The organism is Nafulsella turpanensis ZLM-10 (assembly GCF_000346615.1).
GTDB classification, from domain to species: Bacteria; Bacteroidota; Bacteroidia; order Cytophagales; family Cyclobacteriaceae; genus Nafulsella; species Nafulsella turpanensis.
On record NZ_ANNU01000044.1, the window covers coordinates 1 to 55,917 of the forward strand.

Sequence of the window (55,917 nt, forward strand, 5' to 3'; positions counted from 1 at the left end):
ATGCTTTTTCTGCACTTTTAAATTCACACAAAGAGGGCAGTTCTCGCACAGACTGCCGTTGCCAGCAATAAAATTGCACTATGAAACATCATTACTTATTTATGTTCTTATTTTTCTGTATTTCTTGTGCAGAAAATAAATCAGCCGAGACCGAAGATAAGACGCAAAAGCTACAAGCAGTGACAACTGGATTTGACCCCGCAAAATCCCCAGAATATAAAAGAGTATTTATAGGGACTCCATACCAGCAAAACAAAGACACCTTCTTAATTGGGGAAACACTAAGAGCAAGGGTGAGTTTTGACGAAAAAGTAGAGGTGCTTAAAGCTGTAGCCAAAGACGCAAACCTTGACTTCAACATTGATTACAATGCGGACGCCATAAATCAGGACAAGAGCTTATTGGTTATGCCATCCGAGGACAATGAATATGCAGATGTCAAATTTAAAGTGGCAGTCAAGGATTCATCCATTCAATATCAACAGATGGAATGGAGATTTGCTATTACGTTTAAGTTCATTGAAAAGGATGTAGCAATCTATGACACAACATTCAGTAGAAGCGTACCCTATGTGGTTAAAATAAAATAAGTAATACTGCTGGCAACCATGCAAACAGGTTATTGGGCATTTACTTCCAAATTCAGGCTTCACAGCCATTTATATACTACAAGGAACCCGGAAACTGATGTTCTCTAAAATGCCCAACACCCAGTTTGCGGACCGTTGGCGTGCATTAACCCCATGACTCAATTGACTCCAGATATAAAAGAAAGGTTCTTTAAGACAATCTATGGAGAGATTTCTATTGGGGACTTTGAGGAATGGCTCTATCAGTCAAATGAGCTAGAACAGCTATTAGGGGCGGACGACCATTTTGAGCTTATCTCTTATAACTTCAAACAACCAGGTGCTATTTATGGACTAATTAAGCTTCTATATAAACACCTAGACCGTGCAGAGTATGAAGTGTGGAGATTACATAAACTACTTGGGCAAGTAGAGTATAAAGAGGGGGATTATCCTGCCGCAATAACGGAATTCTACGACCTCTACAGCAAAGGGTATACCTTCTTCGATAATTTAGCTTTCGGATACTCGCTATTCCTAGAGTGTCCAAATCAATATGGAGTTGATACCTTCGAAGAGCTTACCCTAGAACAACAAATGAACTTGGCTAATAGCTGCTATCCTCAGATTTTAGAAGAGACCAAACGAGTAAAGGAATGGTTAAAGTCTGATAAAATCATTCCGACTGGGACTCAAGATAAAGATTATGGTCACTTCAAATTTATTGACAATCGGACTGAAGAGGAGAAAGAACCAACCACCTTTAAAAGGGAGGAACCTTCTCAAAATCAGCTTAGGAAGAAGTGGTGGCAGTTTTGGAAGTAAAATAAATTAAACGCACGCCAACAATTAAGCTACAATGAGCCGAAGTAAGGCTTCGGTTCATTACTAGCGCAGGTTGAACTCTTAGCTCCGGTAGCGGGGCATCTATGGGGATTGAATAGTTTTCTTTTTGGGGAAGGGGCTTTAGCTGGCAGTGAAAGCGAATGAAGCCGTCATTTTCTGAAGGATGTGCTGCAGGATTTTCCTTCTTTTTCTGCTGATTTGCTGCTTTAGGAGTGCCTTTAGCAGAGATAAGGCAATAGGATTCCATGGCTTCTTTTGAAGCTTTTTTATTTTCGCCCCTGATGTAATTGTCTTCTGCATGGCCTTCACTGCGGCGGCCCCCTTTCCGGCTCAATGACTCTGATGATGATACGGCCCTGCTCCTGGCAGCAGGGGCATTTCTCAGGGTCATAATGCAGCTTTTCTTTAGCAATTTGCATCCAGGAGTATTTAATCTTTCTCCATGCAGGCTGCAAAAGAGCCTTTTTGGCAATATTGAGCTCTACAGGTTTATTCCTGGAGGCAAGGATACCATAGTGGCGGATTCTGACAAAGCCTGCAGGGAGAACATGTGAAGAGAACCTTCTGAGGAACTCTGTGCCACTAAGGCTGCTCTGCTTTTTTACACCCTCCTGCCTGTAGTCTTTGTAGGAGAAGCAGACCTTTTCCCTGTCAACATGCAGGAGTCGGTGATTGGAAATGGCTACTTTATGGGTATACCTGCCCAGGTACTCCACTACTGTTTTGGCAGAGCCGAAGGGTCTTTTGGCATAGACTACCCATCTGGTGCTGAAAGCCTGCTTTGCAATATGCTGTGGCACCTCTACCTCCTTCCTAAGGGCAGCCATGAACCTGGCACGGAATACGGCACTTAAGGCTTTCTTGGGGAAAAGGTATTTGTCTTTGTAGCGGGCATTCTTCCACTTACCCGAAGGTGTAATGCCTCCCCCGGGTACAATACAATGCAGGTGTGGGTGCAGCCATAGCTGCTGTCCCCAGGTGTGGAGGATAGCCACCATGCCTGTTTTGGCTCCCAGGTACTTGTGGTCGGCAGCAAAGCAGCGGATGGTTTGCCAGCAGGCAGCAAAGAGGGCGTTGTATACTTCTTTGTCATATTGAGGCAGCAGCTCATTGAAAGCATGTGGCAAAGTAAAGACAATATGGTAGTAAGGAACCGGCAGAAGCTCATTCTCCCGGTCCAGTATCCATCTTTCTTTGTTGGTCTGTTGGCAGCGGGGACAATGCCTATTGCGGCAGGAATTGTAGCTGATGCTTTCCACGCCACAATTCCTGCAGGCAGCAATATGCCCGCCAAGAGCTTTGGTCCGGCACAGGCTTAATGCCCTGAGGGTTTTTCTTACCTGCAGGGGTGGATTATACTGCTGCTCAAAGACTTGTCCATGAAAACGGATGATATCAGCTACTTCATGTGCCGGCTTCAGGACCTGGCCGGATAAAGCCTGTCAAAGGGGCTATGAGCCAGCTTCCGCTCTATCTTTGCCACATGCAGGTACATCATGGTGGTTTGGATATGGGAATGGCCCAGCTGCTCTTTGATGGTGACGATATCCACGCCCTGTTCCAGAAGATGCGTGGCAAAAGAGTGGCGCAGGGTATGTACACAGGCATCTTTGAGGATGCCTGCCTTCGCAAGGGCCAGGCGGAAGCTTTGCTGCACGGCACTGCGGCCCAGAGGAGTGCCTTTATCTTTGCCGTTAAAAAGATAGACTTTAGGCTTTGAGCCTTTGATATACTGCTGCAGTCCTTTAGAGATGTAATCACTCAGCACCACATACCTGCTCTTATTGTTTTTGGACTGGCGAATATGAATCTGCTTACGGTCAAAGTCAATGTCGCTGATGAGGAGATTACAGACTTCACTGATACGCAGACCCGCCGAATAGATAAGACTCAGCAGTACCCGCTGCTTGAGCCGCTGAGGTGCTTTAAAGAGCCTTCTGAGCTCTTCCTGTGAAAGGACCAGGGGCAGTTTGCGCTGGCTCTTGATGTTAGGCAGGTGAATGAGTCTGTCTTCCTTTTCATAGATGCGGTAGAGGAAGCGCATGCCATAGACAGCATGCTTGAAATAGGTGTCACTCAGGTCTTTGTTCTGCTTGAGGGAAAACAGGTAGGAATTAATCTCTTCTGTGTCCAAATCAAGGGGAGATTTACCAAAGTAAAGGCTGATTTGGGCAATGGAGCGGGAGTAGTTGAAGACAGTGCTTTCAGAATAGCTTTTGAGGGTAATCTGCTCTTCGAACTTAGCCATGTGGACTGAAAATCCCGGAACTTCCTTTTTGGCTCTTTCCAGTAAAGTTTTCGCTGAGTTGGGACGGGTATTTAGCCATCCGTAATTTTTACTTATCTTGCTCATATCGATTATGTTTTTTTTGAGCAAGATACCTCCGGGTGGCTCTTTAGCTACCGGAGGTTGAGTTCAACCCAACAAACAGGTTATTGGGCATTAACTTGTAAATTCAGGCCTCACAGCCATTTATAAACTAAACAGCAGGCGGATAATGACTCGCTCTTATCTGCCCAACACCCAGTTTGCGAACCGGTTGTGGCGTATGCAAAAAAGGGTGAAGTCGGCACAAATAGGATTGAAAATTCGTTATATTAGACATGAGGAAAAAGGATGATATAATGACAAGAGAAAAATTAATAGAAAAGACGATAGATAGGCTCTCAAAGCTTCCTGACCAAAAATTGAAAGAAGTGTCAGATTTTGCAGAATTCCTCTTAAGCAAGATTGAGGATAGAAATTTGACTGAAGGAATTCAGCAGTTAGCAGCGGATTCTAAATCTTTCAAATTCCTAGAGGACGAGGAAGACCTATATTCTGCATCGGACTTGAAAGAGAGCTACAAATGAAAAAGGGAGACATTGTTCTAATTCCTTTTCCTTTTACAGATTTAACAGGGGCTAAAAATAGACCTGCCTTAATATTAATTGATTCTGATGAGGACATTACAGTTTCATTCATTACAACCCAACTAAAGTGGCAGGAAAAGTTTGACGTAAGACTGGAACCATCTAAAGAAAATGGACTCAAAAAGACTTCACTGATTCGGTTGGCGAAAATTACGACTATAGATAAAGAGCTGGTGATTGGAAAGCTGGGGCAATTAACGGACCCAGAAATGGAAGATGTCAACCGTGGATTAATTGCCCTTCTCGGCCTAAAATAAATAACACACGCCACAACCCAACAAACAGGTTATTGGGCATTCCCTGGTAATGCTGGCTCCACAGCCATTTATTAGCTAAACAGCAGGCGGATATTACTTTGCCATTAAATGCCCAACACCTAGTTTGCAAACCGTGGGTGTTAATAACCAGAAAATCTTAAATACGTAAAAAGTTGTATATTTATTTTAAATAACACAATGAGCTATGCAGACAATTCGGTTAAGGGTAAATGAAAAGGTGTACAAGCATTTAATGTGGTTCCTTAATAAATTCAGTAAGGATGAATTACAGATAATTGAGGAAAATGAAGAATTCTTATCTATCCAAAAGGACTTGCAGGATGAGCTCAATAGAATTGAAGCGGGGAAAGCTGAATTTGTTGGCTTACAGCAACTTGACGATGAGTTAGAATCCACTATCCGTAAGTATGAAGCTTAAATTCACGAAAGGATTCAGAGAAAAATTAAATGCACAGGTAGATTACATAGCCAAGGAAAAACCAACAGCTGCACGAAGATTTAAAAATGACCTGATTGCAAGAATTAAGTAAATTCCTGACATGCCTTTTAAGCATAGAAAATCCATCTACTTTGATAGAGAGGATGTCAGAGATTTGGTTTTTAAAGGGTACATAGCAGTTTACAGGGTGAATCAGGATTTAAAAGAAATAGAAGTATTCGGATTTACGAAGTATCAAGAAAATCCCTTCAAGTAATAAGGTACTAACACCAACTATACAAACAGGTTATTGGGCAAATACTTGTAATTCAGGTATCACAGCCATTTATATACTAAACCGTAGCCGGAAATTGAGGGGCAATTAAATGCTCAACACCCAGGTTGCGGACCGTTGGTAGTCATTTCAACAAATCTGGATGAATAAAAAATTTCTCCCCGTTTGGGTAATCTTTGCTGCGGGATTAATCTATTCAGGAGTAAAGATTTATAACTCTTACAGTGAGGACGTAGGACTACTAATTGGTACATGCGGACTTTTTGGAGTTTTCATGATTTTCGAAATCTTAAGAAAGCATAAAGACTTTTCCTTATCAAACGGGGACTTGATTGTCAGGCAGACGTTGAGAAGAGAAAAAATAATAAAACTTAAAAGCTTAAAAAGCTGGACGGAAGATGCTTTTTATTATCCCGGACACTCCAAAAGGACCTTAATCCTAGAAACGACTGACGGGCAGAAAATGTCTTTATCAGATAAAGATGATGAGATGGAATTTGAAAAGCTTTATCATCAGCTCAAGGTAAAACACGGACAAATTAAAAGGTAAACGACTATCAACCCAATAAAAAAGCAAACGCCGGTAGGGCTCTCTGATAATGTTCTTGAAAACCAAAGACTTTTCTTTAACTTATAAGCTCAACGTAACCCGGTATCTGCGTTTTGCAGGAACTTTACCCGTCATTTAAAGACAAAGAACCTTTCCTTGATTATTTCCGTTTTTGTAATAACTTTGTAATTACTTAAATGGAAGCTTATGGAACTATCAATAATCAAAATAGGGAATTCAAAAGGACTTCGCTTATCTAAATCCATACTGGATAAATATAGGATTAAGGATAAAGTGGAGGTGATTTTAGAAGAAGGTCAGATTATTCTTAAACCTATTGACCAACCTAGGAAGGGATGGGATAAGGCTTTTAAGAAAATGCACAAAAATGGAGAAGACCAACTTTTAATGGATGATATTTTTGAGGATGAAAATTTTGACCAGTGGGATTGAATCAGTATGACATTGTTCTGGTCAATTTGGACCCTACTATTGGGAGTGAAATTAATAAGTTCAGACCTTGTGTGATTATATCACCAAATGAGATAAATGATAATCTGCGAAATATCACCATTGCTCCGATGACTACAAAAAGTCATAGTTATCCTACACGAGTGAAAGTTAAACATAAAAATCAGACCGGATGGGTAGTGATTGACCAAATCAGGACTATAGACAAAAAGCGGATAATAAAATCATTAGGACAACTTAGTCCTTCAGAAATCATTGAGTGTAAGAAAGTAATAAAAGAGACATTCGTTGATTGAAAATAAACGATGGGTGATACCAAAAAAACATCAACGGCTGGTTTCCTTGGATAGCAAACTAAATAGCTATTCATTATATAACTATCGGCGGATACCAATCTGGTACTAATATTCAGCAGCTGTTGTTTTTCCAAACGTTAGCGGCAACTTTTAGGTCCCATGAAAGCACAAAAAGATAGATTATATGAGGATGTGAGGTTTCTTACAGAAATAAGACCTTACCGTAATTATCTCAATGTAGAGAGTCTGGAAAAGGTATGTGCCTACACTAAAGATGCTTTTAATAAAGCGGGACTGACAGTGGAGGAACAGAAGTGGACGGTGGATGGGAGGGAGTACAAAAATATAATTGCAACCTATAATAAAAGCCCGGGAAAGCGCCTGATTGTTGGGGCACATTACGATGTCTGCGGAGACCAGCCGGGAGCAGACGATAATGCGAGTGCGGTTGCCGGATTATTGGAGACTGCAAGGTTAACTGGTGAAAGCCAGCCTGAAATTGATTATCAAATTGACTTTGTTGCCTACTGTCTCGAAGAACCTCCTTTTTTTGGATCACAGGAGATGGGGAGCTTTATACATGCCAAATCACTCTATGATGACGGAGTTGAAGTAATGGGAATGATTTGTTATGAGATGATTGGTTACTTTTCAGATGAACCCAACTCCCAGCCATTTCCCTCTCCGGAACTTGCCAAACTCTATCCCAGTACAGCGAATTTCATCATTGTAGTAGGTATCGATTCCTACGCTGACTTTAACCAAAGAATAAAGTCTTTAATGGCCGGGAATTCAAAAATTGATGTTCAGGTGATTAGTTTTCCGTCAAAAGCCGGATTGGCCGGGCTGTCGGATCAGCGAAACTACTGGCATTTTGGATACCCCGCACTCATGATAAATGATACCTCCTTCATTAGAAATCCTAATTATCATTTGAAATCAGATACCATTGAAACTTTGAATTTCGACAAAATGACCGAAGTCATCAATGGATCTTTTAATGCCATTATTAATTTAGCTTAAGCGGTCGCTAACACGGCATAATGGCAGTGCATGCTCCTTCCTGCTTCAGACCCTACATTGGTAAATCAAATAATAGTTTTAACAGGCATTCCGGTAGCTGCCCGGATCTGACCATGATGCGGGGCTATTGGCTTACCCTGAAATGAGCCATAAGTTGATTCAACGAATAGTAGCAGTATTTCTCTTCTCCCTGCCTCACACAGCATTCTTTTCATTGCCCTTATATCTCTTCCTGAAACACTTTCGGGAGAATATGATTTTTTAAATAAAAGAAGATTATGGCAGATAAAAATGAGCTAAAGAATAAACTGATGAAGGCGCTTTCGCAGGCTGAACAAAGCTTGTCAAGGGCTAAACTGAGCTTTAAAGAACAATTTCATTTGCTGGACCCTCTCATGATACTGCCTTACTATGGCTTTGGTAACGACCACTATGTATTCCTGAAGGGGAGGGTGCTGGAAAATGAAAAAGTAAAGGAGAAAAAGGAAGGAGCCAGCACCCTGGAACATTTAAAAAATACCTACAAGCGCTTTGAGTCAGACGAAATTCCGGATATTAAGGTAAAAGGAAGTTTTGCCGGACAGGAACAGGAAGTAAAAACAGATGATGAAGGCTTTTTTGAGTTTGAATTCAGGTTCGACCACCCTATAGACTATGCCCAACATGGTTACGAGCTAAAGCTGCAGCTGCTGGAAACGAAAACAGAGGAGGATGAAAAAGAAGCAAAGGGCTATATTTTTGTGCCGGATAAAGATGCTGAATATGGCGTAATTTCCGATATTGATGATACCGTCTTGGTCTCCAGGGTAACGCATTTCATGGCAAAGCTTAAGCTGTTGTTGCTGAAAGATGCAACAGAGCGGAGCCCATTTCCGGGAATCGCTGCATTCCTGCGGGCGCTACGCAGGGGATCCGATGATAAAGGTAAAAATGCACTCTTTTTTGTGTCGGGAAGTGAATGGAACCTCTACGATTTGCTCATAAATTTTTTTCGCTTTCATGATGTCCCTGAAGGTCCGCTTTTACTGCGCGACCGGGGCACCCGTTTTGATAAAGGGTCGTTCGAGACCAGTGAAAGAAACTATAAGCAGCATAAAATTCGCCACATCCTCCGGACATACCCTCACCTGAAATTCATTTGTATTGGAGACAGTGGCCAGCACGATCCTGAAATTTATCAAAAGGTGCTGGAAGAGTTTCCCGGGCAGATAATGGGAATCTATATCCGGGATGTGTCACCGGAAAAGCGGGACAGGGAAGTGCACCGGATTGCCCGACAGGTAAAAGAGAAGGGGGCCGAAATGGTTCTTGCGGAAGAAACTTTATCGGCAGTAGAGCATGCGCTAAGCATGAAGTGGATTAATGAAAACCAGCTGGCTGAAATTAAAGAGGAATGCCGGAAAGATAAGCAGGAAGGTTAGCGACTGATTTCGTAATTTTGTGGACTCGCTTTTTGTGTGCGAAGGTCGGCGTGCATCTGTAAATGCTGAGAACATTCCCGTAAAAGGAAAACGATACCTTAAAGCAGGCTTCCACATAAAATGGCAGCGACCCTTATTATTCACTTTATTAAATCAGCTTCTCTTAATTTATTCCAATGCTCCACCAACAATCTACCCGCTTAAACAAGTATATCAGTGAAAGTGGCCTCTGCTCCAGGCGGGAGGCCGATCGCTTTATTGAGCAGGGAAGTGTGCTGTTAAATGGTAAAAGAGCTAAAATCGGCGACCAGGTAGTGCCGGGCGATAAGGTGGTGGTGAATGGGCATACCATTGCGCCCCGTAAAGCCGAAGATCTGATCTTCCTGGCTTTTAACAAGCCGGTAGGAGTGACCAGCACCACAGAATCGGGCACGAAAGGGAATATCGTGAGCTATGTGAACCACAGCCAGCGCATTTTCCCGATAGGCCGGCTGGATAAGGATTCGCAGGGACTGATTTTTCTTACCAATAATGGGGATGTAGTTAATAAAATTCTGCGGGCAGGCAACCAGCACGAAAAGGAGTATGTGGTAACAGTGGATAAGCCCATTACTGATAAGTTTATTGAAGGGATGGCCAATGGCGTACCCATGCTGGGGACTGTTACTAAAAAGTGCCAGGTAACGAAAGAGACTCCTTTTGTTTTCCGCATCATTCTGGTACAGGGCCTCAACCGTCAGATTAGGCGAATGTGTGAGCATTTTGGTTATGATGTAATTAAGCTGGAGCGGGTCCGGATAATGAATATCAGTCTAAAGGGACTTCCGGTGGGGGACTGGCGGGAGCTGACAGAGGAGGAGCTGGCTTCCATCAATAAAATGATTGCCAATTCCTCTTCCGAAGGGGCTCCTGCCGGAAGGGGTACTAAGAAAAAGGCAAAAGAGAGCCGGTTTGATGGTGCTCCAAATGGCAGAGGCCCGAAGGGTAAGTTCAGGGGCAAAGCCGGAGCCAGGCCGGATGGAACTTCTGCTGGTAAAGGGAGACGGAATTCAAAACCGGGAGCAAAAAGTAGTGTTCCGGCAAAAGGAGCAGGAAAGCCGCCGAAAAGCAAGAGTAGCGGAAGGGGCAGGAGGGGAAGCTCCAAGCGCTGAGCCCGGTAATTGTTTCTCCGGCCAAAAGGAAGAGCAGTGGCCCTGTGCGTTAACCTCTTCTCTATTGGTTTCCTCTGAACTTTTGTGGTAATTTTGGCGGTTAATTCCATAGCTAAAAACTATCCCTATTGAGCCAGCAACTTCTTCTTATTACGCCTCCCTTCACCCAGCTGAATACCCCATACCCGGCCACGGCTTATTTAAAAGGCTTCCTCAACACCAAAGGAATCCCTTCTACGCAGTGCGACCTGGGCATAGAGGTAATACTGGACCTTTTCTCTTCCGAAGGACTTCGCAGGCTCTTTAATGAAATTCAGGATCGCCAGCCGGATTTATCAGACAATTCCCGGCGCATTATGGCCCTGCGAAAAGATTACCTGAAAACAATAGACCAGGTAATAGACTTCCTGCAGGATAATAACCCAACCCTGGGGCATATCATCTGTGAGGGCAACTATCTGCCGGAAGCTTCCCGTTTTTCGCAGCTCGACGACCTGGAATGGGCCTTTGGCACCATGGGCACCCGCGATAAAGCCCGCCACCTGGCCACTCTTTATCTCGAAGACCTTTCCGACCTGGTCATAGAAGCCATCGATCCGCATTTTGGCTTTAGCCGCTATGCAGAACGGCTGGGCCGTTCTGCCAACTCTTTCGATGCCCTGCATGCCGAGCTGCAAAAGCCAGACAGCTTTATCGATACCATTACCCTCCGTCTCCTCCGTGAGAAAATAGCAAAGACGCAACCTACACTGGTGGCTCTTTCGGTACCCTTTCCCGGCAACCTGTACAGCGCGCTTAAATGCGGGCAGTGGCTCAAGCAACACCACCCGGAAATGAAGGTGGTAATGGGCGGCGGCTTTGCCAATACCGAATTACGCTCCCTTACCGATGTGCGGGTGCTCGAATATTTCGATTTCATCTGCCTCGACGATGGCGAAGCACCCATTTACCATCTCATTGAGCACCTCGACGGCAGGCGTAGCCTGGAGATGCTGAAGCGTACCTTTGCACTGGCCAATGGAGAGGTGACCTATTTCAACGGGAGTATAGAAAAGGATTACCCCCAGCGGGAAACAGGCACACCCGATTATAGCGACTTTCTGCTCGACAAGTATCTCTCTGTCATAGAAATTGCAAACCCTATGCACCGCCTCTGGAGCGATGGCCGCTGGAACAAGCTAACGCTGGCCCATGGGTGCTACTGGGGGAAATGCACCTTTTGCGATATTTCCCTCGACTATATTCAGCGCTATGAGCCGCTGACCGCTCGCCTCCTTTGCGATCGGATGGAAGAAATCATTCAACAGACAGGTCAAAATGGTTTTCATTTTGTCGATGAGGCTGCCCCGCCCGCTCTTATGCGGGAGCTGGCCCTGGAAATTATCCGGCGGGAGCTGACCGTGGTCTGGTGGACGAACATACGCTTTGAAAAAAGCTTTACCCTGGACCTTTGCCGCCTCCTGAAGGAGTCCGGCTGCATTGCTATCTCCGGAGGGCTTGAGGTGGCCTCTGACCGCCTGCTGGGACTGATAAAAAAAGGGGTAACTATTGCACAGGTAGCCAAAGTAGCTGACAATTTAACACAGTCGGGTATTATGGTGCATGCTTACCTTATGTATGGCTTTCCTACCCAAACAGCCCAGGAAACGGTGGATTCACTGGAAGTGGTACGGCAGCTGTTTGAGCAGGGGGTGGTGCAGTCGGGCTTTTGGCACCAGTTTGCCATGACGGCTCATAGTCCTGTTGGACTTAGCCCTGCGCTCTTTGGGGCAGAAAAGCTGAGTGAAGAGGTGGGAAGCTTTGCCAATAACGATATTTACCACCGCGACCCCGGCGGGGCCGACCATGAAGCCTTTAGTGAAGGGCTCAGGAAATCACTCTTTAACTATATGCACGGGCTCTGTTTTGAGTTTCCGCTACAGGAGTGGTTCGATTTTAAAATCCCGCAAACGACTATTCCGCCCAATCTTATTCACAGGATTTTAACAGCGGATGAACCTGCTGTACCTAAGCCTAATGCAAAGCTGGTTTGGCTGGGAAACAGTCCAATGGTGAGTTATTTCAGTAAAAAGAAGAAGGGAAGAAATGTGGCCATGGCCGAAATAGTGTTCGCCAATAAAAAAGACCAGTTGGTCCTTCAGCTAAAAGGAGAGTGGGGGCAGTGGCTGGAAGAAATGTTGCCGCTTCTGATGCCCGGAAGGGGAGGTGTGTTTACTTACTCACAGCTGCAGGAGCATTTTAACGCCCGCTATCCCGGCCAGTGGGAGCAGCTCTGGAACAGCCGCCAGTGGCAGGAGCTAAGGGAGAATGGTTTGCTGGTTCTGTAGAGCAGGAACAGAGCGACATTACAGAAAAAAAGCAGGACACACCCTAAGGCATGCCCTGCAAAATAATAATTTTATAAAGAAGCCATGTCAATGACAAATCGGTAACGGACGTCACCCTTCAGCATGCGCTCATAGGCTTCGTTAATGTAGCTCATATCAATTACTTCCACATCCGACACAATATTATGTTCGGCACAGTAATCGAGCATTTCCTGGGTTTCGGGCAGCCCTCCAATAAGCGAACCCCCTACGCTACGACGGTTGCCAATGAGGTAACCACCAATTATTTTTGAAGGCTCCGGAGGCACTCCCACGCAAATCATGGTTCCGCTGGTTTTGAGCATCTTCAGGTACATATTGTAGTCGTGCGGGGCCGATACAGTGTTGACAATAAAGTCAAACTGATTCGTGAGGGCCTTTACCTGCGCAGGATCTTTGGTTAAAGCGAAATGGCTGGCACCGAGCCTGCGGGCATCTTCTTCTTTAGAAGGGGAGGTGCTGAGCATGGTAACCTCTGCCCCAAAAGAAGCCGCAAATTTTACCGCCATGTGCCCTAAACCTCCCAGCCCAAGTACGGCCACTTTGTGGCCTTTACCCACTTTCCAGTGGCGCAGGGGAGAGTAGGTGGTTATGCCGGCGCAAAGAAGTGGCGCAACGCCTTCGAGCGGGAGCCTGTCAGATATCAGGAGTACAAAATCCTGGTCCACGACTATTTGCTTGGAGTAGCCGCCATAGGTGTTGGTACCGTCTACCGGGTCGGGACTGTTGTACGTCCAGGTGTTGCCCACTTCGCAGTATTGTTCCAGGCCCTGCTGGCAGTTGCTGCATTCGCGGCAGGAGTCCACCAGGCATCCTACACCGGTCAGTTCACCTACCTTAAATTTGGTTACCTCGGATCCAACATTTGTAATGCGGCCGACAATCTCATGGCCCGGGATGCAGGGGTATACCGTTCCGCCCCATTCGTTGCGGGCTGTGTGTAAGTCGGAGTGGCATACGCCGCAATACATAATTTCTATTTGTACATCGTGCGGGCGTAATGCTCTTCTTTCAAAGGTAAAAGGTGCCAGAGGCTGGTCCGCCGCCTGGGCTGCATATCCTTTCGTTGCTGTCATATTTAGTCTTGTAGTTTACTGGAAAAATAATAAATCGGGTACATTCTACACTGCCCAATTAAAAGCATAGGAGGGCAGTGAAAGTAACAGTACTGCCTGTATAAATAAAAGATAATCGTGCTTGTTTTCAGCTAAAGACAAAATGATAAGTATCCTGCCTAAAAAGTAGTTCCCGTCCGCCAGTGGCCTTCCGCCAGACTTATGGTCTTTTTGCTTAAATTGGTGCTTTCTAAACTTGTGCCAGATGAAAGGGAATAAATTGTTTTATGGGATTGCCATTGCGGTAGCTCTGCTGTTAGGATACTTCTTTTGGGCAACTTTTAGCCAGCCGGGCGTGCAGGATTTGAAGGGAGACTATGAGCGGGTTGCTTTTTATAAAAATGAAAATAATACAGGGCCGGTGCAACGGAAATATGCCATTACCACTAGTGACACCCTCTGGCTGGAAATGGAGCAGTATGGCGAATATATGCCCCATACGAAGTATGGCAGGACGGTAGTTTATTTTTTTTCCGAAAGCGCTCCTGTACCGACTGAATTACAGCCAGGGGAGGAGAGCCTGGCGCCCGAATATCATCCTTATGTACTGGCCCGGTATGAGAAAAACCATATGGGTAAAGTTTCTTTTATTAAGTATCCTTATCAGTAAGAATAAGACCCTCTTTTGAGATAGGTTATTTAAACCTAAAGCTGAAACAGTTTCCGGGAACCGGTGATGTAGAATTGGAAAGTATCGGAGGAGCCTATCATTGGTGGGAGTAAAAACTACCTGATGGGGAGAAATATCTGAAGATAGCGGCGACAGGCTCAGGGCAGGGGGTACTTATCATCAAGGGGAGTTCTTGGCCGTCACTGTAGCAGTTGGCCTTTTAAGTGGGGCATATACCTTAAAGCTGAACTGCAGCACATTATCATTGCCCTTTCTATTGCCCCACTGGCCGATGTTGTCGAGATAATCGGTAAGGGTGTTAAGATAGCCGGCCTCCAGCCCAAGTCCCCAGGCATTGGGCAGCAGGTACATAAAACCCAGCCTGGAGGGGAGCATAATGGAAGAATTGCCATAGGTTTCGTTAGGGGCCCGGGTGGTGTAGCGGTTCAGTAATGAGTTGCCCAAATCATCTTCAGGCTTATAGCGGGCCAGGCCAATACCCTGGCTCAGGTACAGGATATAATTTTCTTTTTTCAGCATGTTAACGTGCAGCTCGTACTGAATGGTAAAAAGGGAGCTGCTGAAGAAACGGTTTGGACTGGCAGTTGGATCAGGGCTAAAGCGGTATTCGCTGTTTTCGCTACTGATTTTGCCGTAGCTGATGCCAAAGCTGCCATTAAGCCTTTTGCTCCTGTTGAGCTGCACACCCACTAAGAAAGAGCCTGTATAGGCATTATAGTCTGCCTGCAGGTCGCCGCTGAACTGATTCATGGCAAAGCCTCCGTAGAGGAAGCTGCGGGGCTGCTGTGCCTCTGCTGCCAGGCTGCTGATGAATAGTAACAGGGGCAGTATACTTACCATTCTTTTAATCATACAAATAATCATACAAAAAGCCCGAACACTTGTTTCGGGCTGAAAGTACGACGAAATTACTGAAAATGATAATCTGTGGCGGAAAGCTTTACCGCTATCTTACAGGCTTTTTTCGGGCTCTTTTTCTCCCCATTCTATCACTGTTTTAATATCTTCCTCCGATCGGAGGCTGAGGGCATCCATAAAGTCATTATAAGACACCCTGGTGGTAATGAGTGAGTCGATTAGGTTCCCGTACTTATTCTTTGATTTTTCAAGGTCGCTGATGGCCATGGCGAAGTGGCGGGTGCTCGCATTGACGCTGCCAAGGATAATCTGGTTCTTGAGCACCATCTGTTTCATGGTATCTGCTCCCTGAAAGCAGACCGGACGATCTCCACCCGGGATTCCCGTCATTACATAAATGCCGTTTCGGCCCAGTACATCAATCAGCTCGAAGCTTAAGGAGGCCACACCGGTGGCTTCGAAAATAAAGTCAAACTCCCCGTACTGTTCATCAATATCGGTGGTTTTTATTTGGCGGCCATCGATATAGGAACCACCTATCTGTTGAAGGATTTGAGGGCGCCTGCTGTCTTCATCTACAATATCGAGCCCAACCACTTCGGCACCGCGTAAACGCAGGGCAAAAGCGGCTAAGAGACCAATGGCACCTACACCAGCAACCAGGGCTTTTTTACCTTTAAGCCAGTCTTCGTACTTAGCCTCCGGAAGGCGGGCAGCCTGTAGGGTAAGGGCTTCGTCGATGGCCTTGGCGGCCACTGACATTGGTTCGGTTAAAACGCCTACAGACCGAATGCTTACCGGGACCTTTACAATGTAATCTTCATGGTCGACTACATATTCTGTTTCAAAGCCATGGAGTTCCTTAATGCCTCTTTCTTTGTAGCGGCCGGTCCTGCACATATCGCTGCGTCCGTTCTGGCAGGGCACACATTCGTTGCAGCCTCGGCGGACGGTAAAAACGGCAAAATCGCCTTCCTTTACTTTGCTTACCTCACTACCCACTTCTAATACCTGGCCAAACATTTCATGGCCGATGATGAGGTGCCGGCTGTGCTCCGGTGGATCGGCTCGGCCACCCAAAGCCTCCTCCCGGTCGGTGCCGCAAATGCCCACTTCCAGCATGCGCACTTTTACTTCATAGGGCGAGGAAAGAGAAGGTTCGGCTGAATCGATTAAACGGGTGTTGGTGGTGCCCGGTTCTATGGCTATTGCTTTCATAATGCGTTGTCGTTTAGTTCTTTGTTTCGTTGGTCATCGAGTTGCTGGTCGAGGCTAAGGGCGGCACTAATAAGGCCCAGGTGGGTAAAGGCCTGCGGAAAGTTACCCAGATGCTCTCCCCGGAAGCCCAGCTGCTCTGCATATAGCCCCAGGTGGTTGGCATAGCCGAGCATCTTCTCGAAATAAAGCCGTGCTTTCTGTATCTGCCCACCTCGGGCAAGACACTCCACATACCAGAAGGTGCACATCGAAAAGGTACCCTCTTCTCCCTCCAGGCCATCTGCCGCGGCTACTTCCGGCCGGTACCGGTATACCAGGGAGTCGGAAACCAGCTCCTCCTCAATTACTTTAAGGGTCGACACCCAGCGGGGGTCGCGGGCGCCAAGAAAGCGGATAAGAGGCATCAGCAGCGTAGCCCCATCTACTGTTTTGGAGCCTTTGCTCTGCACAAAACATTGCTTTTCTTCATCCCAGAAATCATCGAACACCGACTGGTAAATTTTATCCCTTACCTTTTCCCAATGGTCCGGGAAGGGAAAAGGCCTCATTTTTCCGAGGCGGATGGCTCTGTCTACCGCTACCCAGCACATCATGCGGGAGTAGAGGAAATGCCGCTGGCCACCCCGAACCTCCCAGATGCCTTCGTCCGGCTGGTTCCAGTTTTCACATAACCAGTTAATTTGCTGGATAAGGGACTGCCAGAGGTCGTATGAAATGGGTTCACCATATTTGTTGAAGAGGTATACCGCATCGAGCAGCTCCCCGTAAATATCGAGCTGAAGCTGGTCGTGAGCGCCATTACCAATACGTACAGGCCTGGAGTGGCGGTAGCCTTCCAGGTGGGGCAGTGTTTTTTCCGCCAGGTCAACGCTACCATCCATTTTATACATAAGGCCAAGGTAGCCGGCACTGCCAATATCCTGGCATTTCTTTTCTATCCAGGACACAAAGCGGGCGGCTTCTTTGGTATAGCCCAGGCGAAGCATCGCATACATACTGAAGGAGGCATCACGAATCCAGGTATAGCGGTAGTCCCAGTTGCGCTCACCGCCTATCCATTCCGGCAGGCCAAAGGTTGGGGCGGCAGCGATGGAACCATATTTACGGGAGGTCAGGAGCTTAAGAACCAGGGCAGAGCGATTCACCACATCGCGCCAGCGCCCTTTGTAGCGCGACTTGGCCACCCAGGCCTTCCAGTAATTCATGGTCGCGTAGAGCGTGTTTTCTGCGAACTTCTCCACACTTACTTTGGCACTCTCGATATTATCCAGGTCCTCCAGCACAAAATCGGCCTTTTCACCGGCCTTCAGGCTAAACTCCGTTATTACATCTCCCTCCGATATCCGGAGGGGAATACTGCTTTTGAGCTTCAGCACCACTCCGTCTTCTCCCTTGCTGCGGAAGTATACTTCATTTTCCTTTCGGTCTACCTCATGACCGCTTTGGGCATAGTTGAAGCGGGGCTGGCATTTGAGGAGAAATTTAATTTCGCCCCTGATGCAGGAAACCCTTCGCACCAGGCTGTTGTCCTCGCAGTTTTCTGCCACCGGCATATAGTCTGTTATTTCGGCCACTCCTTCGGAGGACAGGAAGCGGGTGAGAAGAATGTTTGTATCGGGCAGGTACATCTGCTTGTTATGACATTCCTGGAGCACAGGATGAATAGAGAAGCGGCCTCCTTTTTCCTTGTCCAGTATAGCACCGAAAACAGAGGGAGAATCGAAGTCGGGGAAACACATGAAGTCAATGGAGCCATTCAGGCCCACCAGTGCGACTGTGTTTAAGTCTCCTATAATGCCGTAATTTTCTATCGGTTGATAATTCATTTAACACCTTGGCTTTGTGGTACATTCTAGGAATAAAAAGAGTATAGGGGAAAGAAGGTTTTGAGGGAAGGGCTTTTTTCTCTCTGGGGCAGTAGGACGAATACCTGGAACCAGGGGAAATAAAAAAGCCCGGAGGGTTGCTCCGGGCTTTGCTATGCAAAATAGGTGGTGGATTATAATCCTGTAAGGTCGAAATTATCGAGGAATTTCGTAGTGAAATGCCCGGACTTAAAGGTGGGGTCGTCCATCAGGCGAATGTGGAAAGGAATCGTTGTTTTAATTCCTTCAATCACAAATTCCTGTAGTGCCCTCTTCATTCTGGTTACACACTCTTCGCGCGACTGCCCGCTTACAATAAGTTTGGCAATCATGCTATCGTAGTTCGGCGGAATGGTATAGCCGGCATATACGTGGCTGTCTACCCGAACCCCGTGGCCACCAGGCAGGTGCAGATTGGTAATCATGCCAGGGCTTGGACGGAAACCTTTTCCCGGATCCTCCGCATTGATGCGGCACTCCATGGCATACATTTTAGGGAAGTAGTTTTTGCCGCTGATGGTCTCCCCGGCAGCTACTTTTATCTGCTCCTTAATCAGGTCGTAATCCGTTACTTCTTCGGTAATCGGGTGCTCTACCTGAATACGGGTATTCATTTCCATGAAGTAGAAGTTGCCATGCTTGTCGAGCAGAAACTCAATGGTACCGGCACCTTCATAATTAATGGCTTCGGCTCCTTTAATGGCCGCCTGCCCCATCCTTTCGCGCAGCTCCTGGTTCAGAGCAGGCGAAGGGGTTTCCTCCAGCAGTTTCTGGTGACGGCGCTGAATAGAGCAGTCGCGTTCGGACAGGTGGCAGGCACGGCCGGTGCGGTCTCCTACAATCTGGATTTCGACGTGTCGTGGCTCTTCCACGAATTTCTCGAGGTACAGGCCATCGTTGCCAAAGGCTGCTCCGGCTTCCTGGCGGGCATCGTTCCATGCCTTTTCAAATTCGCTTTCGTCCTTGACAATACGCATGCCACGGCCACCGCCACCGGCAGTTGCTTTCAGGATTACCGGGTAACCCATTTCCTTGGCAATTCCTTTTCCTTCGGCAACAGATTTAAGCAGGCCTTCCGAACCAGGAATAGTGGGAACGCCGGCAGCCTTCATGGTCGCCTTGGCCGTAGCCTTGTCGCCCATCTGGTTTATCATTTCGGCGCTGGCACCAATAAACTTGATGTTATTTTCCTCGCATATCTTGCTGAACGCTGCATTCTCTGAAAGGAAGCCATAGCCAGGGTGAATGGCATCGGCATTGGTAATTTCAGCGGCAGCAATTATGTTAGGTATATTCAGGTACGAAAGGGAGCTTTGTGGAGGGCCAATGCAAACGGCCTCATCGGCAAAACGTACGTGCAAACTTTCTTTATCGGCCGTAGAGTATACTGCTACGGTTTTTATGCCCATCTCCCTGCAGGTACGGATAATACGCAGGGCAATTTCGCCCCGGTTTGCTATCAGTATTTTTTTAAACACGGTATAGTTGGTTTAGTCAAAGTAAAAAGAAACACCCGAAAGGGGGGTGTTTCTGATGACGGTATTAGCCGGTCTTTAAGAAGGATCAACCAAAAAGAGTGGCTGGTCGTATTCTACCGGCGAGGCATTGTCGACCAGGATTTTTACAATCTTTCCTGAAACCTCTGATTCAATTTCGTTAAAGAGTTTCATGGCCTCCACGATACAAACTGTTTGTCCTGACTTCACTGTATCGCCTACCTTTACAAAGGCGTCAGACTCAGGGTTTGCAGAGCGATAGAAGGTGCCAATCATAGGAGATTTAATCTCGATGTATTTGCTGCTATCTTCTTTTGGTGCACTGGCAGGCGCTTTTTCAGTTGTCTGCGGAGCTGGGGCCGCTGCCGGAGCAGGGTTTGCCGCAGGAGCCGCCGAAGAGGTACGTGGGGTAAATTCCGCGCTGGCCTGTGGGTTCGCCGAATGCTTTTTAACGGCTATTTTAAAGTCGCTGGTTTCGATGTTTACTTCGTCCAGCCCAGATTTTGAAATAAAATCGATGAGCTCTTGAATCTCTTGAGGTTTCATAGTTAACGTTTTACTCTTTCCGAATAAGAATTTGTTCTGGTGTCGACACGGATGAACTCATCCTGGTCAATAAATAAAGGAACCTGAATTGTTGCTCCGGTTTCCAGCTCAGCTGGTTTGGAAGCATTGGTAGCAGTATCACCTTTAAGGCCAGGCTCAGTATAAGTCACCTGCAGGTCCACAAAAGGAGGCAGCTCGCAGCTAAGAGGTGTTTCGGTTTCGGCATGGTAAAGCACATCTACTTCCTGACCTTCTTTCATAAGCTGAGGAGCGTTGATGAGCTTTTCTTCCAGCATTACCTGTTCGAAGGTTTCGCTGTCCATAAAGTGGTAACCCAGGTCATCTTTGTACAGGAACTGGTGCGGTCGTTTTTCGATGCGTGCCGTGGTTACTTTAGTGCCGGAGGAGAAAGTATTATCAATTACTTTTCCTGTGGTAACACTTTTAAGCTTTGTTCGCACAAAAGCAGGGCCTTTGCCTGGTTTTACGTGCTGGAATTCAACGATAGAATACAGGTCGTTGTTGAATTCAATGGTAAGTCCGTTTCTAAAGTCTGCGGTTGATGCCATTTATTTTACTTGCAAACCTGCCTTGCCGGCAGGCGGGTTTAAAAATATGCTAATTTTCTAACTTTTATTGCGTTTTTATGCTGAAAATGCGAGCTGCACCAAATAAAATTCAATTTAGCAATCTATCATTAATTTTAAAAGAAAGCTTATTGTTTCGGATCGTAGGCCCATTTTATCCAGACAGACCCCCAGGTAAAGCCGCCACCGAAAGCTGCCAGTATTAAATTATCGCCTTTTTTAAGCTGGCTTTCATAATCCCACAGGCATAGGGGAAGAGTGCCGCTGGTCGTATTTCCATACCGGTGAATGTTGAGCATTACCTTTTCGCTGCCTACGCCCATACGGTTAGCCGTGGCGTCGATAATGCGTTTATTGGCCTGGTGGGGGACCAGCCACGAAACATCATCGGCATTTAACTGGTTTCGCTCCATTATTTCTGCCGATACATCGGCCATATTGGTAACGGCAAATTTAAAAACAGCTGAGCCTTCCTGGTACACAAAGTGCTCGCGGGCAGCAACTGTTTCGAGAGATGCCGGCCTGCGGCTACCGCCGGCTTTCATGTGAAGGTGCTGTGCGCCTGCGCCATCGCAGCGGAGAATGGAATCCATGACTCCTACCTCTTCAGTAGTAGGTTCCAGCATAACTGCGCCGGCTCCATCGCCGAAAATAATGCAGGTGGAGCGATCGGTGTAATCCACAATGGACGACATTTTATCAGAGCCAACAATCACTACCTTTTTACAGCTCCCTGTTTCAATAAATTTTGAGCCTGTATTAACCGCATATAAAAAGCCGGAACAGGCGGCCATTAAATCGTAACTAAAAGCATTTTTAGCGCCAATGGCATCGCATACTATGTTGGCCGTAGCCGGAAATACCATGTCGGGCGTTACCGTGGCGCAAATGAGGAGATCTATTTCTTCGGGCCGGGTTTTTGTTTTTTCAAGCAGGTCTTTTACCGCCTCAATCGCCATTACAGAGCTTCCCTTGTCTTCTCCTTTCAGGATATGCCTTTCCTTAATACCCGTACGGCTGGTAATCCATTCGTCGGTAGTGTCGACCATGGTTTCGAGCTCTTTGTTGGTTAACACATAGTCCGGCACATATCCCTGCACACCTGTAATTGCCGCTCTGATTTTATTCATATAAAGAGGATATATAAAACGCTAATTTATTGCCGCCAGCTGCTTTTTAAAATGGTTAAAAAGCAAAGGGCAGGCAAAAGTATATTCCACAAAAATGAGTGCTTAATGCCAAAGATGCAAACCTAATGGATATAATTAAGCGGAACAGCTGTTAAATAGCCGTTTACGCTGTTTAGGCTTGTGTTCTTCCATGTTTAAGCAGCAAAAAAAAACCTTACCATTAAAGCGGTAAGGCTTGTGAAATAATGTATAAAACAGGCTTATGCCAGTACTTCTTTTTCTAATACTACCTGACCTTTGTAATAAAGTTTGCCTTCGTGCCAGTAGGCCCGGTGCCACAGGTGGTGCTCACCGGTAGTAGGGCAAATTGCAAATTGCTTAGGAGTTGCCTTGTAGTGTGTTCTTCTCTTGTCTCTTCTGGATTTCGAGGTTTTACGTTTAGGATGCGCCATTTTTTTTCTAAACTATTAAATTATGGTTTCTTAATTATTCTTCAGGTTTTTTAAAATTGCCCAGCGAGGATCGGTAGTATCTTCTTCAGGGGCTTCGTCGTCTTCGGTTTCTTCGCCCTCTTCCATGCTGCTGTACACCAGTCGGCCTTCGCTCAGTTCATCGAATTCATCCTCGTCCTCTTCTTCAAGATAATCCGGGTGAATTTTCTTCATCGGCAAAGATATACCGATAATTTCATAAATGAACTGCGCCAGGTTTATTTTTTGCGTATTCTGGGTAATAACTAAAATGTCATCATCCAATTCTACTTCTTCCTCACCGTACTTTACTATCAGCCGTTCATCCAGGTTTATCGGGTAGTCAAAGGTTTCCAGACTCCGATCGCAGGTTAATTCCACCTGTCCTTCTACATGTATATCGAGGGTTAACATCCGGGTGGATTTATTAAGTACCACCTCTGCGCGAGCGTTCCCTTTTTCAACTAATCCGTAATCAAACAAGGCAAAGAATGCATCATTTACTTCCATCTCATAGGTGTGCTCGCCATCGGCGATCCTAAAGATTTCAATGTCAAACTGCCTTTTTACTTTTGTTTCCATCTTTTTGGAAATTTAAGACCGCAAATTTATAAATATTTTCCTGAATAAAAAAGCTTCCGGTATATTCACCTGGATATGCCTGATTATTCTACAGTTGGTAAGCCTCCTGGAGCCAAAAAAGTTCTTTCCTGAAGCAGGATTTATTCTATGTTTTCAGGAGCCGGGCCATCCTGGGGTAAAGATTAAAGGTTGCAATGAGGAAGCACTTCAGTGGCAGAGAAAGCTTAAAGCTTATCCAGAAAATTTCTGTCAGGATTTAGCCCTTCTTTATAGGCAGTAATGGAAGAGCCTGTTATTTTTTTAAACTGCCCCGAAAGGTAATGGACACTGCTGTAGCCCAGCTTGTCGGCAATCTGGCTTACGTTAAGTTCCCCTTCGTCCAGCAGGGCCTTTACTCTTTCGATTCGGCAGCGGATATAGTAGTTTTCGATGGTGAGACCGTAGTGCCTGGTGAAATGCTTGGAGAGAGAAGAGTAGTTCCTGTGCAGGGAGTCAGCTAGGTAGCTGGAAAGAGTAGTGGCCGCACCCTTTGTTTCTTCCAGTTTCAGGTATTCTAGTATTTTCAGGCGAATCTGCTCTGTAAGTTGTGCATCCGGGTCGTTGAGTAGTTCGAAGCCCAGCTTTTTCAGCCTTCCTTCTGCCTCTGTTATGGAAAAGTTTTCTCCACTACGAATTTGGGCATAACCCAGCTGTACGTCCTCCACCTCGGCCCCAAGGTCTTCGAGCGTATCTCTCACCACCATTATGCAGCGGGGGCAAACCATATTTTTGATGTGGAGGATTTTTTCTTCCATTTCCCCTGGGTTTTACTTTGAAAAATAACCGCAAAGACGGTTTAGTTTAAAAGTCATCATGCTGCCATATGCTTGTCTTACTATCCCTTCCTCCTCCTTATTATATCGCAGGCAAGGTATAGGGCTTCGCGCATGGATTGTTCGCTGGCCACATTCTTCCCGGCAATATCATAAGCAGTGCCATGGTCGGGCGAGGTGCGGACAATGGGAAGGCCGGCTGTATAGTTGACGCCGCTTTCGAAGGCAAGAGACTTAAACGGAATTAAACCCTGGTCGTGGTACATGGCCAGAATACCATCAAACTTCTCCTGCTGACGGGTACCGAAAAAGCCATCGGCCGGAAGCGGGCCAAAAATTAGTTTCCCTTTTTCTTTCAGCTCTTTTATCAGCGGAATAATAATGTCCTGCTCTTCGGTGCCCAACAAACCGCCTTCACCGGCATGGGGGTTTAGGCCCAGTACGGCAATGCGGGGCTTGGTTATGTTAAAATCCTGGCGGAGTGTTTTTTCCAGAATATTGAGCTTGCTGCGTAATTTTTCCTTTGTTAGCTGTTTGCTTACACTGTTGAGCGGAATATGCCCCGTTACCACACCTACCCGCAGGTTACCGGAGCATAAGAGCATCAGGCTGTCTTTTGCCTTAAAGGTTTCGGTGAAAAATTCCGTATGGCCAGGGAAGCGAAATTCGTCGTTTTGAATATTATTTTTGTTGATTGGTGCGGTAACGATTCCTTCAATCTTCCCTTCCTGTAGGTGCCCCGCTGCTTTTTGCAGGGCAAGGAGTGCGGCCTTTCCTCCTTCGGGAGTTTCCTGGCCCATATTAATCTCCATCATCTCCTGCCAGCAGTTCACCACATTTACCTTGTCGGGGTGGAAACGATCTTCGTTGTTTACCTGGTGGTAGTTGAAGTCGTTCAGACGCATGGCCTTTCGATAATACGCGAGTACCTTTGCAGAACCATATACGACCGGGGTTATCATGTCGAGCAGACGGTCATCGGCCAGGGTTTTAATAACTACTTCAGGCCCAATACCATTAATATCTCCTAAGCTAAGCCCTATTACCGGCTTATACAGTGAATGTTCCTCCATTTATTTTTTATCAAAACGCTTTATGAACTGATACAACAGGCGAACGCCTACTCCGGAGCCTCCTTTGCCACGATAGCTGTCGGGCTTGGTAAGAAAGGCTGGTCCGGCGATATCCAGGTGCATCCAGGGGTAATCTGTAAAATGTTTCAGAAACAAACCGGCCGTAATTGCACCGGCATTAGGCCCCCCCAGGTTGCTGAGGTCGGCAATGGAAGACTCCAGCTGTTTTTCATATTCTTCCCAGAGCGGAAATTCTACCAGGCGCTCATAAACCTCTCTGCCTGCCTCACAGAGCTGTTGCTTCTGATTTTCTTCGGCTGTGCCCATACATACAATTCCTTCGGGCCCAATGGCACGGGCAGCCGCACCGGTAAGGGTAGCCAGGTCGATGACCAGGGCCGGGCGATACCGCTGGGCATAGCAAAGAGCATCGGCCAGAATCAACCTTCCTTCGGCATCGGTATTTAATACTTCCACTGTTTTTCCATTGCTGATGGTGATAACGTCGCCGGGGGTAATGGCTTCTTCACCGGGGCGGTTATCCGTAGCAGGAATAAGACCGATAACATGCACCGGCAATTTATTTGCGGCTACTGCATAAAGTGCTCCGGCCACAGAGGCCGCACCCCCCATATCGCTCTTCATCATATCCATACTGCCGGGGGTGGGTTTAAGGCTAAGGCCTCCGGTATCGTATACCACGCCCTTGCCTACCAGAACAATTGGTTGCGTGTTAACTGCATTTTTGGGCTTATACTCCAGTATGCTAAAGGTTGGTGGTTGCTGGCTGCCGGCATTTACCGCAAGGAGCCCACCCATTTTAAGGCTTTGGATGCGCGACTCTTCCAGTACCTCCACCTGAAAGCCAGCTTCCTGTCCTAGTCTTTCCAGCTCGTGGCCCAGCTGGGTAGCACTCAGGTAAATTACCGGCTCGTTTACCAGGTCGCGGGCAGCAAAAGTAGCCTTTGCCAGCTGCAAAACTTCATTAGCCTGCTCTTCCGTTACTTTCGGGTGAGACAGCTTTATTTGCTGCAGTATTTTGTCTGCTTCCGTTTTCCTGCTTTTGTACTTTTCGAAACGATAAGAGGAGAGCAGGAGGCCCTCCAATACAGCCAGTAGATAGGGTGCCGCAATCTGCTTACCGGCTAGTTGCAGCTGGTTAACTGATTCCTTTTTAAGAAGGCTGCTGAGCTCATGCGCTTTCTTGCGAAAGGTTTCCAGCGTACGGTATTCTTCTTCCTTTTCTTTTACTTTCAGCAGAAACAGCCAGCTGTTATAGCGGTTAAGGGCGATAAGCGATTGATCCTGATCCAGCTTTTTCTTTACCCATTGCGCTTCTGCTTCGGAGAGGGAAAGGTCGTTGAGCTCCTCTGCATCTTTTAAAAGATACAGTAGGTTTTCAGTTAATTGAAAGGAATTTTGAATATGTATGGAAGGCTGCATGATTAATTGTACTTTTGGTTCTACAAATTTAGGACAATATTCGGGAATTAAAATATGGAAGAAAGGAGCCCAAAGTATGGTGCGGCCCGGAATGGCTTTGGTCGAAAAGGACAAGGCGCTGAAGGAGATGCTAAGGTAAGGCCTAAAAAACGGCTCGGACAACATTTCCTGACGGATCAGCGTATTGCACAAAAGATTGCCGGTTCCCTCAGTGGCTGGAAAGATTATGAGCAGGTGCTGGAGGTAGGTCCTGGTATGGGAGTACTTACGCAGTACCTCCTGCAGGATAGCCGCTTTACTATCCATGCCGTAGAGCTCGATGAGGAGTCGGTACAATACCTGCATCAGCATTTTAAGGAAATGAGTGAGCGGGTATACCATCAGGATTTCCTGAAAAAGAAGCTGGATGACTGGTTTAGCGAACCTTTTGCGTTGATTGGTAATTTTCCTTACAATATCAGCTCCCAAATATTTTTTAAAGTACTGGAGTACCGGCAGCAGATTCCTGAAGTCGTTGGTATGATACAAAAGGAAGTTGCCCAGCGCATTGCGGCCGGGCCCGGAAGTAAAACATATGGTATTTTAAGTGTGCTTATACAGGCGTATTACGAGGTGGAATATCTGTTTACGGTGCCTCCCGGGGTGTTTAACCCGCCGCCAAAGGTTCATTCAGCCGTTATTCGCTTCAGGCGAAATGAGGTGGAACAGCTTGACTGTGACGAAAAGTGGTTCTTCAGGATTGTAAAGCAAGGCTTTCAGAACCGCCGGAAAACCCTGCGGAATGCCCTGAAAGCACTGAATCTGACGGAGGAGGTAAAAGCGTTACCCCTGCTCGATAAAAGGGCAGAGCAGCTTTCAGTAGCCGATTTTGTTTTTCTAACACAGAAAATAACAGCATAGTGGAACAGGCAGCAGAAGTAACCCAATTTCAGCTCAGCAAAGAGTTTCTGGAACGACTGGAACAGGCAGTGAAAGAGCAGGATACTGCTTTTATACAGGATAGCCTCGCCCAGGTGAAACCTGCCGATATTTCCGCCATTTTACACGAATTTGATGCGGAGGAGAGTAAATTTATCTTCGATCTCCTTCCGGTAGAAAAGGCGGCCGTTATTCTAAGCGAGCTGGATGAAGATGTAAGGGTAAACTTCTTAAAAAACTTCTCTTCCGAAGAAATTGCCCCCTATGTAGAGCAGCTGGACTCCGACGATGCCGTGGACCTGCTCAATGAGCAGTCCGTTAAAACCCGCGAAGAGGTAATTGCCAACCTGAACAATACTGAAAAGGTCGACCACATTGTGGACCTGCTGCATTACGAGGAAGATTGTGCCGGGGGCCTTATGGCTAAAGAGCTTATTAAAGCAAATATTAACTGGACGGTTACCCAAACCATAGAGGAAATCCGGCGACAGGCCGAAAATGTGAGTAAAATCTACTCGGTTTATGTGGTGGACGATGATGAAAAGCTGCTGGGTAAAGTGTCGCTGAAAAGGATGCTGCTCTCCCGGGCCGGCACCCGCATTGCCGACATTTACGATCCGGAGATTATATGCGTACAAACCTATATGGAGGAAGAAGAGGTCGCTTCTATGATGCGGAAATATGACCTCGAAGCCGTGCCCGTGGTAAACGTGCAGAACAAACTGGTAGGGCGCATAACCATCGACGATGTGGTGGATGTAATTACCGAACTTGCCGAAGAAGAAAGGCAGATGATGAGCGGTATTACGGAAGATGTGGAGGAAAGCGATTCCGTCTGGCGTATCAGCCGCGCCCGCCTTCCCTGGCTGGTGATAGGTATGGTAGGAGGAATACTGGCGGCCCGCTTTATTGGAGTTTTTGAAAGTGACATTGAAATTGTTCCAGCCCTGGCTTTTTACATTCCCCTTATTACCGCTACCGGTGGTAATGTGGGTATACAATCCAGTAGTATCATTCTGCAAAGCCTTGCCAATCCTTCTGTTTTTAGCGAAAGTGTATGGAAACGCCTGCTAAAAGTGCTGATGGTGGCCATTTTTAATGGCCTTATTCTGGCTTTGCTGGTGCTGGCGGCTGTGCTGTTAATTGGCTCGGAAACAAAATTGGTTTTTGTCGTTTCCATTGCCTTGTTTTGCGTGGTGCTGCTGGCTTCTTTTATGGGAACCATCACCCCTCTGGTGCTGGACCACTTCGGGATTAATCCTGCGCTCGCATCCGGACCGTTCATTACCACGGCCAACGACCTGCTAGGTCTGGGCGTATATTTTGCCGTAGCTCATATGCTGTTCAATCTGTAAAAATACTTCGGACCCTTTTAATGCCATGATAATCCTGAACAGGAAAGTGCTGATCATCGACAAAATGCATGATAGCATTTTTAATATGCTTGAACAAATTGGTTTTTCGGCCGACTATCGTCCGGATGCTAGCAGACAGGAAATAGAGGCTGTTGTTGGTGATTATGAGGTGTTGTTTCTGCGAAGCAAGCTGAGTGTCGATGAAGCTTTTCTAAGGAAGGCCGGCAGGTTAAAAGTAGTCGGCAGGGCAGGGGCTGGTGTGGATCAACTGGATGTAGAGACGCTGGAACAGAGAGGCATAAGCCTGATAAACGCACCGGAAGGAAACCGCGATGCAGTAGCAGAACATGCTGTTGGAATGCTCCTCTGCCTGCAAAATAACCTCCTGAAGGCCGATGCACAGGTGCGCCAGTCCATCTGGGACAGGGAAGGGAACCGCGGAACAGAGCTTTCAGAAAAAACAGTGGGCATTATCGGATATGGCCATATGGGGCAGGCTTTTGCCCGGCGCCTGCAGGGCTTTGGCTGTCGTTTGCTGGCCTATGATAAATTTCGGCAGGGGTTTAGCGATGAACTTGTGCAGGAGAGTAGCCAGGAAGATATTTTTGAGCAGGCCGACGTGGTGAGCTTTCATTTTCCCCTCACTGAAGAAAATAGGGGAATAATAAATGGAGCTTATTTGAGTCGCTTTAAAAAGGAGATCCTGCTGATAAATACGGCCCGGGGCGAAATTTTACCATTAAAGGATCTGGTCGAAAAACTGAAAAGTGGTAAAGTGAGAGGGGCAGCTCTTGATGTACTGGAAAATGAAAAGTTGCACCAGCTTTCAGCGGAAGAGAAAGAAAATTTTGATTACCTTGTTCAGTGCGATAAGGTTCTTTTAAGTCCCCATGTAGCCGGGTGGACGCATGAGTCTTATCGGAAGATAAATGCGGTTTTGGTTGAAAAGCTAAAAAATCTCCTTTATTAATGCTATTTTTACCGGGAGAGAAAGTAATATTTTAATGCCAATATGAAAAATTTCCCTATTATTCAACGGACTTTAAAATGGTACTCGCATGTAACGGAACAGCCAATCCTTACTTCCTTCCTGGTATTGATAATTGTAAGTATCCTGGTGCTCGGGCTGAGCGCCCCTTACTATTTAAATGACTTTAAGGATTTTTATAAGCAGGTACTGGCCGAGGCTCATGGTATGATCTTCGACATAGCCATTATTGGTATCCTCATTCTGTGGCTTAATAAAAGCGGGGAAAAAAGGTTGCGGATTAAAACGTATAAGGATGAAATTGATGACTTCCGGCTATGGAAATCTGAAGAAGCAGCCTTCCGTACGGTGGGTAACATTAAAAGGCTCAACCGGCACAAAATCTATAACATTAACCTGGTTAACTGCTTTCTCACTAAAACCAACCTCAATTACTGTATTCTGGAGGGCTCCAACCTCAACTCGGCCGATATTAATACTTCGCAGCTCATCGAATGTAACCTTCGGAATGCCCGCCTGAACCAGACGAATTTCGAAAATTCCACACTTAATCAGGCCGATTTATCGCATGCTTATGCCAGTGGAGCAAATTTCAGGGATGCCTTTCTCATTAAGGCACAAATGGTACAGGCTTATTTGATAAAAGCCGAATTAAAGGGGGCTTTTTTAATGGAAGCAAACCTGAATGGAGCGTACCTTACCGGGGCAGATTTTACCGGCGCCAATTTATATAAAGCCGACCTGCGGAATGCGGTAGGGCTTACGCTTGAACAGTTAGAGAAAGCGCGTACACTTTACCTCGCCCAGCTGGATGAGGACCTGATGGAGCAGGTAAAATTACGGCTGCCCAGCCTGGTGGAGAAGTGAAATACAAGCTTTAAAGAGGAAGGTACACCGTAAAGCGGGTAGCTCCTGGCTTTGAATCGAGGGTAAGTTTTCCTTCATGGTGGTCTACTATACGCTTGGCTATATCGAGGCCAAGGCCGCTGCCTTCACCTACCTGCTTAGTGGTAAAAAAAGGATCGAAAATCTGCTCCTGCACTTCTTCCGGTATGCCTTCACCGTTATCTTCTATCTCAATTTTTAGTGATGAATTTTCCTGTGCGGCACTAATCCGTAGCTTTCCTCCTTCCGGCATTGCATCTATCGCATTGTCAATAAGGTTGGTCCATAGCTGGTTAAGTTCACCTGCATACACACAAGCCTCAGGTAAATCTTCTGCAATGGCCTCTTCGACTTTTATATTCTTTTTCTTTAGCTTAAAGTTGAGCAGGGTAAGGGTGTTAAGAATGCCTTCCCGAATATCTGTGGTTTCCTTTTCAGTACTCCTGTCCATGTGAGAGTACGCTTTTACGGCATTAACGAGCTGGCTGATTCTTGCCGAAGAGTGCTGGATGTTTTGAGAAAGCTTTTGCAGACTGAGCATATACTTGAGCCACTGAAGGAGGGCCTGCAGCTTTTCTTTGTTTTGTTCTTCCTGAAAGAAAGAAGGTAGCTGCTCAGGTCGGACAGGGTAATCGGCAAATGATTCGGCTAAAGTCCGCGCCTGGTCAATATCTCTTTTTTTCAGCCATTCTTCCCAACTGTCGCCCAGGGAGGTTTTCTCCATCAGGCTTAAACGGGCGGCCTGTTTATTATTAAGGGAGCTGAGAAGTTGTTGTACTTCTCTGAATGCGGTGGAGATAGACTCTCCCCGAAGCAGCTCTTCTAGAATGGCGGGCATTTCCTGTAGCTGCTCCTTCAGCACCTCGGCACTTCGGGCTACGGCAGCGGCAGGATTGTTGAGCTCATGCGTCAGGCCCGCCGACAATCGGCCAAGGGCTTCCATTTTACTGGATTGCTGCTGGCTTTTGGTAAACTCTCTTACCCGGCTGGTCATGATATGGACGAGCACCTCTACAAGCTGCTGGTGTTCCAGTATCATTTCCCGGAAAAACTCTTTTTTCAGCATCAGAAGTTCACTGGCCTCGCTGGCTCTGGCCGCCGCATTTGCATGGCTGGCTCTGGAGTAGGGTAGGGCACCGGTAATGGCTCCACTCTCTATTTCCTGTATTACCCGGGAGCTCCCTTTCTGTTCCTGAATGAAACTGATCTTTCCTTTCAGAATAATAACCATCCGGTCAAGAGGAGCGCCCTTTTCAAAAAGGTATGCTCCTTCCTGCAACTGGAGGTACTCAAGCTTACCGGCCAGCCATTGCAGCTGCTCTTCCGGTACCCCGGAGAGAACAGGATTTTCCCTGAGCGCGGGCACCCATCGGGAAGGAGAAGTACTCATGTAGAAACCTCCTTCCTGCAAGGTGGAATCCGCCCGTAAAAGATCAGCATTTTAGCTGATGGTAACATGCCCCCAGTTTTCGCCGGAGCGAATACGGTTCAGCTGCGTGTGGGTAATGCCAAAGCGTTTGGCAATCATGCTAAGCCTTGTTTTATCGGATTTCAGTAATTTTTTAATGATGCGGACATCCGGTTCGGTAAGCTTATAGCCTGTGGTGCGGCTGCGAAGTACTTCGGGGTTTTTATTGTTGTGCGCCACGAGCTCTTCTTCAGTGGCCCATTTCAGATTATTAACGTTATTGTTTTCCTTATTGTAATCGAGGTGAATAACGTAATATTGCTCCGGGGAATCTTTATTGATAAAGGTTTCCGCAATGATGCGGTGTACATAAAACTGGCGAACGATTTTACCGCCGAATTTTACCGTAATGGACTTATATCCTCCCACATTTCCACCACGAATTATACGACCTTTCTCCTTATCTATCGCGTAGCTTCTGACTCTTCCATTCGTCGATACCTCATATTTGGCATGTGAAAGGTTGGTCTGAAAGTCTACCTCTTTCCATCTTTCAGGTGTATATACATTATGTTCCATAAGTTAGTAGTATAGGCTAGGTAAAAAATAACAGGGGAACAATGGGCTAAATTCCACGCTCCTCTCCTTAAAAAAATCAATGAATTACTCATCTTGTTTTGTGCAACTGTTAAGATAACATGAAGAGCACCAAAGAGTTTCCTGTTTTTTTTAAGAAGGAGCAAATTTTTTGTAAATTATTAAAAAAATGCTGCAAACCGCGTGTTATGAAAGTCGGAAATCCATATAAGTACCTGACTTTATTTACCTTACCTGCGCTTGCGTTCCTGTCTTTTTTCAGCTATGGATGGCTCTGCTTCCTCCCAATACTCTATATTTTTGTCTTTTTGCCCCTGTTCGAGCTGCTTACCCGTCCCGATACGAGCAATCATTTGCCTGAACAGGAAAATTCCCTTGCAGGGCAGCGGGTGTATGACTTTATCTTATATGCAGCTGTTCCTGTGCAGTATGGTTTACTGATGTTGTTCTTCTTAAAGGTACAGGAGGCAGAGCTCAGCTGGACTACTCTTACGGGAAGGATTACAGCCATGGGGCTGATGTGTGGGGTTTTTGGAATTAATGTGGGCCATGAGCTGGGGCACAGGAGCAGGAAGTATGAGCAATACATGGCACAGGCCCTGCTGCTGACTTCGCTTTATATGCACTTTTTTATTGAGCATAACAGGGGCCATCATAAGATGGCCTCCACTTCCGAAGATCCCTCCACTGCCCGAAAGAATGAATCGGTTTATGCGTTCTGGCTTCGCTCGGGTGGCCACAGTTACCTTTCCGCATGGCAGCTGGAGAAAGATCGTCTCCATAAGCAAGGAAAGCAAGCCCTGCACTGGCAAAACCAGATGCTCCGTTTTCAGCTTTATCAGTTTGGTCTGCTCCTCACGGTCGGGCTGGCTTTTGGGCTGAATGTTTTAATGTGTTTCGTGGCAGCAGCGGTAATGGGTATGCTCCTCCTCGAAACGGTCAATTATATTGAGCACTACGGCCTGCTTCGTAAAGTGCTCAATAATGGCCGGTATGAGCGGGTAATGCCGCAGCACTCCTGGAATAGCAATCATCCCCTCGGGCGCCTGATGTTGTTTGAACTTAGCCGCCACTCAGACCATCATTATAAAACAAGCCGTAAATACCAGATTCTCCGGCACCATGAACAAAGCCCGCAAATGCCCACCGGCTACCCGGGTATGATGATACTCGCCCTGGTGCCACCCCTATGGTTTCGGCTAATGAATTCCAGGATTGAGGAGAATCTTCGCTCTCCTATTTTGAAGGTTGGCGTAACAAAATCAGTGGTTAATGGCTGATAAGCCTGTTGAAAAACTTCCTTAAATGAGGGTATTCATTTACTGAAACAAGAGGTTGTTTTATTTTAAACTGTAAAACAATACTCAGGTTCCCGTTGAGCATGGCCGCTTTATAAATGAACTGAGCTTTATTACCTGGAGGATATCCTCTGGTTTTTCTTCTATCGTAAAACCTTCCGGTAAAATGATGTTGCAGCTAAGGATTTTTTCTGAAGTATAGCCAAAATCCACGGGCAGGTTCTGTTTAAAAGGAGAAGCTATACCGTTTCAAGTACAACTTCTGCTTTAGGAACTGTAAAACGAAAGGTGCTTCCTTTTCCCTCTTTACTCTCCACCTGTAGTTCGCCACCATTCTGCTGGATAAATTCCTTACAAAGCATTAAGCCTAAACCGGTACCCTTCTCATTGGCGGTGCCGGGGCTTGAATGCTTGTATTCAATTTTAAATAGTTTCTGAAGGGCTTCCGGACTTATTCCCACACCGGTATCCTCTACTACTACTTCTATGACATCTTTCCATTCCTTCGCCGATATAGTGACCAATCCGCCTGCTTTGGTGAATTTAAGGGCATTGCTGATAAGATTGCGCAAAACAGTATTCATTTGATTTTCGCCTGCAAAAGCCTGTAGGTGTTCCGGTACATTGGTAATAATGCTGATGTTTTTGTTGTCTGCCATTTTTTGCAGTAGATCAATATTGGATCTGACTAAGGAGCGGAGCTTCAGGTTAGTTGGCTTTAGCTCCATAATTCCTGTCTGGGAGCGCGACCATTCCAGCAGGTTCTCCAGCAGGCTAAGCAGGTTTTTTAGCGACTTATCCAGGTCCTTTGCCAGGGACTGAATTTCTTCTTTGGTAAGAGCATCGGTATGCTTTATGAGCATGCCCGAAAAAGCCGTAAGGGAGTTAAGAGGGCCTTTTAAATCGTGGCTGATGATGCTGAAGAACTTATCTTTGGTGGCATTTAACTCCTGCAGCTCTGTGTTTTGCTGGTGAATGGTTGAATTGGTATAGCGGAGGACCTGCGTATTTTTACGGTTGTTGCGGTAAAGAAAAACTATCAGGCCGAGGATAGTAATCAACAGCAATACAATAGTGATGAGAAAATCGCGAAAGTTGGTTTGCTTTTGCATAGCCAGTTCACGCAATTGTTTGTCTTTTTTTAAGGCATCTATTTCTCTTTCCTTTTCGGCAATTTCGAAACGGGTCTGCAGTTCGGCCATGCGCCTTTCACTTTCCTCTCCATATATAAAGTCGCTGATGGCTACAAATAAATCCTTATACTGAAGGGCTTTTTCGTAATCTTTTAAAGCAGCATAGCAGGCATAGAGATTTTCGTAACTGTCGCGTATAATCTTTTTGTCATTTCTTATCTCGCCAATAACGAGGGCAGACTCAAGAAGAGGTAAGGCCTCCTCGTATTGTTGCTGCGCAATACTTAAAAGGCCAAGGTTATTTAATGCCTGTGCCTGCCCGTCGGGGAACTGTATTTCCCTGAAGATTTGCAGGCTTTCGTTCATAGATATCCTTGCCTCTGCATGTTGGCCCTGTTGCAAGTAAAGGCGGCCCAGGGACAGCTTACTTTCCCCTATGCCTTCCTTATCCGCAATATTCTTTCTAATTGTTATGGCCTTCTGGTGGCGTTCAAGAGCCTGCTGCAGGTTTCCTTTTGCCTGGTAAATAAGGGCAAGCCTGAACTGGCTGTCGGCTATTCCTTTTTGGTAATGTTGCTGCCTGCTAAGGGTAAGGGCTTTTCCATAATAATCGACTGCCTTACTCTCGTTACCAATGCTGGCATATACCCGGCCAATTTGAATGAAGCCATCTGCGGCCGGACCCTTTAGCTGCAGGCGTTCGGCCAGTATTTGCGCCTGCATAAAGTATTCGATTGCTTTATAGCTGTTCCCCACTTCATGGTAAATGTCGCCAATGGTATTAAGAATGCTTACCTGCTCCGGCAGGAGCTGGTGCTGCTGGCTTACGGATAAGGCTTCGAAGCAATGCTGAAGGGCAGAGTCGTAATTGGAAATGAGGTGACGAACGGAATTGCCTACATAATTTCCTGCAATGGCTAATTGGCGGGGATTGCCTGAATCCCTTGCCAGGGCGTAAGCTTCACGGCTTTTCTGTAAGGCCAGTTCAGGCTTACTCCGGAGGTATATGGGGATAATCTCTTCCAGGAGCCGGAATCTTTCTGTTCGCCCTGAAAGTTCCAGGGCCGCTTCCAGGCTGTCAACTTTCGCCAAGGATGGCTGTGCGGAAACAGAAAAGCCTGACAGGAGAAGCATAAGACCCACTGTAAAGGCAGTACTGCTGGTTTTGCAGAGCAGATATAGGCGGAATAGAGCAATCAATTACAGTTAATATAGGCTTTAAGAAGGCAATATCTGTCCTTTTAGTGACTTTTAATTGTAAAAGGAGGCCTTAACCTTACATTTAAACGGATTGTAAAGAAAGAGCAGGTTCGGGAATGATGATTACCTGCTTGTAAACTCCTTTTCAGAACTGCAGCGGCCAGTTGGCAGGTGAGGATTTTGTGATTTTTTCATTATCCTTCATGAGTTATGTAATATTTTAGATTAAATTCGTTCATTTTAAAAGTAGATTAAAACAATTTTTTTGTCGACTTGTTTTAGGAGTACAAATTTGAATAAAAGAGAAAAATCACTACTTTTGTCTTCGGCCCTGGTAGCAAATATTGCTTATCAGGGTTATTTTTATTGAATAAACTGGTAAATTCAAGCAGCAAGACGGTTTTGGAAACGAATCCGTTCTTTTATTTTAAAAGCAAGGAGCTATGTCAAAGATATCATATTACACTAAAGAGGGTTTAGAGAAATTAAAAGCAGAACTAAACGAACTGAGAACGAAAGGCAGGACCGATATTGCCCGGCAAATTGCAGAGGCAAGAGATAAAGGAGACCTGAGCGAAAATGCAGAATATGATGCGGCCAAAGATGCACAGGGTTTGCTGGAGCTGAAAATTGCCAAACTGGAAGAGGTGGTGGGCAATGCCCGGGTAATAGATGAATCTACCCTCGATACATCAAAGGTTTCTATACTTTCAAAAGTAAAAATCAGGAATAAGAAGAATAATATGACCGTTACCTATGTTTTGGTTTCGGAAGAAGAGGCAGATCTGAAAAGTAACAAAATCTCTATTAAGTCACCTATTGGCCAGGGACTGATGGGCAAGAAAGTGGGAGATACCGCTGTGGTAAAAGCCCCTGCTGGTACGATAGAGTTTGAAGTGCTGGAAATAGGCCTGATGGATTAAAAATTTTTTAGATGAGCTCAATTTTCACTAAAATCATTAACAGAGAGATTCCCGGTCATATTGTGGCCGAAGATGAGCAGTTTATTGCATTTTTAGATGTAAACCCGCTCGTAAAAGGTCATACGCTTGTTGTTCCAAAAAAGGAAGTTGACTATATATTTGATTTGCCGGAAGAGCTACTGGCGGGGCTGAACCTCTTTGCAAAAAAGGTGGCGGCCGGCATAAAAGCAACGGTTCCCTGTAAGCGAATAGGTGTAGCGGTGGTGGGGCTTGAAGTTCCGCATACGCATATGCACCTGGTGCCGCTCAACCAAATGGAGGATATCAACTTTACCAAACCAAAGCTAAGCCCATCTAAAGCAGAGCTGGAGCAGCTTGCCCTGCAAATACAGGAAAATATTAAATAGAAAATTGCGGAATAGCAGTAATAAGAAACGCAAGCCGGAGAGGTTTGCGTTTTTTTTTGTTTTGGAGTATTGTAACAATGCTGCGCTTACGCAATTCGATTAGGGTTATCTTCCAGAAAGGCCTTCCAGCTTTTATTACTCCTGTTATTATTTCCACCCTGGTAATGGTGGGTAAGGGCAACTGCCAGGGCATCGGTAGCATCGAGCAGTTTGGGCATTTCGGTAAAACTAAATTCCCGCATCAGCATATGCGCTACCTGCTCTTTAGAAGCATTCCCATTGCCGGTTACGGCCTGCTTAATTTTTTTAGGAGCATATTCTTTAATAGGAATATCGCGGGAAAGAGCCGCGGCCATGGCTACCCCCTGGGCACGACCTAATTTAAGCATAGACTGAACATTTTTCCCATAAAAGGGAGCTTCCAGCGCTACCTCATCCGGGTGAAACTCATCGATGAGTGTAATAATACGATCGTAAATCTTCTTTAATTTTAATTCGTGGTCCTTATATTTGCTTAAATGAATAACACCAAACTGCAGTACCTGCAGCTTTCTGTTCATACTTATAATAAGTCCGTAACCCATTACACTTGTGCCCGGGTCAAGGCCCAGTATAATTTTCTCCTCTTTCCGCTCCAATGGCTGTATCATCATGATGCAATATAGTACCTTATCTTATCTCAAAAAAGAAGCTGTAAGCAAAACGCTGATATGGCTGGTGAAAGCATTGGTACTGCTGCTCATTATTTATTTTATTGGCTTAAAAATTTATGGAGGCCAGTTAAGCCCGGCCACCATTGGGGCCTTTAGCCTGCAGCTATATACGCAGCACCCCTGGTATGCCTTCGTGGTGCCATTCCTGCTGGTTTTTGTTAACTGGGGACTGGAGGCTAAAAAGTGGCAGTTGCTTTCGGCGCCGGTTTCCAGGCTTTCGCTGGCACAGTGCAGCCGGGCTGTGCTGAGCGGCCTGAGCCTTGGTTTTATTACCCCTCGTAGTCTGGGCGATTATGCAGGAAGGTTAATGGAAAGCCGGGGAGAGGAACGTGTGAAGCTGGTGGGGGCTGTATTGCTGAACCGCATCAGCCAGTCATTTTGTACTTATTTTGCGGGTTTGGCAGGGCTCCTCTACCTCATTACTTTTACTGCCATGGGGGTGCAGCCTCAGTGGCACTGGATGTTCCCGGTAATGGCAGGGGGGATGTTGCTTTGTGTTCTTTTTTTAGGAAAGGGAAGAGGAAGGCTGGTGGAGGTCCTTCAGGGATTAGTAGGAAAAAAATGGATGCGTCTGCTTGAAATTATTGGTGATTATAGCAGTAGTACGATGGCCATGCTACTGCTGTGGGCTGCCCTGCGCTATGTCGTTTATACTTTTCAGTTTGTCTGGATATTGAAAATGGCAGGCCTGGAGCTTCCGCTGCCTGTAATGGTGGCGGGCGTTGCCGCGGTTTTTGTTATGAAATCCGTTATTCCGGCTTTTAACTTCCTGAGCGATCTGGGCGTGCGGGAGTTTTCGGCCCTATTCGTATTTTCGGCTTTTGCGGTGCCGGAAGCAAAAGTGGTGCTGGCAAGTCTGCTGGTTTGGTGCCTCAATATCTTGCTTCCAACCTTTATCGGTGCGATTCATATTTTTCAAATGCGCTTTAACCGTAGCTGATGCTGACCATTGCCTATCTAAGTATCCTCTTCCTTTACTCGCTGGCCACAGGCCTGCTTTATTACTGGTGGCGACAGATAGAAACGCCGGGTGTGGAGGAGCCTCAATCCTCTCTTTTTTTAAGTGTGATAGTGGTCATAAGAAATGAGGAGGCTAACATTCAAAACCTTTTAGCCGATCTTGAGAAACAGCAATATGCTCCCAGTGGGTTCGAGGTGATTGTGGTCGATGACCATAGCACCGATGCTTCCTTTTCGCTAGTAGAGCAGGTGGCGGAAAAAAGCCATCTAAGCATTCGCCTTTTCAGGCTTGAAGATGCTGCGGGAAAAAAGGCAGGCTTATCGCTAGGGGTACACCAGGCAAAAGGGGAGGTAGTGCTGGTTACCGATGGTGACTGCAGGCTACCTTCGGGATGGCTGCAAAGCTATGGACGCTCTTTTGCTAATGCTGATGTTCGGTTTGTGTCGGGGCCGGTTACATTTTGCGAAAGTAAAAATTTCTTTGCACAGTTGCAGACCATTGAATTTGCCAGTCTGGTGGGGACGGGAGCGGCCTTTCTGAAGGCAGGTTTTCCCGGAATGTGTAATGCCGCTAATATGGCATTCCGGAAAAATGCCTACCTGGAAGCAGAGCATTCCCGAACTGATTTTCATATTCCTTCGGGTGATGATGAATTTTTATTACAGGCTATATATAATAAGTATCCGCGACAGGTGTACTTTCTTAAGAGCAGGGAGGCCGTCGTTCAAACCATTCCACAGCCCGACTGGAAAGCTTTTGTACAGCAGCGAAAACGCTGGGCCGGCAAGTGGCGTCTGCACCGGAAACCGGCTGTGGCAGCTACCGCACTTTCACTTTTCCTGTTTTATACAGCCTGGATTGGACTGTTGCTTAATTTGTTACTGTCAGGACAATGGTTCCTTTTTTTTGGAGGAGTGTTGCTGAAGTTCAGCATCGAATTGTTATTTTTACAAGCTGTAATGGGCCTGATGGGGAAAAAAATACCATGGCTGGCCTTAATCTTCCTGCAGCTGGTATATCCATTTTATGTACTCTATTTTGGAGTAGCAGTAAATTTTGGAAGCTTTAGCTGGAAAGGCAGGACTTATAAATATGCAAGTGTATGACGGATCAGGAATTTGATGTAATGGACGAGCTGTACTTCGTACAGTCATTTGCAGAGTTGCAGCAGTCCTGCCAGTTAGAGGCACAGGAGCTGAAGCAACTTTTACTCAGTTTAATCAGAAAAGAATGGGTTCGGTGGATGATTGATCGGGCCGATGAAGCACCTTCCGGCGAAACTATTCAGGAAGAGCAAATGGAGCAATATTATTATCTGGCTACCAAGGCCGGTTTGCTGGCGCATAACAGCAGGTAAAGTATGTTAAACCAGTTTCACCATTCCCCAAACTACTACGTTCGTAAGCGGCTGTTGCGAAATAAGCCTGCCATGTTTGGCTTAAGTATTATTATTCTTTCGGCCATTTGTGCCATGCTGGGTTGCCTGATTATGCCCGACAGCACCCCTAATGTTAATGATGGAGCCATCCAGATTCAAAAGCAGGTGCCGGTATATACTACAAAGCTGCTGAAAATCAGGAAAAATTTTGTGGAAGAAGAGACAGGCCTGCTGGAGAAAATGTTTTTTGGAGAGCCGAGCCCCTATGTACTGGTGCCTATTCACTCTTATGAAGTGGATGGTTATACCATCCGGGCAGAAATGGTTGGCCGCGACGGAGAGTGGGAGGATTATGATCTCATCAATACCGTAAAGGCCCTGCACATTGGCGAAAGCGGCCTCCCCGGCTTTGATGGGGGAAAGAATTACCGGACGGAAGGTGAGCAGGTGCAGTATGTCGATGCTTTCGGAGTGTTGCAGGAAACAAACAGGCAGGAACTACTCCGGGAGCTGGAAGAATATAATATCGAGGAAAGAACCTATTGGCTTGGGACCGATAAAGCCGGGCGGGACATGCTTAGCCGCCTGCTGTTTGGGATGCGGATTTCGCTGGCGATAGGCTTTGTGTCGGTCCTTATTTCAATGGTACTCGGAACTTTGCTGGGGGCTCTGGCGGGTTTTTTTGGAGGAAGAATAGACTCCCTGGTTATGTGGCTGATGTCTGTTATCTGGTCCATACCTGGAATTATGCTGGTAATTGCTATCAGCCTTGCCTTGCAGAGCAGAGGGGTATGGGTAGCCTTTGTAGCTGTGGGACTTACCATGTGGGTAGATGTAGCCCGTGTGGTAAGGGGGCAGATTTTCAGTATCAGGCAAAAGTTGTATATTGAGGCTGCCAGGGCTTTTGGTGTTTCTAACGGGCAAATTATTTACGCGCATATTCTGCCAAACATTCTGGGGCCCCTGATTGTGATAGCTACGGCCAATTTTGCTGCTGCTATTTTATTAGAGGCCGGGTTGAGTTTTTTAGGCCTGAGCGTGCAGCCACCCACTCCTTCGTGGGGAATTATGATTTATGAGGGCTACCATGCCATCGGTACCAACAACAGCTGGCACCTTATTGCCTTTCCGGCCATTGCTATTTGCCTGATGGTGCTTTCGTTTAATTTATTAGGAAATGGTCTTCGCGATGCCTTCGATCCTAAAACACTTTTAAAATAAAATGGAGCAATTGAATTTTGAGCATGCGTATCAATTAAAGAAACTGGAGCTGGAGGCTTTGCTGGAGGTTACGCAGGCAATCAATAATAACCTGCCGGAAGAGCAGCTCTACCGAATTTTTTATTTTACTCTAAGGGCAAACCTTAATATCGGCAAGTTTGCCCTGTATGTATATGAGCGAGGGCAGTGGGTGTGCAAAGTCCACCATAGCAATACCTACGACTTTAAAGGACTTCCACTCGAAAAAACAGTGGTAAGGGAAATCCAGGAATTAAGTGGTACGGAAGAGCTGCCGGAGGTATATCGAAAAGAATTTCAGCAGGTATTTCCTATCAAGCACAAGGACCAGATACTCGCTTATATGTTCCTGAACAATGGAATGAAGCAGTTGCACGAAAATGATGGAGAATTGAAGTTCGTCCGTGCGCTCACCAATATAACCATTGTGGCCATCGAAAATAAAAAGTTGGCCAGGCAGCAACTCGAGCAGAAAGCCATTCAGAAGGAGCTGGAAATTGCGAAAGACGTACAGCGCTTCCTTTTCCCAAGCATCCTCCCCAATACCGATAGCTTACAGGTAACGGCCCAGTACCTGCCACACCACCAGGTAGGTGGAGATTATTACGATTTTATTCAAATAGGAGAAAACAGGTTTCTCGTTTGTGTCGCCGATGTTTCGGGTAAAGGAGTACCGGCCGCTATTTTAATGGCAAACTTCCAGGCTTCCCTGCGCACAATGGTGCGACAGACGTTAAACTTACGCGAAATTGTTCATGAGCTCAATCATCAGGTGATGCAGAATGCCCACGGCGAAAATTTTATCACTGCCTTTTTTGGTCTTTATGATAAGGAGCAGGCTTGCCTGCAGTATGTAAACTCCGGCCATAACCCTCCCTTCCTTATCCGGAGAGATAAGCCGGGGATAAGTATGATGGAAGGAGGTAGTACCATTCTGGGGATTTTAAATGAGCTGCCCTTCTTAAAAGTGGGAGAGGTAAAAGATTTGCATGACTTTTTATTGTTCTGCTATACCGATGGCCTCACCGAAACCTTTAATGAACAGGAAGAGGTATGGGGCCCGGAGCAGTTAGAGGCTTACCTGGAAAAGAACCAGCAGGCTGGGGTGGAACAACTCATGGATGGAATTATTCAGGAAATTGACCGCTTTCGCGATGGGCACCCGCACCACGACGATATAACCATGCTGGCCTGTGCCTACAAAGCACTTTAGCCATGTATCTTCATTTTACACCGGCACCGGTACAATGGGCCTTTCCCCGCTATACATGGCACAGGAGCAGAACGGCCAAAACTATTTACCTGACCTTCGATGATGGCCCGGTACCGGAAGTAACTCCTTTTGTACTGGACGTACTGGAGCAGTTTAATGCCAAAGCCACTTTTTTTTGCGTGGGCGATAATGTACGCAAGCATCCGGAGATATTGAACAGGGCGCTCGCGGCAGGGCATCAGGTAGGTAACCACACCTTTAACCACCTGAAGGGCAGCAAAACGGGAAAGGATGAATATCTCCTGAATGTGCAGCAATGCACGGATGAAATCAAAAGCGCAGGCGGTACTTCTCCGGGGCTTTTTCGTCCTCCCTATGGTCGTATCAGGAAAGAACAGGCAAAGGCGCTCCTACCTCACTACGAAATGATTATGTGGGATGTATTGTCGGCCGATTATGATCAGTCTCTTTCTGCTGAAAGCTGCCTCAGGAAAAGTATCAGGTATACCAAGAATGGCTCCATTGTTGTTTTTCACGATAATCCCAAAGCGTTCGGGAATCTCTCCCTGGTATTGCCCCGCTACCTCCAACATTTTACCAACTTAGGCTACGCTTTTCAATCTTTATGAGTCTGTTGTACAGCATAGCGCTTGCAGCCATTTTGCTCCTGCTGGGCGTAAAGCTGGCGGCTTGCTGGCTACTCCGGACTAGCAGAGAGGCTGAAGCATCGGCTATGGAGCAGTGGCCACCAGTGGCAGTTTTGCTGGCCGTCCGAAATGAAGCACCCCGTCTTTCCCGCTGCCTGAACGCTCTCTCCGCATTGGACTACCCTGCCGAAAAGCTACAGGTATGGATAGGCAACGATGCTTCGGAGGATGAGACAAAAGCCGTGGCCGGGGCTTTTTGCCAGGGCAGGGCTGGCTGGAGAGTGCTGGATATTGAGGAGGATTGGGGGCAGGCAAAAGGAAAAGCCAATGTACTTGCCCAATTAGCCCATGCAGCAGGGGAGGAGCCTGAGTTTTTCTTTATCACCGATGCCGATGTAGCTGTTTCCGCCTCATGGATTAAGTCAATGCTTGGCCACTTTACTCCTGAAGTCGCTATTGTTTCCGGGACCTGTATAGTAGAAGGCCGGCACTTTTTTGCCCGTATGCAACGCTTCGACTGGGCTTTAAACCAGGGGCTTGCCAAAGCTTACAGCCTGTTGCGTGGAGCGAAAAAAACGTTAACTGTCTTTGGGAATAACATGGCCGTTCGGAAGGAAGCTTATCGGAAAGTTGGGGGCTTTGCGTCCATTCCTTTTTCCGTTACCGAGGATTTTGAACTTCACCGGCAGTTGAGCAGGCTGGGCTACAGGAGCCTCCATACCCTGGATCCGACAGCAAAATCGCATACCTTACCCATTGAGCGGTGGAAAAACCTGCTTCACCAGCGGAGGCGCTGGATGGAAGGGGCACTGCAGTTACCATGGTTTATGGTCACTATACTATTTGTGCAGGCCCTGTTCTTTCCGGCTGTTTTGCTGCTTTTATTTGTAAGTCCTTTGCTTGGCGTTGGGGTATGGATTGCAAAAGTCTGGCTGCAGCGGTTGGTTGTCCGTCAGTTTTTCAGCAGGATTCAGGAGCCCTCATCATTGCCATTCTTCGGTTTTGAAATTTATTTGCTGTTCCTGGGGTTGAACCTCCTTGTTTTTTACCTGCTGCCGTTTTCCTTCAGCTGGAAAGGGAGAAGGTACCGCTAAATATTTAAGCTGCATACCCGGATGGCAGGGGTGCAGATTTCAAATCATACGGGAATCCCTTTTCAGGCTTAGCTTATAAAAGAGGGGCTTTCCTCCTGCTGTAATAGGAGAGGGAGCACATGGAAGGAGGAATGGCTATGGAGGATTCTTTGGGCAATGACCGAATTCCATTAAGTTTGCAGCTTGTAAAAGTTAAATGGCAATTTTTTACTCAAACAGCCTAATAGGAAATGAACCACTGGATAGACAGCCACGCACACATATACGATAAAGCGTTCGACAAGGACCGATCGGAGGTAATTAACAAATGCAGAGATGAAGGTATGCTGCAGATATATATGCCAAATGTCGACCACACCTCTATTGACCGGATGCTGGAGACAGAGGCGCGTTACCCCGAATGTGTTGCCACGATGGGGCTGCACCCCTGCTCCGTAAATAAAGATTTTGAAAAGGAACTGTACAAGGTGGAAGAATGGCTCGATAAAAGACCTTTTGCAGCAGTTGGAGAGATAGGAATAGACCTCTACTGGGATAAAACTTTTTTACCCCAGCAGGAAGAGGCGTTCAGAATTCAAACCCGCTGGGCCAAAGAAAAAGGGATACCTGTTATAATCCACTGCAGGGAAGCTTTTGCAGAAACGCTTGCCCTGGTAGAGGAACTCAGAGATGAAAACTTCAGGGGAGTATTCCATTGCTTTACAGGCACACTCGAAGAGGCGGAAAAGGCAGTTGACCTGGGGCTTTTCCTGGGCATAGGAGGAGTCGCTACGTTTAAAAATGGTGGGCTGGATAAGGTACTGCCACATATTGATTTAAAGAACCTGGTGCTCGAAACCGATAGCCCTTACCTTGCGCCGGTCCCTCACAGAGGCAAGCGCAATTCCCCTTCGTACATTCCGCTGGTAGCTCAAAGGCTTGCGGAGCTAAGTGGCAAGAGCCTGGAGGAGGTATATACTATCACCACTGCCAACACTCAAAACCTGTTCAGTGCAAATGATTAACTCAAAGATTCACATAAACACAGCGGCTCCTGAAAATCCGGAAGCAAATTTACTCATCATTTATACCGGCGGAACGGTAGGAATGGTATACGATGAAAAAGGAGCACTGGTGCCATTCGATTTTCAGCAGATACTGGATAAAATCCCCTCCCTGAGTCGATATAACCTATTATTAACCGTAATTTCTTTTGTAGAACTTATCGACAGTTCTAATGCTACCCCTGAAACCTGGCAGGAAATCGGAGACATAATTAATGAGAACTATAACAATTACGACGGATTCGTAGTTTTGCACGGGACGGATACAATGGCGTACAGTGCTTCGGCAGTCAGCTTTATGCTGCAGGGGCTTAACAAGCCTGTTGTTTTTACCGGAGCACAATTACCTATTGGAGCCGTTAGGACCGATGCAAGGGAAAACCTGGTTACTGCCCTGGAAATTGCATCGGCTAAAAGAACTGACGGAGCACCCATAGTACCGGAAGTGTGCATTTATTTTAACTACCGGCTGTTGCGGGGTAACAGAGCCCGCAAGGTACAGAGTGTGCATTTCGATGCATTTGAATCTAATAATTACCCTCTGCTGGCAGAAGCAGGGGTGGAGATATTGTTTAATGAAGCTTTTATTCGTCCTTACCAGGCAAACAGCCAACTGAATTACCATCGAAATTTTAGTAAACAGGTTTTAATCCTGAAGTTGTTTCCGGGAATTAGCCAGGAGGTAGTAGAAAATATGCTGAACGTTCCGGGGCTAAAAGGAGTGGTGCTGGAGACTTTTGGCTCAGGTAATGCGCCCACTTTCCCGTGGTTCATCAGGGCACTTGAAAAAATTATAGCCAATGGGGTAGTGGTACTTAACATATCGCAATGCCATGGCGGAAAGGTAATGCAGGGAAGGTACGGAACCAGTAAGTTGCTGGAAGACATAGGGGTATTGAGTGGGGCAGATATGACCACAGAAGCAGCTATGACAAAGACAATGTTATTACTTGGCGAAGATTATTCTGTGAACCGTCTGAAAAGCGAATTTTCAGTGCCCTTGTGTGGGGAAATGGCCGGGGATTAGTCGTTAAAAAATGGATTATATATTTGCATAAAGCGTTTTTTATCTATTTATTTGTGCCTTATTGCTTTGAAATATTACTTACACAGAGAGGTGGCCGAGTGGCTTAAGGCGCACGCCTGGAAAGTGTGTATACCCTTCACGGGGTATCGAGGGTTCGAATCCCTCTCTCTCTGCTGATTTTTTTAAAATCAATAAATACAACTTGAAATTAAATCTAACCTATTTAACACCAGTACTTACTAACAACTAAACTATGAAAAAGTTATTCGCTTTATTGATGCTTTTTAGTGTAATGAGCTTCGGTAATTCTACTGCCGTTTTTGCGCAGGATGTAGAAACTGAAGCTGTTGAGGAAACGGCCGTTGAAGATACTGCTGCTGTGGAAGAAGAAGTAGTTGAAACGCCCCCAGTTGCTATTGAGCCGGCTGCCGAAGAAGCAGAATTTGAAGGAGAAGAAAGTGAAAATTTCCATCAGGTAGTAAAAAGATACTTTATCGATGGTGGTTGGGAATTTATGGGCATTGTATTGCTGTGTCTGATCCTTGGTCTTGCCATTGCAATTGAAAGAATTATTACCCTTAATATGGCTACCACCAATACAAAGAAGCTTTTAGCTAATGTAGAAGATGCACTTGCCACTGGCGGCATCGAAGGAGCCAAAGAAGTTACCCGTAATAACAGCAGCCCAATCGCTTCTATTTTTACCCAGGGCTTAATGCGTAGCTCAGAAGGTATCGATATGGTAGAAAAGTCTATTATTTCTTACGGTTCTGTAGAAATGGGTCGTCTTGAAAAAGGACTGGTGTGGATTTCTCTTTTTATCTCTCTGGCTCCAATGCTTGGGTTCATGGGTACGGTAATTGGTATGATTCAGGCATTTGATGCGATTGAGCAGGCTGGTGATATTTCTCCTGTTGTTGTGGCAAATGGTATTAAAGTGGCCCTTTTAACAACAGTAGCCGGTCTTATTGTTGCCATTATCCTTCAGTTATTTTATAACTACTGCGTATCGAAAATCGACTCTATCGTGAATAAGATGGAAGATGCTTCTATCGCCCTGGTTGACCTTTTGGTGAAGCACCAGCTAACTACCAGAAGATAATTTACCTTTAGGTAGATAGAAGGTTCTTAAATCATAAACGAAAATTTAACAAGAGTATGGAAGAGAGTTCAAGCTTTTTCGATATAGCACTATATGTGGGATATTTTCTGGTAATCGTGGCTGCTGTTGCTGCCATTGTTCTGCCCCTGATTAAATCCTTTAGCAATCCTCGCAGCCTCTTAGCGATTGGCGGCGGAATTTTAGCCCTGGCTGTAATTTTTCTGATAGGATATGCGTTAGCAGATAGTGAAGTAATGCCTTATTATGCCCGTTACAGCCTTGATGGTGGTGGCGGTAAGATTATAGGAGGTGCCATTATTACCATGTATATTCTACTTGGCCTGGCGCTCCTTAGCATTGCGGTTACAGAAGTTTCTAAACTATTTAGATAATTAAATTATGGCAAGAAAGAAAGACAGAGGAACACCGGAAGTTAACTCAGGCTCCATGGCCGATATCGCTTTCCTTCTGCTGGTGTTCTTCCTCGTAACCACAACAATCCCGAACGAAAAGGGCTTGTTGTTACAACTTCCTGCAAAGCCGGACCCAAACCAGCCGCCACCGGAAGTAAAGCTTAATGACCGGAATATCTTTAAGGTGCTGATCAACTCAGAAGACCGCCTGTTGGTGGAAGATGAGCCGCTCAATGACCCCAGCAAACTGAAGGAGATGGTGAAAGAATTCGTGATGAATCCGAATAACGATCCAACGCTTTCAGAAAGTCCTCAGGATGCCATTGTTTCCCTGAAGAACAACCGTGGTACCAGCTACGAAATGTTTATAACGGTGCTGGATGAACTGCAGGGAGCCTATTATGAAATATATGCTGAGAGAGCAGGAGTGTCACCAGAAGAATTCCGTAACCTGGACCTGAATAATCCGGAAGAACGGGCAATATACGAGAGAGGAAGAGGAGATATCCCAATGGCGATATCCATTGCCCAACCAAGTAAATAAAGAGGAGAAATATTATGAGCAAGTTTCGTAAGAAGTCAAATACAAAGCAGGAAATACCAACCTCGGCCCTGCCGGATATTATCTTTATGCTTCTCTTCTTCTTCATGGTAACTACGGTTATGCGTGAGAATACAGTAAAAGTGGAGCAGCAGCTGCCACGTGCCGAGCAAATTAAAAAGCTCGAAAAAGTGGAACTGGTATCTTATGTATACATTGGTAAGCCCACAGAAACAAGCGTGTACGGTACAGAACCCAGAATTCAAATAAACGATGTGTTTATTGATGTAAAGGATATCGTGCAGTTTGTAGAGGAAGAACGTTCTAAACTGAATGAAGCGGAAAAAAATCAGCTGACTATTTCCTTAAAGGTGGATAGTGAAGCAAAAATGGGTTTGATTACCGATGTTCAGGAAGAGCTGAAAGAAGCTAATGCCCTGAAGGTGATGTACTCCACCCCTCAGGAGATCGATCTGGATTAAAAACAGGACCGGTTTTCCTATGCGAGAACCAAACCATTACAATAATTACAATATAAGAGCTCCTCTAAACAGAGGGGCTTTTTTTGTTTCCGGCCTGCCTTTTCACTTGAAGAGCCGCTTCTCCATGTTTCTCCCCGATAGGTTGGTTCCATTGCATGCCTCAGGTCCAAAGGCATATAGTCTTTCCCTGGAGCCCTGCACCTGCTCCGGAGGTGGCTTGAGCAGCCTCTCTAGCTATGGTATAATCCTTTGCTTGATTTTGGTTTATTTCCTGCCCAAAGCATGAAATCAGTTGAATAAGAAAAAGCCTTTATCGATACCAGAAGGAGATCAGTAAAGGCTTTTCTTTTAGATGGAGATTTAAATTTTGCCTGGTAAAAAGGCTCATGGATGAAGAGTGCGGGGAGTGTTATCTGAAGTCATTCGAACTTCAGGTGTTTTACAGATTCACCCGAATCTCTTAACTCAATGAGAGAGTCGATGCCGATGTCCAGGTGTTTGGTTACATACACATCTGTTACTTTACGGTCGCTGGCTTCTGTTTTCACCCCTTCCGGAATCATCGGGTTGTCAGATACAAGCAGTAGGGCTCCATGCGGAATTTCATTCACAAAGCCGGTAATGAAGAGGGTGGCAGTTTCCATATCAACGCCCATAGCTCTGATGGAACGAAGGTACTCTTTAAACTCCTCATCATGCTCCCAAACACGGCGGTTAGTGGTGTAAACCGTACCTGTCCAGTAATCCATTTCGTGCTTCTTAATCATGGAAGAAACAGAGCGCTGGAGGCGGAAGGAGGGAAGGGCCGGAATTTCGGGTGGCATATAGTCATTACTGGTTCCTTCGCCCCTGATGGCTGCAATAGGAAGAATAAGGTCGCCCAGCTTCGTTTTTTTCTTTAACCCGCCGCATTTGCCCAGGAAGAGAGCCGCCTTTGGTTTAATGGCACTCAAAAGGTCCATTACAGTGGCAGCCATAGCACTGCCCATCCCAAAATTAATAATAGTGATGTCTTCGGCTGTGGCTGTTTGCATTGGCTTACTTTTTCCTATTACCGGAACCCCAAACTTCTCAGCAAACATTTCTACATAGCCGATGAAGTTGGTCAGTAAAATATATTCGCCAAACTTTTCGAGCGGAACACCAGTATAGCGGGGGAGCCAGTTGGCAACGATCTCTTCTTTTGTCTTCATATTTATTTTGTTCTAATTTTACGCAATGATACAACTGAATTTGCCTGCCTTTGAGCACAAAATAAAGAAACAGCAGGATAAACTCTATATCTATGACAGCATCCGGCGCAAGTATTTACTGCTGACGCCCGAGGAGTGGGTAAGGCAGCACTTCCTTCATTACCTGATATCCGACCTGCGCTACCCAAAGGGCCTGATTACCACTGAAAGCGGTTTAAAGTACCACCAGTTGCAACGCAGGACTGATATAGTCGTTTTTGACCGTCAGGCAAAGCCATTTATGATTGTGGAGTGCAAAGCCCCTTCGGTAACCATTAATCAGCAGGTATTTAACCAGATTGCTACTTATAATAAGGTGCTGCAGGCAAATTTGTTAGTAGTGAGTAATGGGCTTCAGCATTTTTGCTGCCAGCTAAAGCCCGGAACTCAAAGTTGGGAGTTCCTGCCTACAATCCCTTCCAGCCCCTTATAAAAAAGGACTGCCGCTAAGCAGTCCTTTTTCTTCATAAATTGTAATTCAGCGGAAGAAGTTTACTGCCCCGGGGCATAATGCCTGTTCAGGTGCATTTCTGCCGGAACATGAGGCAGGCCAAATGCTTCCGCGACTCCTTCATACACAACATCGCCATGTATAACATTCAGGCCTAAAAGAAGCTCTCGGCTATCGATACAGGCTTTCTGCCATCCTTTATTCGCTAACTGAATAGCATAAGGAAGGGTCGCATTCGTCAGGGCCAGGGTTGAAGTATAAGGCACGGCACCTGGCATGTTGGCTACACAGTAATGCACAATGCCATCAATTACATAAGTCGGGTCCTGGTGAGTAGTAGGCTTACAGGTTTCAATACAACCGCCCTGGTCAACTGCCACATCCACCAGTACAGTACCCGGGCGCATATCTTTCAGCATGTCGCGGGTAATCAGGTGAGGCGCTTTTTTACCAGGAATCAGGACAGCACCAATAATCAGGTCGTGAGACGGAAGCAGCTCGCGAATATTGTACTCGTTGGAGTAAAAAGTATTTACGTTGGCTGGCATTACTTCTGAAAGATAGCGAAGGCGGTTCAGGTTAATATCCAGAATGGTAACATCGGCTCCTAATCCTGCAGCCATTTGTGCGGCGTGCGTACCCACTATACCACCACCCAGAATCATTACTTTGGCAGGACGAACACCGGGTACACCACCTAACAGGATGCCGCGGCCCCCCATTGGTTTTTCCAGGTATTTAGCCCCTTCCTGTACAGACATTCTACCCGCTACTTCCGACATTGGCACAAGGAGTGGCAGACTACGATCTGCTTTCTCTACTGTTTCGTAGGCAAGGCAAACCGAACGGCTCTTAATCATGGCTTCGGTAAGAGGCTGACTGGAGGCAAAGTGGAAATAAGTAAAAATAAGCTGGTCTTCTTTTACAAGTTTATATTCACGCTCAATCGGTTCTTTAACCTTCATGATCATTTCTGCAATACCATACACCTCCTCTATAGTAGGAAGAATCTGGGCACCTGCAGCAACATATTCCTCGTCTAAGAAACCACTGCCTTCACCTGCGGTAGATTGTACATATACCTGATGGTTGAACTTCTTCAGTTCCTGAACACCGGCAGGCGTTAAGGCTACGCGGTTTTCGTTATTCTTGATCTCCTTAGGAACACCAATTATCATTGTGCTTGTGTTTTAAAAGTTTTGGCAAATATAATATTTGTCCGTTAAAGAACAGGAAACATTTCGTCTTTTTCACTGGTATAAGAAAAGAGTAACTCCTTAAATGCAATCGTTTGAAATTTGTTTGAAAGCAGGTAGATTAAAATGATTTAAAATTCCTGTTAAATTATATTCTGAAAATACCTGCATTATAAATATTATATTTTGTTGCCTTGTGCTTTTAAGAACTTTCATTGCTAAATAAGTTAAATGCCATTCTGTTTAGCCTTTAAGGCTAGTTTGGCTTGGAGGAAGGGATTTGGATGCTACCTCTTTTTTTATAATTTTGTTTATCATTCAATAAAAATGAACAAAATTTTTTATTGATATTGCTGCATATTTTGCTTTTTATTAAAATTATATTTGGTCCATCGCTGGTTTCCGAATATAAAAATATTCTCAACTTTAAATCCGGTTTATAATGGGTACGAACACAACAACCGTTTCAGAAAATAAGGCCATTGCCACAGATGAAATACTGTCCGACTACCGCTTAGCCTGTGAAAGTCGACAGGCCAGCCTTATGGGCCGGAAAGAAGTTTTTATGGGGAAAGCAAAGTTCGGCATTTTTGGCGATGGAAAAGAGGTGGCCCAGATTGCCATGGCAAAGGCTTTCCGGGAGGGCGACTTTCGCTCCGGTTATTACCGCGACCAAACCTTTATGTTCGCAACCGGGGAGCTGACCATAGAACAGTATTTTGCCCAGCTCTATGCCCATACCGATGTAGAGGCCGATCCTGCCTCGGCCGGCCGCCTCATGAATGGGCACTTCGGTACCCGTATGCTGGACGAAAACGGAAACTGGAAAACCCTTACTGAAAAGAAAAACAGCAGTTCAGATATCTCTCCAACGGCCTCTCAAATGCCGCGACTGGTAGGGTTGGCCTATGCTTCCAAATTGTACCGCCAGAATCCGGCCCTGCAGGAGTTTAAAGATTTTTCTATCAATGGAAATGAGATAGCCTTTGGTACTATCGGTAATGCCTCTACCTCCGAAGGCATGTTCTATGAAGCAATTAATGCAGCCGGTGTATTGCAGGTGCCCATGCTGGTATCGGTTTGGGATGATGCCTATGGTATATCTGTTCCGCAGGAATACCATACCACTAAAGGCAGTATTTCAAAAGTACTGGCCGGCTTCCAGCGCAAAAAAGGAGAAGCAGGTTACGAAATATATGTAGTGAAAGGATGGGACTACCTGGCCCTGGTAGATACTTACCGGAAAGCGGCGCAGGTATGTCGTGAGGAACATGTACCGGGCCTTGTACATGTCGTTGAGCTTACCCAGCCACAGGGCCACTCCACCTCCGGTTCGCACGAGCGCTACAAATCCAAAGAAAGACTCGAATGGGAGGCGGAACATGACTGCATCCGCAAAATGCGGGAGTGGATACTGGAGAATGATATGGCTTCGGCAGAGGAGCTGGATGCCATAGAAAAAGAAGCAGTGAACCGTGCCCGTGAGGCAAAGAATAATGCCTGGAAAGCCTTCAGGGCCTCTATTGAGGAAGAGCAGCAGGAGGCGATGGAACTGCTGAAGCAGGCAGCCGGTGAGGCTGCTCCGATTGAAGCTATTTCGCGTGAGCTGGCCGAGACCCTTAACCCTGTTCGACTCGATGGAGTAAGAGCCGTAAAACGAGCCCTGCGCTATTTGCGCGAAAGCCAGTCGCCGGTAAAAAGCTCTATGCTGAGCTGGCTGGAAAAGGTAGAGGGAAGAAACAAAGACCGCTTCAACAGCCACCTGCATAGCCAGTCGGAGCAGGCCGCACTAAAGGTAAAGGAAGTAAAAGCGGAAATTAATGAAGAAGACGATCAGGTAGATGGTAGAGAAGTACTGCAGGCCTGCTTCGATGCAGCTCTTAGCCGCGACCCCCGCGTATTTGCATTCGGGGAAGATGTAGGTAGAATTGGCGATGTAAACCAGGCCTTTGCCGGCCTTCAGGAAAAATACGGAGAGCTAAGGGTAACCGATACCGGCATTCGGGAGTGTACCATTATTGGGCAGGGCATAGGGGCAGCCATGAGAGGCCTCCGGCCTATTGCCGAGATTCAGTACCTGGACTACCTGCTTTATGCTATCCAGATACTTTCAGATGACCTTGCCAGCCTGCAGTACAGAACCAAAGGAGGGCAGAAGGCGCCGCTGATTGTGCGAACAAGAGGGCACCGCCTGGAAGGGGTGTGGCACTCCGGTTCCCCCATTGGCATGATTCTTCATTCCCTGCGTGGGATGTATGTACTGGTGCCAAGAGATATGACCCAGGCTGCCGGCTTTTATAACACCCTGTTGCAGTCAGACGATCCGGCCCTGATGATTGAATGTCTGAACGGCTACCGCTTAAAAGAGCGGATACCTCGCAATATCGATACTTTTACAGTGCCTCTGGGCGTGCCGGAGGTACTGAGAGAAGGGGAGGATGTGACCATCGTTACCTATGGCTCTATGTGCCGTATTGTAATGGAAGCAGCACAGCAACTGGAAGAGTTTGGCATTAGCTGTGAGGTAATAGACGTGCAGACACTTCTGCCGTTTGACCTGGACCACCGCATTGTGGAATCGCTGAAAAAGACGAGCCGTATTATTTTTGCGGATGAGGATGTACCCGGTGGCGCTTCTGCCTATATGATGCAGCAGGTAATCGAAGAGCAGGAGGGGTACCGTTACCTGGATTCTCAGCCAGTTACCATTGCCGCCCAGCCACACCGCCCGGCCTATTCTTCCGATGGCGATTATTTCTCCAAGCCTAATATTGAAACAGTATTCGATACAGTTTATAAATTAATGGAAGAGGTAGATCCAAAAGCTTTTCCACCTGTTTATAAAGGATAAGCCTTCGGGATAGGAAACAAAAAAGCTTCTCCTGAGCGGGGAAGCTTTTTTTCTGCTGCTGACTACTATTCGCCTGCCTCTACCTCTTCTAAGGTAAAAGGGGGGGACTCTACTATATTGCTAACATGCAGGGCGCGGTCGATGATATAGACCCGCAGTTTTAGAGTTTCATTCCTGAAGTAGGGCAGCAATCCATTATTGATAAACTGGTAGGTAAGCGTTCCGCTCAATGGCTTATCCGGAAGTTTCGGATCAAATAAAATCGGGAAGCGGCCATGAGGTGAAATACCGCAGCCTCCACCGGGAGGAGCTGTGGTCCAGTCAAAAGGAACAAATCCTTCCTCCCGTTCTACCAGAAACTCTAAATAAATATTATAATAATAAGGGTTTGGGGTAGAGTACAGAGTGTCTGGCCCCACTTCACCAAAAGTCTTTTTATAAGGGCTGTTATCGGAGGTGCTGTAATAGTAAAAGGCTCCGGTACTATCGAACCTGCCTAATATATAATTTGTGCAGCTATAGGGCCTTGTAAAAGGAGGCATGGTGTCATTGCTGCTAATGGTAAGGACGTTGCCGCTTCCGTCTTCTTCAAAGGTAAAGGAGTGGTAAGGAGGATCCAGTTCATCTCCCTTCAGCCCCAGGTCGCCATCACCATCCTGGAAGGCAATGGAAATGACCAGCGAGTCTGTCGGATCATTTGGAGTATCGTAAAAGGTAACATCCTTAAAGCTGATTTCCGGTTCTACAGGAAACTCAGGAGCCTCATAGCAGGCAGAGGCTGACAGCAGCAAAAAAATAA

At 46.2% G+C, this 55,917-nt stretch carries 59 protein-coding genes and 1 tRNA gene (1 of these 60 only partly in view); 37 read left to right on the forward strand and 23 right to left on the reverse strand.

The features are described from left to right. The first annotated feature begins 80 nt into the window (after nucleotides 1-80). Together F752_RS0116490 and F752_RS0116495 are read left to right on the forward strand one after the other, a co-directional pair. Nucleotides 81-590, forward strand: a complete 510-nt coding sequence (locus F752_RS0116490; RefSeq protein WP_152425171.1) for a hypothetical protein — start codon at nucleotides 81-83, stop codon at nucleotides 588-590. A 153-nt stretch (nucleotides 591-743) separates the two neighbouring features. Then, complete coding sequence (locus F752_RS0116495) at nucleotides 744-1,394, forward strand: hypothetical protein (RefSeq protein ID WP_017732852.1); 651 nt, start codon at nucleotides 744-746, stop codon at nucleotides 1,392-1,394. On the opposite strand, the gene F752_RS0116500 is transcribed toward F752_RS0116495, so the two are convergent. From F752_RS0116500 to F752_RS0116510, 3 genes are read right to left on the reverse strand one after another with little or no spacing between them, the layout of a single operon-like run. Further along, complete coding sequence (locus F752_RS0116500) at nucleotides 1,363-1,749, reverse strand: hypothetical protein (protein WP_017732853.1); 387 nt, start codon at nucleotides 1,747-1,749, stop codon at nucleotides 1,363-1,365. The genes F752_RS0116495 and F752_RS0116500 overlap by 32 nt on opposite strands. Then, entirely contained in the window at nucleotides 1,721-2,836 is a 1,116-nt protein-coding gene (locus F752_RS0116505) for an IS91 family transposase (RefSeq protein ID WP_026135799.1), read from the reverse strand. Before F752_RS0116505 ends, F752_RS0116500 begins: the two co-directional genes overlap by 29 nt. After that, the gene (locus tag F752_RS0116510; protein WP_201766069.1) at nucleotides 2,833-3,768 is read right to left on the reverse strand and encodes a tyrosine-type recombinase/integrase; all 936 of its coding nucleotides are present in this window, start codon (nucleotides 3,766-3,768) and stop codon (nucleotides 2,833-2,835) included. Before F752_RS0116510 ends, F752_RS0116505 begins: the two co-directional genes overlap by 4 nt. Before the next feature lie 251 nt (nucleotides 3,769-4,019). Here F752_RS0116510 and F752_RS0116515 point away from each other — a divergent pair, with 251 nt between their 5' ends. The 11 genes from F752_RS0116515 to F752_RS0116565 all read left to right on the forward strand — a co-directional run bounded on the left by F752_RS0116515 (nucleotide 4,020) and on the right by F752_RS0116565 (nucleotide 12,558). Continuing rightward, the gene (locus F752_RS0116515; protein ID WP_017732857.1) at nucleotides 4,020-4,268 is read left to right on the forward strand and encodes a hypothetical protein; all 249 of its coding nucleotides are present in this window, start codon (nucleotides 4,020-4,022) and stop codon (nucleotides 4,266-4,268) included. Then, a complete protein-coding gene (locus F752_RS0116520; RefSeq protein ID WP_017732858.1) occupies nucleotides 4,265-4,585 on the forward strand; it encodes a type II toxin-antitoxin system PemK/MazF family toxin in 321 nt (106 codons plus the stop codon). Before F752_RS0116515 ends, F752_RS0116520 begins: the two co-directional genes overlap by 4 nt. 205 nt (nucleotides 4,586-4,790) lie before the next feature. Then, nucleotides 4,791-5,024 carry a hypothetical protein gene (locus tag F752_RS0116525; protein WP_017732859.1) on the forward strand — a complete coding sequence of 78 codons (234 nt, stop codon included), beginning with the start codon at nucleotides 4,791-4,793 and terminating at the stop codon, nucleotides 5,022-5,024. Next, nucleotides 5,014-5,136: a hypothetical protein gene (locus F752_RS26850; protein ID WP_017732860.1), complete on the forward strand. Its 123-nt coding sequence runs from the start codon at nucleotides 5,014-5,016 to the stop codon at nucleotides 5,134-5,136. Before F752_RS0116525 ends, F752_RS26850 begins: the two co-directional genes overlap by 11 nt. Before the next feature lie 325 nt (nucleotides 5,137-5,461). Beyond that, the gene (locus F752_RS0116535; protein ID WP_017732862.1) at nucleotides 5,462-5,869 is read left to right on the forward strand and encodes a hypothetical protein; all 408 of its coding nucleotides are present in this window, start codon (nucleotides 5,462-5,464) and stop codon (nucleotides 5,867-5,869) included. Nucleotides 5,870-6,076: 207 nt separating this feature from the next. Next, complete coding sequence (locus F752_RS0116540) at nucleotides 6,077-6,322, forward strand: AbrB/MazE/SpoVT family DNA-binding domain-containing protein (RefSeq protein ID WP_017732863.1); 246 nt, start codon at nucleotides 6,077-6,079, stop codon at nucleotides 6,320-6,322. Further along, complete coding sequence (locus F752_RS0116545; protein ID WP_026135802.1) at nucleotides 6,313-6,636, forward strand: type II toxin-antitoxin system PemK/MazF family toxin; 324 nt, start codon at nucleotides 6,313-6,315, stop codon at nucleotides 6,634-6,636. The genes F752_RS0116540 and F752_RS0116545 overlap by 10 nt, the downstream gene beginning before the upstream one ends. Before the next feature lie 159 nt (nucleotides 6,637-6,795). Then, entirely contained in the window at nucleotides 6,796-7,659 is an 864-nt protein-coding gene (locus F752_RS0116550; RefSeq protein WP_017732865.1) for a M28 family peptidase, read from the forward strand. A 278-nt stretch (nucleotides 7,660-7,937) separates the two neighbouring features. Next, the gene (locus tag F752_RS0116555) at nucleotides 7,938-9,080 is read left to right on the forward strand and encodes an App1 family protein (RefSeq protein WP_017732866.1); all 1,143 of its coding nucleotides are present in this window, start codon (nucleotides 7,938-7,940) and stop codon (nucleotides 9,078-9,080) included. Between the two features lie 176 nt (nucleotides 9,081-9,256). Beyond that, nucleotides 9,257-10,231 carry a 23S rRNA pseudouridine(2604) synthase RluF gene (gene rluF, locus F752_RS0116560; RefSeq protein ID WP_017732867.1) on the forward strand — a complete coding sequence of 325 codons (975 nt, stop codon included), beginning with the start codon at nucleotides 9,257-9,259 and terminating at the stop codon, nucleotides 10,229-10,231. Between the two features lie 128 nt (nucleotides 10,232-10,359). Next, a complete protein-coding gene (locus F752_RS0116565) occupies nucleotides 10,360-12,558 on the forward strand; it encodes a B12-binding domain-containing radical SAM protein (RefSeq protein WP_017732868.1) in 2,199 nt (732 codons plus the stop codon). Between the two features lie 71 nt (nucleotides 12,559-12,629). Here F752_RS0116565 and F752_RS0116570 read toward each other — a convergent pair whose 3' ends face one another. Next, the gene (locus F752_RS0116570) at nucleotides 12,630-13,673 is read right to left on the reverse strand and encodes an NAD(P)-dependent alcohol dehydrogenase (protein WP_017732869.1); all 1,044 of its coding nucleotides are present in this window, start codon (nucleotides 13,671-13,673) and stop codon (nucleotides 12,630-12,632) included. Nucleotides 13,674-13,917: 244 nt separating this feature from the next. Between F752_RS0116570 and F752_RS0116575 the strand changes: the two genes are divergently transcribed. Beyond that, nucleotides 13,918-14,322: a hypothetical protein gene (locus F752_RS0116575; protein ID WP_017732870.1), complete on the forward strand. Its 405-nt coding sequence runs from the start codon at nucleotides 13,918-13,920 to the stop codon at nucleotides 14,320-14,322. A 180-nt stretch (nucleotides 14,323-14,502) separates the two neighbouring features. Here the strand turns inward: F752_RS0116575 and F752_RS24425 are convergent, their stop codons facing one another. From F752_RS24425 to F752_RS0116635, 12 genes are all read right to left on the reverse strand, one after another. After that, complete coding sequence (locus F752_RS24425) at nucleotides 14,503-15,183, reverse strand: hypothetical protein (protein ID WP_152425173.1); 681 nt, start codon at nucleotides 15,181-15,183, stop codon at nucleotides 14,503-14,505. Nucleotides 15,184-15,294: 111 nt separating this feature from the next. Beyond that, entirely contained in the window at nucleotides 15,295-16,419 is a 1,125-nt protein-coding gene (locus F752_RS0116585) for a glucose 1-dehydrogenase (protein ID WP_017732872.1), read from the reverse strand. Further along, nucleotides 16,416-18,245, reverse strand: coding sequence for a glycoside hydrolase family 15 protein (locus F752_RS0116590; protein ID WP_017732873.1), 1,830 nt, complete (start codon nucleotides 18,243-18,245; stop codon nucleotides 16,416-16,418). The genes F752_RS0116585 and F752_RS0116590 overlap by 4 nt, the downstream gene beginning before the upstream one ends. Before the next feature lie 173 nt (nucleotides 18,246-18,418). After that, nucleotides 18,419-19,762: an acetyl-CoA carboxylase biotin carboxylase subunit gene (gene accC / locus F752_RS0116595; RefSeq protein WP_017732874.1), complete on the reverse strand. Its 1,344-nt coding sequence runs from the start codon at nucleotides 19,760-19,762 to the stop codon at nucleotides 18,419-18,421. 75 nt (nucleotides 19,763-19,837) lie between these two features. Next, complete coding sequence (gene accB / locus F752_RS0116600; protein ID WP_017732875.1) at nucleotides 19,838-20,326, reverse strand: acetyl-CoA carboxylase biotin carboxyl carrier protein; 489 nt, start codon at nucleotides 20,324-20,326, stop codon at nucleotides 19,838-19,840. 2 nt (nucleotides 20,327-20,328) lie between these two features. Next, nucleotides 20,329-20,895: an elongation factor P gene (gene efp / locus F752_RS0116605; protein ID WP_017732876.1), complete on the reverse strand. Its 567-nt coding sequence runs from the start codon at nucleotides 20,893-20,895 to the stop codon at nucleotides 20,329-20,331. Between the two features lie 146 nt (nucleotides 20,896-21,041). Continuing rightward, the gene (locus F752_RS0116610) at nucleotides 21,042-22,043 is read right to left on the reverse strand and encodes a beta-ketoacyl-ACP synthase III (protein ID WP_017732877.1); all 1,002 of its coding nucleotides are present in this window, start codon (nucleotides 22,041-22,043) and stop codon (nucleotides 21,042-21,044) included. Nucleotides 22,044-22,303: 260 nt separating this feature from the next. Next, the gene (rpmF, locus tag F752_RS0116615) at nucleotides 22,304-22,495 is read right to left on the reverse strand and encodes a 50S ribosomal protein L32 (RefSeq protein ID WP_017732878.1); all 192 of its coding nucleotides are present in this window, start codon (nucleotides 22,493-22,495) and stop codon (nucleotides 22,304-22,306) included. A 30-nt stretch (nucleotides 22,496-22,525) separates the two neighbouring features. Further along, complete coding sequence (locus F752_RS0116620; RefSeq protein WP_017732879.1) at nucleotides 22,526-23,095, reverse strand: YceD family protein; 570 nt, start codon at nucleotides 23,093-23,095, stop codon at nucleotides 22,526-22,528. A gap of 224 nt (nucleotides 23,096-23,319) precedes the next feature. Next, nucleotides 23,320-23,889, reverse strand: coding sequence for a helix-turn-helix domain-containing protein (locus F752_RS0116625; RefSeq protein ID WP_017732880.1), 570 nt, complete (start codon nucleotides 23,887-23,889; stop codon nucleotides 23,320-23,322). An 80-nt stretch (nucleotides 23,890-23,969) separates the two neighbouring features. Continuing rightward, nucleotides 23,970-24,980: a 4-hydroxythreonine-4-phosphate dehydrogenase PdxA gene (gene pdxA / locus F752_RS0116630; protein ID WP_017732881.1), complete on the reverse strand. Its 1,011-nt coding sequence runs from the start codon at nucleotides 24,978-24,980 to the stop codon at nucleotides 23,970-23,972. Continuing rightward, nucleotides 24,981-26,423: a leucyl aminopeptidase family protein gene (locus F752_RS0116635; RefSeq protein ID WP_017732882.1), complete on the reverse strand. Its 1,443-nt coding sequence runs from the start codon at nucleotides 26,421-26,423 to the stop codon at nucleotides 24,981-24,983. 54 nt (nucleotides 26,424-26,477) lie between these two features. On the opposite strand from F752_RS0116635, the gene rsmA reads away from it, so the two are divergent. From rsmA to F752_RS0116655, 4 genes are read left to right on the forward strand one after another with little or no spacing between them, the layout of a single operon-like run. Further along, nucleotides 26,478-27,323 (forward strand): 16S rRNA (adenine(1518)-N(6)/adenine(1519)-N(6))-dimethyltransferase RsmA, encoded by an 846-nt coding sequence (gene rsmA, locus F752_RS0116640; protein WP_017732883.1) that lies wholly within the window; start codon nucleotides 26,478-26,480, stop codon nucleotides 27,321-27,323. Continuing rightward, nucleotides 27,323-28,696, forward strand: a complete 1,374-nt coding sequence (gene mgtE / locus F752_RS0116645) for a magnesium transporter (protein ID WP_017732884.1) — start codon at nucleotides 27,323-27,325, stop codon at nucleotides 28,694-28,696. The genes rsmA and mgtE overlap by 1 nt, the downstream gene beginning before the upstream one ends. Nucleotides 28,697-28,721: 25 nt before the next feature. After that, the gene (locus F752_RS0116650) at nucleotides 28,722-29,666 is read left to right on the forward strand and encodes an NAD(P)-dependent oxidoreductase (protein WP_017732885.1); all 945 of its coding nucleotides are present in this window, start codon (nucleotides 28,722-28,724) and stop codon (nucleotides 29,664-29,666) included. A 42-nt stretch (nucleotides 29,667-29,708) separates the two neighbouring features. Further along, nucleotides 29,709-30,551 (forward strand): pentapeptide repeat-containing protein, encoded by an 843-nt coding sequence (locus F752_RS0116655; protein ID WP_017732886.1) that lies wholly within the window; start codon nucleotides 29,709-29,711, stop codon nucleotides 30,549-30,551. Nucleotides 30,552-30,561: 10 nt separating this feature from the next. On the opposite strand, the gene F752_RS0116660 is transcribed toward F752_RS0116655, so the two are convergent. Beyond that, nucleotides 30,562-31,959: an ATP-binding protein gene (locus F752_RS0116660; RefSeq protein ID WP_017732887.1), complete on the reverse strand. Its 1,398-nt coding sequence runs from the start codon at nucleotides 31,957-31,959 to the stop codon at nucleotides 30,562-30,564. A gap of 51 nt (nucleotides 31,960-32,010) precedes the next feature. Then, on the reverse strand, nucleotides 32,011-32,556 hold the full coding sequence (locus F752_RS0116665; protein WP_017732888.1) for an HNH endonuclease: 546 nt from the start codon (nucleotides 32,554-32,556) through the stop codon (nucleotides 32,011-32,013). A gap of 326 nt (nucleotides 32,557-32,882) precedes the next feature. Here F752_RS0116665 and F752_RS0116670 point away from each other — a divergent pair, with 326 nt between their 5' ends. Then, nucleotides 32,883-33,854 (forward strand): alkane 1-monooxygenase, encoded by a 972-nt coding sequence (locus tag F752_RS0116670; protein WP_236614018.1) that lies wholly within the window; start codon nucleotides 32,883-32,885, stop codon nucleotides 33,852-33,854. Between the two features lie 257 nt (nucleotides 33,855-34,111). On the opposite strand, the gene F752_RS0116680 is transcribed toward F752_RS0116670, so the two are convergent. Beyond that, a complete protein-coding gene (locus tag F752_RS0116680) occupies nucleotides 34,112-36,139 on the reverse strand; it encodes a tetratricopeptide repeat-containing sensor histidine kinase (protein WP_236614019.1) in 2,028 nt (675 codons plus the stop codon). A 509-nt stretch (nucleotides 36,140-36,648) separates the two neighbouring features. Between F752_RS0116680 and greA the strand changes: the two genes are divergently transcribed. Then, nucleotides 36,649-37,128, forward strand: a complete 480-nt coding sequence (greA, locus tag F752_RS0116685; RefSeq protein WP_017732892.1) for a transcription elongation factor GreA — start codon at nucleotides 36,649-36,651, stop codon at nucleotides 37,126-37,128. Between the two features lie 11 nt (nucleotides 37,129-37,139). Further along, on the forward strand, nucleotides 37,140-37,535 hold the full coding sequence (locus F752_RS0116690) for an HIT family protein (protein ID WP_017732893.1): 396 nt from the start codon (nucleotides 37,140-37,142) through the stop codon (nucleotides 37,533-37,535). A gap of 86 nt (nucleotides 37,536-37,621) precedes the next feature. Here the strand turns inward: F752_RS0116690 and ruvC are convergent, their stop codons facing one another. Further along, nucleotides 37,622-38,188, reverse strand: a complete 567-nt coding sequence (ruvC, locus tag F752_RS0116695; protein ID WP_017732894.1) for a crossover junction endodeoxyribonuclease RuvC — start codon at nucleotides 38,186-38,188, stop codon at nucleotides 37,622-37,624. On the opposite strand from ruvC, the gene F752_RS0116700 reads away from it, so the two are divergent. The 14 genes from F752_RS0116700 (at nucleotide 38,187) to F752_RS0116765 (ending at nucleotide 49,388) form a co-directional block, all read left to right on the forward strand. After that, entirely contained in the window at nucleotides 38,187-39,188 is a 1,002-nt protein-coding gene (locus F752_RS0116700) for a lysylphosphatidylglycerol synthase transmembrane domain-containing protein (protein WP_017732895.1), read from the forward strand. The genes ruvC and F752_RS0116700 overlap by 2 nt on opposite strands. Continuing rightward, nucleotides 39,188-40,315 (forward strand): glycosyltransferase, encoded by a 1,128-nt coding sequence (locus F752_RS0116705; protein WP_017732896.1) that lies wholly within the window; start codon nucleotides 39,188-39,190, stop codon nucleotides 40,313-40,315. Before F752_RS0116700 ends, F752_RS0116705 begins: the two co-directional genes overlap by 1 nt. After that, nucleotides 40,312-40,566: a hypothetical protein gene (locus tag F752_RS0116710; protein WP_017732897.1), complete on the forward strand. Its 255-nt coding sequence runs from the start codon at nucleotides 40,312-40,314 to the stop codon at nucleotides 40,564-40,566. The genes F752_RS0116705 and F752_RS0116710 overlap by 4 nt, the downstream gene beginning before the upstream one ends. A 3-nt stretch (nucleotides 40,567-40,569) precedes the next feature. After that, nucleotides 40,570-41,808, forward strand: coding sequence for an ABC transporter permease (locus tag F752_RS0116715; RefSeq protein ID WP_017732898.1), 1,239 nt, complete (start codon nucleotides 40,570-40,572; stop codon nucleotides 41,806-41,808). A gap of 1 nt (nucleotide 41,809) precedes the next feature. After that, nucleotides 41,810-43,039, forward strand: a complete 1,230-nt coding sequence (locus F752_RS0116720; protein WP_017732899.1) for a PP2C family protein-serine/threonine phosphatase — start codon at nucleotides 41,810-41,812, stop codon at nucleotides 43,037-43,039. A gap of 2 nt (nucleotides 43,040-43,041) precedes the next feature. Continuing rightward, entirely contained in the window at nucleotides 43,042-43,668 is a 627-nt protein-coding gene (locus tag F752_RS0116725) for a polysaccharide deacetylase family protein (protein WP_017732900.1), read from the forward strand. Then, nucleotides 43,665-44,780: a glycosyltransferase family 2 protein gene (locus tag F752_RS0116730; RefSeq protein ID WP_017732901.1), complete on the forward strand. Its 1,116-nt coding sequence runs from the start codon at nucleotides 43,665-43,667 to the stop codon at nucleotides 44,778-44,780. Before F752_RS0116725 ends, F752_RS0116730 begins: the two co-directional genes overlap by 4 nt. 230 nt (nucleotides 44,781-45,010) lie before the next feature. Further along, on the forward strand, nucleotides 45,011-45,784 hold the full coding sequence (locus F752_RS0116735) for a TatD family hydrolase (RefSeq protein WP_017732903.1): 774 nt from the start codon (nucleotides 45,011-45,013) through the stop codon (nucleotides 45,782-45,784). Next, nucleotides 45,777-46,850 carry an asparaginase gene (locus F752_RS0116740; protein ID WP_017732904.1) on the forward strand — a complete coding sequence of 358 codons (1,074 nt, stop codon included), beginning with the start codon at nucleotides 45,777-45,779 and terminating at the stop codon, nucleotides 46,848-46,850. The genes F752_RS0116735 and F752_RS0116740 overlap by 8 nt, the downstream gene beginning before the upstream one ends. A gap of 84 nt (nucleotides 46,851-46,934) precedes the next feature. Next, a tRNA-Ser gene (locus F752_RS0116745) sits at nucleotides 46,935-47,023 on the forward strand. A gap of 80 nt (nucleotides 47,024-47,103) precedes the next feature. Beyond that, entirely contained in the window at nucleotides 47,104-47,952 is an 849-nt protein-coding gene (locus F752_RS0116750) for a MotA/TolQ/ExbB proton channel family protein (RefSeq protein WP_026135803.1), read from the forward strand. Nucleotides 47,953-48,008: 56 nt separating this feature from the next. Next, on the forward strand, nucleotides 48,009-48,344 hold the full coding sequence (locus tag F752_RS0116755) for a hypothetical protein (RefSeq protein ID WP_017732906.1): 336 nt from the start codon (nucleotides 48,009-48,011) through the stop codon (nucleotides 48,342-48,344). A gap of 7 nt (nucleotides 48,345-48,351) precedes the next feature. Beyond that, a complete protein-coding gene (locus F752_RS0116760; RefSeq protein ID WP_017732907.1) occupies nucleotides 48,352-48,909 on the forward strand; it encodes an ExbD/TolR family protein in 558 nt (185 codons plus the stop codon). Between the two features lie 14 nt (nucleotides 48,910-48,923). Beyond that, nucleotides 48,924-49,388 (forward strand): ExbD/TolR family protein, encoded by a 465-nt coding sequence (locus F752_RS0116765; RefSeq protein ID WP_017732908.1) that lies wholly within the window; start codon nucleotides 48,924-48,926, stop codon nucleotides 49,386-49,388. Between the two features lie 419 nt (nucleotides 49,389-49,807). Here the strand turns inward: F752_RS0116765 and F752_RS0116770 are convergent, their stop codons facing one another. Beyond that, complete coding sequence (locus F752_RS0116770) at nucleotides 49,808-50,581, reverse strand: AMP nucleosidase (RefSeq protein WP_017732909.1); 774 nt, start codon at nucleotides 50,579-50,581, stop codon at nucleotides 49,808-49,810. Between the two features lie 25 nt (nucleotides 50,582-50,606). On the opposite strand from F752_RS0116770, the gene F752_RS0116775 reads away from it, so the two are divergent. Further along, on the forward strand, nucleotides 50,607-51,053 hold the full coding sequence (locus tag F752_RS0116775; RefSeq protein WP_017732910.1) for a type I restriction enzyme HsdR N-terminal domain-containing protein: 447 nt from the start codon (nucleotides 50,607-50,609) through the stop codon (nucleotides 51,051-51,053). A 59-nt stretch (nucleotides 51,054-51,112) separates the two neighbouring features. Here the strand turns inward: F752_RS0116775 and ald are convergent, their stop codons facing one another. Beyond that, the gene (ald, locus tag F752_RS0116780; RefSeq protein WP_017732911.1) at nucleotides 51,113-52,249 is read right to left on the reverse strand and encodes an alanine dehydrogenase; all 1,137 of its coding nucleotides are present in this window, start codon (nucleotides 52,247-52,249) and stop codon (nucleotides 51,113-51,115) included. Between the two features lie 460 nt (nucleotides 52,250-52,709). Between ald and F752_RS0116790 the strand changes: the two genes are divergently transcribed. Further along, nucleotides 52,710-55,118 (forward strand): alpha-ketoacid dehydrogenase subunit alpha/beta, encoded by a 2,409-nt coding sequence (locus F752_RS0116790; RefSeq protein ID WP_017732913.1) that lies wholly within the window; start codon nucleotides 52,710-52,712, stop codon nucleotides 55,116-55,118. A gap of 65 nt (nucleotides 55,119-55,183) precedes the next feature. On the opposite strand, the gene F752_RS0116795 is transcribed toward F752_RS0116790, so the two are convergent. Then, a protein-coding gene (locus tag F752_RS0116795; protein ID WP_017732914.1) for a hypothetical protein crosses the window boundary here: on the reverse strand, nucleotides 55,184-55,917 show its 3' portion. 31 nt of this gene lie beyond the right edge of the window; 734 of the gene's 765 nt are visible here — the last part of the coding sequence; its start codon lies off the right edge, out of view — the gene reads right to left on this strand; it ends in the stop codon at nucleotides 55,184-55,186.

Excerpts from the sequence above, each read along its gene's own strand:
- F752_RS0116705 (WP_017732896.1), top strand. The coding sequence starts at position 39,188 with ATGCTGACCATTGCCTATCTAAGTATCCTCTTCCTTTACTCGCTGGCC.
- ruvC (WP_017732894.1), bottom strand. The coding sequence starts at position 38,188 with ATGATGATACAGCCATTGGAGCGGAAAGAGGAGAAAATTATACTGGGC.
- F752_RS0116725 (WP_017732900.1), top strand. The coding sequence starts at position 43,042 with ATGTATCTTCATTTTACACCGGCACCGGTACAATGGGCCTTTCCCCGC.
- F752_RS0116555 (WP_017732866.1), top strand. The coding sequence starts at position 7,938 with ATGGCAGATAAAAATGAGCTAAAGAATAAACTGATGAAGGCGCTTTCG.
- F752_RS0116540 (WP_017732863.1), top strand. The coding sequence starts at position 6,077 with ATGGAACTATCAATAATCAAAATAGGGAATTCAAAAGGACTTCGCTTA.
- F752_RS0116655 (WP_017732886.1), top strand. The coding sequence starts at position 29,709 with ATGAAAAATTTCCCTATTATTCAACGGACTTTAAAATGGTACTCGCAT.
- F752_RS0116525 (WP_017732859.1), top strand. The coding sequence starts at position 4,791 with ATGCAGACAATTCGGTTAAGGGTAAATGAAAAGGTGTACAAGCATTTA.
- ald (WP_017732911.1), bottom strand. The coding sequence starts at position 52,249 with ATGATAATTGGTGTTCCTAAGGAGATCAAGAATAACGAAAACCGCGTA.
- F752_RS0116750 (WP_026135803.1), top strand. The coding sequence starts at position 47,104 with ATGAAAAAGTTATTCGCTTTATTGATGCTTTTTAGTGTAATGAGCTTC.
- F752_RS26850 (WP_017732860.1), top strand. The coding sequence starts at position 5,014 with ATGAAGCTTAAATTCACGAAAGGATTCAGAGAAAAATTAAATGCACAG.
- F752_RS0116775 (WP_017732910.1), top strand. The coding sequence starts at position 50,607 with ATGATACAACTGAATTTGCCTGCCTTTGAGCACAAAATAAAGAAACAG.
- F752_RS0116715 (WP_017732898.1), top strand. The coding sequence starts at position 40,570 with ATGTTAAACCAGTTTCACCATTCCCCAAACTACTACGTTCGTAAGCGG.
- F752_RS0116495 (WP_017732852.1), top strand. The coding sequence starts at position 744 with ATGACTCAATTGACTCCAGATATAAAAGAAAGGTTCTTTAAGACAATC.
- F752_RS0116650 (WP_017732885.1), top strand. The coding sequence starts at position 28,722 with ATGATAATCCTGAACAGGAAAGTGCTGATCATCGACAAAATGCATGAT.
- F752_RS24425 (WP_152425173.1), bottom strand. The coding sequence starts at position 15,183 with ATGGTAAGTATACTGCCCCTGTTACTATTCATCAGCAGCCTGGCAGCA.
- greA (WP_017732892.1), top strand. The coding sequence starts at position 36,649 with ATGTCAAAGATATCATATTACACTAAAGAGGGTTTAGAGAAATTAAAA.
- F752_RS0116635 (WP_017732882.1), bottom strand. The coding sequence starts at position 26,423 with ATGCAGCCTTCCATACATATTCAAAATTCCTTTCAATTAACTGAAAAC.
- F752_RS0116760 (WP_017732907.1), top strand. The coding sequence starts at position 48,352 with ATGGCAAGAAAGAAAGACAGAGGAACACCGGAAGTTAACTCAGGCTCC.
- F752_RS0116720 (WP_017732899.1), top strand. The coding sequence starts at position 41,810 with ATGGAGCAATTGAATTTTGAGCATGCGTATCAATTAAAGAAACTGGAG.
- F752_RS0116515 (WP_017732857.1), top strand. The coding sequence starts at position 4,020 with ATGAGGAAAAAGGATGATATAATGACAAGAGAAAAATTAATAGAAAAG.
- F752_RS0116610 (WP_017732877.1), bottom strand. The coding sequence starts at position 22,043 with ATGAATAAAATCAGAGCGGCAATTACAGGTGTGCAGGGATATGTGCCG.
- F752_RS0116570 (WP_017732869.1), bottom strand. The coding sequence starts at position 13,673 with ATGACAGCAACGAAAGGATATGCAGCCCAGGCGGCGGACCAGCCTCTG.
- F752_RS0116590 (WP_017732873.1), bottom strand. The coding sequence starts at position 18,245 with ATGAATTATCAACCGATAGAAAATTACGGCATTATAGGAGACTTAAAC.
- F752_RS0116755 (WP_017732906.1), top strand. The coding sequence starts at position 48,009 with ATGGAAGAGAGTTCAAGCTTTTTCGATATAGCACTATATGTGGGATAT.
- efp (WP_017732876.1), bottom strand. The coding sequence starts at position 20,895 with ATGGCATCAACCGCAGACTTTAGAAACGGACTTACCATTGAATTCAAC.
- F752_RS0116520 (WP_017732858.1), top strand. The coding sequence starts at position 4,265 with ATGAAAAAGGGAGACATTGTTCTAATTCCTTTTCCTTTTACAGATTTA.
- F752_RS0116575 (WP_017732870.1), top strand. The coding sequence starts at position 13,918 with ATGAAAGGGAATAAATTGTTTTATGGGATTGCCATTGCGGTAGCTCTG.
- F752_RS0116790 (WP_017732913.1), top strand. The coding sequence starts at position 52,710 with ATGGGTACGAACACAACAACCGTTTCAGAAAATAAGGCCATTGCCACA.
- F752_RS0116550 (WP_017732865.1), top strand. The coding sequence starts at position 6,796 with ATGAAAGCACAAAAAGATAGATTATATGAGGATGTGAGGTTTCTTACA.
- F752_RS0116770 (WP_017732909.1), bottom strand. The coding sequence starts at position 50,581 with ATGAAGACAAAAGAAGAGATCGTTGCCAACTGGCTCCCCCGCTATACT.
- F752_RS0116585 (WP_017732872.1), bottom strand. The coding sequence starts at position 16,419 with ATGAAAGCAATAGCCATAGAACCGGGCACCACCAACACCCGTTTAATC.
- F752_RS0116710 (WP_017732897.1), top strand. The coding sequence starts at position 40,312 with ATGACGGATCAGGAATTTGATGTAATGGACGAGCTGTACTTCGTACAG.
- F752_RS0116735 (WP_017732903.1), top strand. The coding sequence starts at position 45,011 with ATGAACCACTGGATAGACAGCCACGCACACATATACGATAAAGCGTTC.
- F752_RS0116625 (WP_017732880.1), bottom strand. The coding sequence starts at position 23,889 with ATGGAAGAAAAAATCCTCCACATCAAAAATATGGTTTGCCCCCGCTGC.
- F752_RS0116490 (WP_152425171.1), top strand. The coding sequence starts at position 81 with ATGAAACATCATTACTTATTTATGTTCTTATTTTTCTGTATTTCTTGT.
- F752_RS0116665 (WP_017732888.1), bottom strand. The coding sequence starts at position 32,556 with ATGGAACATAATGTATATACACCTGAAAGATGGAAAGAGGTAGACTTT.
- rpmF (WP_017732878.1), bottom strand. The coding sequence starts at position 22,495 with ATGGCGCATCCTAAACGTAAAACCTCGAAATCCAGAAGAGACAAGAGA.
- F752_RS0116620 (WP_017732879.1), bottom strand. The coding sequence starts at position 23,095 with ATGGAAACAAAAGTAAAAAGGCAGTTTGACATTGAAATCTTTAGGATC.
- F752_RS0116510 (WP_201766069.1), bottom strand. The coding sequence starts at position 3,768 with ATGAGCAAGATAAGTAAAAATTACGGATGGCTAAATACCCGTCCCAAC.
- F752_RS0116740 (WP_017732904.1), top strand. The coding sequence starts at position 45,777 with ATGATTAACTCAAAGATTCACATAAACACAGCGGCTCCTGAAAATCCG.
- F752_RS0116535 (WP_017732862.1), top strand. The coding sequence starts at position 5,462 with ATGAATAAAAAATTTCTCCCCGTTTGGGTAATCTTTGCTGCGGGATTA.
- accB (WP_017732875.1), bottom strand. The coding sequence starts at position 20,326 with ATGAAACCTCAAGAGATTCAAGAGCTCATCGATTTTATTTCAAAATCT.
- F752_RS0116730 (WP_017732901.1), top strand. The coding sequence starts at position 43,665 with ATGAGTCTGTTGTACAGCATAGCGCTTGCAGCCATTTTGCTCCTGCTG.
- F752_RS0116690 (WP_017732893.1), top strand. The coding sequence starts at position 37,140 with ATGAGCTCAATTTTCACTAAAATCATTAACAGAGAGATTCCCGGTCAT.
- pdxA (WP_017732881.1), bottom strand. The coding sequence starts at position 24,980 with ATGGAGGAACATTCACTGTATAAGCCGGTAATAGGGCTTAGCTTAGGA.
- rsmA (WP_017732883.1), top strand. The coding sequence starts at position 26,478 with ATGGAAGAAAGGAGCCCAAAGTATGGTGCGGCCCGGAATGGCTTTGGT.
- F752_RS0116700 (WP_017732895.1), top strand. The coding sequence starts at position 38,187 with ATGATGCAATATAGTACCTTATCTTATCTCAAAAAAGAAGCTGTAAGC.
- F752_RS0116660 (WP_017732887.1), bottom strand. The coding sequence starts at position 31,959 with ATGAGTACTTCTCCTTCCCGATGGGTGCCCGCGCTCAGGGAAAATCCT.
- F752_RS0116680 (WP_236614019.1), bottom strand. The coding sequence starts at position 36,139 with ATGCTTCTCCTGTCAGGCTTTTCTGTTTCCGCACAGCCATCCTTGGCG.
- rluF (WP_017732867.1), top strand. The coding sequence starts at position 9,257 with ATGCTCCACCAACAATCTACCCGCTTAAACAAGTATATCAGTGAAAGT.
- F752_RS0116765 (WP_017732908.1), top strand. The coding sequence starts at position 48,924 with ATGAGCAAGTTTCGTAAGAAGTCAAATACAAAGCAGGAAATACCAACC.